Annotated in this window: 44 protein-coding genes and 1 tRNA gene (2 of these 45 only partly in view); 20 read left to right on the top strand and 25 right to left on the bottom strand. The window is 62.7% G+C overall.

Translation table 11 applies throughout. From position 1 onward, the window contains the following. Both EG19_RS05180 and EG19_RS05175 read right to left on the bottom strand, forming a co-directional pair. Positions 1–1,871, bottom strand: the 5' portion of a protein-coding gene (locus EG19_RS05180) for a M4 family metallopeptidase (protein WP_053334926.1). It extends 40 nt beyond the left edge of the window; the window shows 1,871 of its 1,911 coding nt (coding positions 1–1,871); its start codon is at positions 1,869–1,871; its stop codon lies beyond the left edge, outside the window. 237 nt (positions 1,872–2,108) lie between these two features. Beyond that, on the bottom strand, positions 2,109–5,006 hold the full coding sequence (locus EG19_RS05175; protein ID WP_081799938.1) for a TonB-dependent receptor: 2,898 nt from the start codon (positions 5,004–5,006) through the stop codon (positions 2,109–2,111). A 120-nt stretch (positions 5,007–5,126) separates the two neighbouring features. Here EG19_RS05175 and EG19_RS05170 point away from each other — a divergent pair, with 120 nt between their 5' ends. Beyond that, complete coding sequence (locus EG19_RS05170; RefSeq protein ID WP_053334925.1) at positions 5,127–5,906, top strand: RluA family pseudouridine synthase; 780 nt, start codon at positions 5,127–5,129, stop codon at positions 5,904–5,906. Here EG19_RS05170 and EG19_RS13075 read toward each other — a convergent pair. Further along, positions 5,822–6,055, bottom strand: a complete 234-nt coding sequence (locus EG19_RS13075; RefSeq protein WP_081799936.1) for a DUF1858 domain-containing protein — start codon at positions 6,053–6,055, stop codon at positions 5,822–5,824. The genes EG19_RS05170 and EG19_RS13075 overlap by 85 nt on opposite strands. 155 nt (positions 6,056–6,210) lie before the next feature. Between EG19_RS13075 and EG19_RS05165 the strand changes: the two genes are divergently transcribed. The 3 genes from EG19_RS05165 to EG19_RS05150 all read left to right on the top strand — a co-directional run bounded on the left by EG19_RS05165 (position 6,211) and on the right by EG19_RS05150 (position 10,128). Continuing rightward, positions 6,211–6,285, top strand: a tRNA-Asn gene (locus EG19_RS05165). Between the two features lie 738 nt (positions 6,286–7,023). Further along, positions 7,024–7,443 (top strand): MerR family transcriptional regulator, encoded by a 420-nt coding sequence (locus EG19_RS05155; RefSeq protein WP_038048234.1) that lies wholly within the window; start codon positions 7,024–7,026, stop codon positions 7,441–7,443. A 177-nt stretch (positions 7,444–7,620) separates the two neighbouring features. After that, positions 7,621–10,128, top strand: a complete 2,508-nt coding sequence (locus EG19_RS05150; RefSeq protein ID WP_038048232.1) for a VIT domain-containing protein — start codon at positions 7,621–7,623, stop codon at positions 10,126–10,128. 212 nt (positions 10,129–10,340) lie between these two features. Here EG19_RS05150 and EG19_RS05145 read toward each other — a convergent pair whose 3' ends face one another. Continuing rightward, a complete protein-coding gene (locus EG19_RS05145) occupies positions 10,341–10,745 on the bottom strand; it encodes a DoxX family protein (protein ID WP_053334924.1) in 405 nt (134 codons plus the stop codon). After that, entirely contained in the window at positions 10,742–11,062 is a 321-nt protein-coding gene (locus EG19_RS05140) for an ArsR/SmtB family transcription factor (protein ID WP_053334923.1), read from the bottom strand. The genes EG19_RS05145 and EG19_RS05140 overlap by 4 nt, the downstream gene beginning before the upstream one ends. A 404-nt stretch (positions 11,063–11,466) precedes the next feature. On the opposite strand from EG19_RS05140, the gene EG19_RS05135 reads away from it, so the two are divergent. Beyond that, complete coding sequence (locus tag EG19_RS05135) at positions 11,467–12,183, top strand: hypothetical protein (RefSeq protein WP_038048228.1); 717 nt, start codon at positions 11,467–11,469, stop codon at positions 12,181–12,183. A 62-nt stretch (positions 12,184–12,245) separates the two neighbouring features. Here EG19_RS05135 and EG19_RS05130 read toward each other — a convergent pair whose 3' ends face one another. The 3 genes from EG19_RS05130 to EG19_RS05120 all read right to left on the bottom strand — a co-directional run bounded on the left by EG19_RS05130 (position 12,246) and on the right by EG19_RS05120 (position 19,128). Next, entirely contained in the window at positions 12,246–15,533 is a 3,288-nt protein-coding gene (locus tag EG19_RS05130; RefSeq protein WP_038048227.1) for a VPS10 domain-containing protein, read from the bottom strand. Positions 15,534–15,661: 128 nt separating this feature from the next. Next, positions 15,662–16,726 (bottom strand): ABC transporter ATP-binding protein, encoded by a 1,065-nt coding sequence (locus tag EG19_RS05125; protein WP_038048225.1) that lies wholly within the window; start codon positions 16,724–16,726, stop codon positions 15,662–15,664. Then, positions 16,723–19,128, bottom strand: a complete 2,406-nt coding sequence (locus EG19_RS05120) for a GH36-type glycosyl hydrolase domain-containing protein (RefSeq protein WP_053334922.1) — start codon at positions 19,126–19,128, stop codon at positions 16,723–16,725. Before EG19_RS05120 ends, EG19_RS05125 begins: the two co-directional genes overlap by 4 nt. A gap of 34 nt (positions 19,129–19,162) precedes the next feature. On the opposite strand from EG19_RS05120, the gene EG19_RS05115 reads away from it, so the two are divergent. Beyond that, positions 19,163–20,494 carry a GH1 family beta-glucosidase gene (locus EG19_RS05115; protein ID WP_038048317.1) on the top strand — a complete coding sequence of 444 codons (1,332 nt, stop codon included), beginning with the start codon at positions 19,163–19,165 and terminating at the stop codon, positions 20,492–20,494. Here EG19_RS05115 and EG19_RS05110 read toward each other — a convergent pair. The 10 genes from EG19_RS05110 to EG19_RS05065 all read right to left on the bottom strand — a co-directional run bounded on the left by EG19_RS05110 (position 20,491) and on the right by EG19_RS05065 (position 34,382). Then, positions 20,491–23,460 (bottom strand): discoidin domain-containing protein, encoded by a 2,970-nt coding sequence (locus tag EG19_RS05110; RefSeq protein WP_038048223.1) that lies wholly within the window; start codon positions 23,458–23,460, stop codon positions 20,491–20,493. The genes EG19_RS05115 and EG19_RS05110 overlap by 4 nt on opposite strands. Continuing rightward, positions 23,457–24,278: a carbohydrate ABC transporter permease gene (locus EG19_RS05105; protein WP_053334921.1), complete on the bottom strand. Its 822-nt coding sequence runs from the start codon at positions 24,276–24,278 to the stop codon at positions 23,457–23,459. The genes EG19_RS05110 and EG19_RS05105 overlap by 4 nt, the downstream gene beginning before the upstream one ends. Beyond that, positions 24,275–25,150 carry a carbohydrate ABC transporter permease gene (locus tag EG19_RS05100; protein ID WP_038048221.1) on the bottom strand — a complete coding sequence of 292 codons (876 nt, stop codon included), beginning with the start codon at positions 25,148–25,150 and terminating at the stop codon, positions 24,275–24,277. Before EG19_RS05100 ends, EG19_RS05105 begins: the two co-directional genes overlap by 4 nt. After that, the gene (locus EG19_RS05095; protein ID WP_038048219.1) at positions 25,147–26,397 is read right to left on the bottom strand and encodes an extracellular solute-binding protein; all 1,251 of its coding nucleotides are present in this window, start codon (positions 26,395–26,397) and stop codon (positions 25,147–25,149) included. The genes EG19_RS05100 and EG19_RS05095 overlap by 4 nt, the downstream gene beginning before the upstream one ends. Beyond that, on the bottom strand, positions 26,394–27,821 hold the full coding sequence (locus EG19_RS05090) for a glucoamylase family protein (protein ID WP_053334920.1): 1,428 nt from the start codon (positions 27,819–27,821) through the stop codon (positions 26,394–26,396). The genes EG19_RS05095 and EG19_RS05090 overlap by 4 nt, the downstream gene beginning before the upstream one ends. Before the next feature lie 46 nt (positions 27,822–27,867). Continuing rightward, positions 27,868–30,798 carry a TonB-dependent receptor gene (locus EG19_RS05085; RefSeq protein ID WP_038048217.1) on the bottom strand — a complete coding sequence of 977 codons (2,931 nt, stop codon included), beginning with the start codon at positions 30,796–30,798 and terminating at the stop codon, positions 27,868–27,870. A 70-nt stretch (positions 30,799–30,868) separates the two neighbouring features. After that, the gene (locus tag EG19_RS05080) at positions 30,869–31,909 is read right to left on the bottom strand and encodes a LacI family DNA-binding transcriptional regulator (protein ID WP_081799934.1); all 1,041 of its coding nucleotides are present in this window, start codon (positions 31,907–31,909) and stop codon (positions 30,869–30,871) included. Between the two features lie 120 nt (positions 31,910–32,029). After that, positions 32,030–32,785 (bottom strand): DUF3891 family protein, encoded by a 756-nt coding sequence (locus EG19_RS05075; RefSeq protein ID WP_038048215.1) that lies wholly within the window; start codon positions 32,783–32,785, stop codon positions 32,030–32,032. Then, positions 32,782–34,155, bottom strand: a complete 1,374-nt coding sequence (locus tag EG19_RS05070) for a glycerate kinase type-2 family protein (RefSeq protein ID WP_053334918.1) — start codon at positions 34,153–34,155, stop codon at positions 32,782–32,784. Before EG19_RS05070 ends, EG19_RS05075 begins: the two co-directional genes overlap by 4 nt. Further along, positions 34,152–34,382, bottom strand: a complete 231-nt coding sequence (locus EG19_RS05065) for an oxidative damage protection protein (protein ID WP_038048213.1) — start codon at positions 34,380–34,382, stop codon at positions 34,152–34,154. The genes EG19_RS05070 and EG19_RS05065 overlap by 4 nt, the downstream gene beginning before the upstream one ends. Before the next feature lie 33 nt (positions 34,383–34,415). Between EG19_RS05065 and EG19_RS12460 the strand changes: the two genes are divergently transcribed. Then, a complete protein-coding gene (locus tag EG19_RS12460) occupies positions 34,416–35,138 on the top strand; it encodes an HAD-IA family hydrolase (RefSeq protein ID WP_053334916.1) in 723 nt (240 codons plus the stop codon). Next, entirely contained in the window at positions 35,119–36,201 is a 1,083-nt protein-coding gene (locus EG19_RS05055) for a mannose-1-phosphate guanylyltransferase (protein ID WP_038048211.1), read from the top strand. The genes EG19_RS12460 and EG19_RS05055 overlap by 20 nt, the downstream gene beginning before the upstream one ends. A gap of 4 nt (positions 36,202–36,205) precedes the next feature. On the opposite strand, the gene EG19_RS05050 is transcribed toward EG19_RS05055, so the two are convergent. Next, complete coding sequence (locus tag EG19_RS05050) at positions 36,206–36,499, bottom strand: hypothetical protein (RefSeq protein ID WP_038048209.1); 294 nt, start codon at positions 36,497–36,499, stop codon at positions 36,206–36,208. A gap of 104 nt (positions 36,500–36,603) precedes the next feature. Here EG19_RS05050 and EG19_RS05045 point away from each other — a divergent pair, with 104 nt between their 5' ends. The 3 genes from EG19_RS05045 to EG19_RS05035 are packed head-to-tail and all read left to right on the top strand — an operon-like array spanning position 36,604 to position 39,818. Further along, entirely contained in the window at positions 36,604–37,767 is a 1,164-nt protein-coding gene (locus tag EG19_RS05045) for an ABC transporter substrate-binding protein (protein WP_038048207.1), read from the top strand. A gap of 3 nt (positions 37,768–37,770) precedes the next feature. Continuing rightward, complete coding sequence (locus EG19_RS05040) at positions 37,771–38,583, top strand: ABC transporter permease (protein ID WP_038048205.1); 813 nt, start codon at positions 37,771–37,773, stop codon at positions 38,581–38,583. After that, positions 38,580–39,818: an ABC transporter ATP-binding protein gene (locus EG19_RS05035; protein ID WP_053334915.1), complete on the top strand. Its 1,239-nt coding sequence runs from the start codon at positions 38,580–38,582 to the stop codon at positions 39,816–39,818. The genes EG19_RS05040 and EG19_RS05035 overlap by 4 nt, the downstream gene beginning before the upstream one ends. Here EG19_RS05035 and EG19_RS05030 read toward each other — a convergent pair. From EG19_RS05030 to EG19_RS05010, 5 genes are read right to left on the bottom strand one after another with little or no spacing between them, the layout of a single operon-like run. Further along, positions 39,730–41,970 carry a hypothetical protein gene (locus tag EG19_RS05030; protein ID WP_152543925.1) on the bottom strand — a complete coding sequence of 747 codons (2,241 nt, stop codon included), beginning with the start codon at positions 41,968–41,970 and terminating at the stop codon, positions 39,730–39,732. The two genes, EG19_RS05035 and EG19_RS05030, sit on opposite strands and share 89 nt — an antisense overlap. Positions 41,971–41,990: 20 nt before the next feature. Next, on the bottom strand, positions 41,991–43,232 hold the full coding sequence (locus EG19_RS05025) for a hypothetical protein (RefSeq protein WP_038048201.1): 1,242 nt from the start codon (positions 43,230–43,232) through the stop codon (positions 41,991–41,993). Continuing rightward, a complete protein-coding gene (locus tag EG19_RS05020; RefSeq protein ID WP_152543924.1) occupies positions 43,199–43,570 on the bottom strand; it encodes a hypothetical protein in 372 nt (123 codons plus the stop codon). Before EG19_RS05020 ends, EG19_RS05025 begins: the two co-directional genes overlap by 34 nt. A gap of 47 nt (positions 43,571–43,617) precedes the next feature. Next, complete coding sequence (locus EG19_RS05015) at positions 43,618–44,364, bottom strand: glycosyltransferase family 2 protein (RefSeq protein WP_038048197.1); 747 nt, start codon at positions 44,362–44,364, stop codon at positions 43,618–43,620. Next, on the bottom strand, positions 44,361–45,035 hold the full coding sequence (locus EG19_RS05010) for a class I SAM-dependent methyltransferase (protein ID WP_081799932.1): 675 nt from the start codon (positions 45,033–45,035) through the stop codon (positions 44,361–44,363). Before EG19_RS05010 ends, EG19_RS05015 begins: the two co-directional genes overlap by 4 nt. 30 nt (positions 45,036–45,065) lie before the next feature. Between EG19_RS05010 and EG19_RS05005 the strand changes: the two genes are divergently transcribed. From EG19_RS05005 to EG19_RS04975, 7 genes are all read left to right on the top strand, one after another. Then, positions 45,066–46,610 (top strand): hypothetical protein, encoded by a 1,545-nt coding sequence (locus tag EG19_RS05005; RefSeq protein WP_152543923.1) that lies wholly within the window; start codon positions 45,066–45,068, stop codon positions 46,608–46,610. 43 nt (positions 46,611–46,653) lie between these two features. Then, positions 46,654–47,172 (top strand): type II secretion system protein, encoded by a 519-nt coding sequence (locus EG19_RS14055; protein WP_053334913.1) that lies wholly within the window; start codon positions 46,654–46,656, stop codon positions 47,170–47,172. A 121-nt stretch (positions 47,173–47,293) separates the two neighbouring features. Further along, entirely contained in the window at positions 47,294–47,776 is a 483-nt protein-coding gene (locus tag EG19_RS14050) for a type II secretion system protein (RefSeq protein ID WP_053334912.1), read from the top strand. A gap of 67 nt (positions 47,777–47,843) precedes the next feature. After that, positions 47,844–49,385 (top strand): O-antigen ligase family protein, encoded by a 1,542-nt coding sequence (locus EG19_RS04990; RefSeq protein WP_038048193.1) that lies wholly within the window; start codon positions 47,844–47,846, stop codon positions 49,383–49,385. Further along, positions 49,373–51,070, top strand: coding sequence for an O-antigen ligase family protein (locus tag EG19_RS04985; RefSeq protein ID WP_038048191.1), 1,698 nt, complete (start codon positions 49,373–49,375; stop codon positions 51,068–51,070). Before EG19_RS04990 ends, EG19_RS04985 begins: the two co-directional genes overlap by 13 nt. Beyond that, the gene (locus EG19_RS04980; protein WP_038048189.1) at positions 51,067–52,971 is read left to right on the top strand and encodes a YfhO family protein; all 1,905 of its coding nucleotides are present in this window, start codon (positions 51,067–51,069) and stop codon (positions 52,969–52,971) included. The genes EG19_RS04985 and EG19_RS04980 overlap by 4 nt, the downstream gene beginning before the upstream one ends. Continuing rightward, complete coding sequence (locus tag EG19_RS04975) at positions 52,959–55,319, top strand: fused MFS/spermidine synthase (RefSeq protein WP_152543922.1); 2,361 nt, start codon at positions 52,959–52,961, stop codon at positions 55,317–55,319. Before EG19_RS04980 ends, EG19_RS04975 begins: the two co-directional genes overlap by 13 nt. Here the strand turns inward: EG19_RS04975 and EG19_RS12445 are convergent. After that, positions 55,280–56,368 (bottom strand): glycosyltransferase family 4 protein, encoded by a 1,089-nt coding sequence (locus EG19_RS12445; RefSeq protein ID WP_053334911.1) that lies wholly within the window; start codon positions 56,366–56,368, stop codon positions 55,280–55,282. The two genes, EG19_RS04975 and EG19_RS12445, sit on opposite strands and share 40 nt — an antisense overlap. A gap of 35 nt (positions 56,369–56,403) precedes the next feature. Between EG19_RS12445 and EG19_RS12440 the strand changes: the two genes are divergently transcribed. Beyond that, complete coding sequence (locus EG19_RS12440) at positions 56,404–57,444, top strand: glycosyltransferase family 4 protein (RefSeq protein ID WP_053334910.1); 1,041 nt, start codon at positions 56,404–56,406, stop codon at positions 57,442–57,444. Beyond that, positions 57,441–57,671, top strand: the 5' portion of a protein-coding gene (locus EG19_RS04960; protein ID WP_038048185.1) for a glycosyltransferase. The gene runs 717 nt beyond the window's last position; 231 of the gene's 948 nt are visible here — the first part of the coding sequence; its start codon is at positions 57,441–57,443; the stop codon falls past the right edge of the window. Before EG19_RS12440 ends, EG19_RS04960 begins: the two co-directional genes overlap by 4 nt.

Genomic DNA, 57,671 nt, shown 5'->3' with positions numbered 1-57,671 from the left:
TAGGCTCCGCTGTACCCGTAGACCCGGGCGTACACGTAGGCCGTAGCCGTCCCTGTGTTCTTCCAGATTACCTGCTCCCTCACACCGGTTCCGTAAGTGCTGGAGGCCAGGGTGGTTCCCGAGCTGTTGTAAAGGTAAAGCTCGTAGTCCTTGGTGCTGGGGGGCGTCATGAACACCACCAGGGTCTTACCCGCCGGCACGCCGATCTTGAAGTAATCGTTGTCGGTGGAGCTGCCGACGAAGCCCTGGAGGTTGGTGCCGTTGGTGCCGATGGTGTTTGCGGTGGAGAGCGAGCCGTTGGACTCGGTCTCATTCATGTTCACCGGTCCGCCAGGCACGCCAACCGCGTCCCAAGCTTTATGCACATAGGTGGCATAGGTGGAGCCGTAAAGGTCGGTAGCTGCCTGCGCGGTGGCGTTGCGGGCTCCCACGTAGGTGCTGGAGGAGGTCAGATAGACGGTAAGGGCCCGGTAAAAGATCTGCTCGGCCCGGGAAAGCCCAATCGAGGTTACGGCAATGGAGGTCTTGGCCCGGGGATGGCTGCCACCGCTGACCATCAGGTAGAAGGCCAGGTTGGCAACGCCGGAGTTACCGTGCACCCCGCAGTAGTCGTTGCTGGAGGATGGCGTGCAGTTGTAGGCGTAAAGCCGCTCCGGGTAATAGTCTCTTGAATACCCGTCAGCCGTGGGGTTGTTCATGTAACGGAGGGCATCCCCTGCGGTGGCGGGGGTGTAGCAGGCCTCGCCAATCTTCCATGTGTTGGAGCTGATACCGCCCGCACTGTACGCCTCGGTGGCCGCGCCAAAAATGTCGGACATGGCTTCGTTGAGAGCGCCGGAATCGTTCTGGTAGGCAAGCCCGGCCGTGCGGTCGGTGACCGCATGGGTGAGCTCGTGGGCCACCACGTCCAGGGCTTTGGCAAAGGGTCCGAACGTTGTGCCATCACCGTCCCCATAGACCATTTGCGAGCCGTTCCAGAAAGCGTTGTTGTAGTTGCTGCCATAGTGAACCGTGGAAATCAACTGGGCACCGGCGTTGTCGTAGGAGTCGCGGTTGAACTTGGTCTTGTAGTAGTTGTACGTAATGCCCGAGTTGTTGTAGGCGGCCATGGCGGTGGTGTCCGAAGAGGACCCACCTTCCACAAACATCAAGGTGCCGGGCAAGGACGTGCCGTTGTTGGCGGTGTAGATCTTGCGGTACAGGGCACGGTGAAGGAGGCCCTCTGCCCCCAGGAACTCACCGGTATCGCTATCCGCGTAAACCCGATCGAGGTAAGGTTCTCCATCCCTCTCATAGGCCACCGTCGCTTGCCAGGCCAGCCGCAGGCCCTCATCGGTAGGTACATACACCAGCTCGGGGGCCGTCACTACCGTTCCCGAGGCAATTCCCGCCGCCGGGGCGGCCGCTTGCAGGGCGGTTTCTGCTTCCAGGAGAGGTTGCGTCGGTATTTCCGACGCAGGCACGAACTTCCCGTTGATGGCCAAAACCTTTCCGGAGGCTGCCTCCAGGTGCACGATGAGCTCGGCACCTACCACCGGTCGGCCCTGAAACGTCTGCTGGAAGCGCACGTGGATTTGCCCGAGCTCATCTTCCTGGACCCGATTGAAGGCAAACTCTTCCTGGCCCGTGGCAAGAAATACCGCCCGCTTTTCTTCCAGAAAGGCGAGCGAAGCTCCAACCGGATCGCCCCCAGAAACCTGGCCGAGGTTGCCGGCGAGGAAGGTGGGAACGCCCCGTTCGTCGAAGGACGCCAGCGACAGCTCCATGCCCGAGAGGATCCCCTCCTGCTCGTGGCGCGGGGCTTGCTGTACCGCGGCAAAAGCTCCGCTTGCCATCGTCAAAACCAAAAATGCTGTTAGTGCCTTTCGCATAGCCCCCTCCTTTTCCTGGCACCAAGCTAAGGTGGCCCCAGAAAGCCTGTCAAGGCCCTTGCCGCAGTGACAAAAATTGCTCACAAGCTTTCGTACTAGCTCGAAAATGTTTCAATGGGGAGCTGCTCTCGAGCCACCTGCCTGAAAAGTTTTCAGAACGCGCCGGCGGGTGTCCATCCCGGTGAAAGAAAAGGGGGGCGCCGAAGCGCCCCCCGGTTCCAGTGCAGCTTGCGGCTGCTAGAAGTCCAGGCGGATGGCCAGCTGAATGGTGCGCGGCGTGCCGGTGTAGGACTTGGCGCCAAAGGTGGAGCGCGGCGTTTCCCCCGTGCCCCAAATGGTGTTGGTCACCGTGTACTCCTCGCGATCGGTGCAGTTAAAGCACTCGGCAATGGCCGCCAGCTTAAAGCCCTTGATGTCAAAGGTCTTTTGCAGGCGCAGGTCCAAAGACCACGTGTCCGGCTGGCGGAAGCTGTTGCGGGGGAAGTGCTTGCCGCCCACCGTGGGACGGTCAGTCCCGGAGTCCTGGTCACCGTTAAGATCGGCGCCCGCAAAGGCGGTGTAGGGCTGGCCGGTGGCAAAGCGGAACAAACCGGAGAGGGAAATCCCCCACCACGGCGTGTTCCAGGTCCCGTTGGCGGCAATCTTCCACCGCTGGTCGCGGTCGGCCCAGCCCCAGTTCAAATCCAGGTTGTTCTTGTCCTCGGCAAAGAGCCCCGCAAAGTTGCGCTCGTTGGAGTCGTTGTCCTTGTCCTCGGACCAGGTCACCGACAGCATGCCGAAGAAGCGCTCCACAAACCGGCGCTGCAGGAGCAAGCTGATCCCCCAGTACTTGGAACGGGCATCGGAGGTGTACACGGTAACGCGGCCGTAGGCCGGGTTGGGACGGTTGCGGTCGTAGTGGGGCAGGCCGTTGGCGGAGGTGGTGCCATCGTACCGGAGGTTAGCATCGGTAAGCCGCTCCAGGTGCTTGGACTCGGCGTAGGTGATGCTCAAGGAAGCGGCGGTGTTGGCAAAGAGCTCCCGCTCAAACTCCAGGGTGACGCGGTCCGTGTAGGGGTTGCGGAAGTTGGGGTCCACCGTAAACACCCCCACGCCGCGGGGGATGGGAATGGAGGAGAAGTCCACCCGCTCGACGCCGTGAGGATCCCAGGCGGAGCCCCAGCCGGGAGCCAGCGGGTCGGTGGGTGGCCCAATGACGTTGCCGCGGTTGTCCCGCTGGGCGAAGATCAGGTACTGGGTGCCCTTCAAGCCGTTGGAGGTGTTGGTTTGCGCCCAAAGCAGGGCCGGTGTACGGCTCCAGAAGCGGCCGGCCGAAAAGCGCACCGCGGTTTTGGGAGCCGGGGCCCAGGAAACACCGATGCGGGGCGACCACTGGTTATCCTCATCGGGGATCTTGCCGTTGAGCTTGTAGGTGCCGTCGGGATTTTGCTCCCGCAGGTTCAGGATCGGGAAGTCGGGGTTATCCAGCCGTTCCCACCGCAATCCCAAGGTGAGCGTGAGCTGGGGGGAAATGAACCATTGGTCTTGCAGGAACGCCGCGTACTCCTTTTGCCCAAAGTTGGAGCGACCGGCCTCATCGGCGGTCAAGCCCTGCAGACCGCCGAACTGCCGGTATTCGGACCACTTGCCGGCCAAAAAGTCGGCCTTGTTGTTGAAGATGAAGACCCCCCGCCAGTTGCCCTTGAAGATCTGGTCAATGGAGGTGTCGTTGTACTCAAAACCGCCCTTGAACACGTGGTCCTGCCACATGTAAGTGACGGTGTCAAAGATGGTGGTGCGGTCGGCGGTGGAGGTAATGGGCAGGAAGCTCACCTCCCCGTAGTTGCCGATGCCCCGCACCTGAATGTCCGGCAAGCCCAGCCCCTTATCCCGCCGGGGCGTGTCCTCCAAAACGTACTGGAAGTTGAAGTCGTTGAGCAGGTTATCGGACCAGGTACCGGAATAGGAGGCCACGTAGGAACGGGAGAACATCCCCTCGATGCCGTTGTAGGACTCGGTACGGGTGGGGCTGGTGGAGGTACCGTTGATCCCCTCGTAGTCCCCGTAGTTCATGCGGGCCATGAAGCGGTGCTGGGGGCTTGCAAAGAAGTCAAAGCGGGTAAAAAGCACCCGCCCGTCGCGGGTTTGCACGTACTGCGGCGGGGAGGCCAGCACCGGGTACTTCGCAAAGATGTCGGCGTCCAGCACCCGGGGGTCAATGGGGATCGTCAAGCTCTGGTCTTGCTGGTCGTAAGAGGTGAAGAAGAAGAGCTTGTCCTTCATAAAGGCGCCGCCGAAGGAGCCGCCGAACTGCTTCTTCTCCTGGTCCAGCTTTTCGCCCACCGGCGGATCGGAGGCGAGATCCTGGGGCTGCCAGTAGTAAAAAGCGGAACCGTGGTAGTCGTTGGTGCCGCTCTTGGTAATCACGTTGACGAAACCGCCGCCCGAGCGGCCAAACTCGGCGGAAGCACCGTTGGTGATCACCGCAAACTCCTTAATGGACTCCTGGGAAATGGCCAGGGGTGCCCGTCCTTCGGCAGTGCCGTACTGGCCACCGAAGAAGGCGTTGTTGTAGTCCACGCCGTCCACTGTGACGTTGGTGTTAATCCCCCGCTGCCCGGAAATGGAGATGTAGCCCCGCTGGGATTCCCGGCGGGTCTCCGGGGTGAGGTACACCAGGGAGGTGAAGTCCCGGCCGTTGAGGGGCAAGCTCTTGATTTGCTCGTTGAGGATCGTGGCCCCCACCGTGGTGTTGGTGACCTCCACCAGCGGCGTTTCGGCGGTGACAGTCACGGTTTCAGCGGTGGTGGCGGCCGGCAGCGTGAAGTCCACCGTGGGCGCCGAGCCCAGAACCAGCCTCACATCGCTTTTCTCCAGGGTGGCAAAACCCGAGAGGCTGGCTGTGAGGGTATACACCCCGGGCGGCAGGTTCAAAAGCCGGTAAAACCCGTTAGTATCAGCCACCGCCCGCGCCATCAGGCCGGTTTCCTGGTTTTTGGCTTCCACCAAAGCCCCCGGCAGCGGCTGACCCTGCTCGTCCTTGACCGTACCGGTGATGCGCGCCATGGTGACATCGGTTTGCGCCCAGGCGGCAGCTGCAGAAAAGAGCAGCAGCGCCAAGGCCACGCTTCGTAACAACAGTGCCCTTCCTCGCATAGACCTCCTCCTTTCATCCCCCAAACATCGAGGGGCATCTTACACTCTAAACCTAAGCCATGACCTTGAAAACCCCGTGAAGCCCTGGACAGGCAAACCTCCAGCTGGCAACCTGGAACCGTGAGCGTGGTGGTGTTTTCAAGCCCTGAGCTTTTGATCCTCAACAAACCGCCGGGCCTCAGCTTGGCCACCCGACGAAGCGCCCCCGGCGACGTGGAGGAGCGCCTCCGCAAGCTCTTGGCCTCCGAAGCCTTGGCTTTGGGTCCAGGTCCTTTGTTTTTGGTGCACCGATTGGATGTGGGCACCACAGGACTGGTGCTGGTGGCCCGCAATGCTGCCACGTTACGGCTTTTGTCCCAGGCCCTGTCACAGGGTGAAATCCACCGCAGCTACCTGGCATTAGTCTGGGGAAAACCCCGACCGCAAGAAGGGGTGTGGGAGTCCGGGCTTTCGCCGGATCCCAGGGATCGCCGCAAAATGCGGGTGGACCCGGCAGGCAAAAAAGCCGTGACCGCTTACCGCCGCGTGGCCCATGTTCCCCCTGTGAGCTTGCTTTTATTGCAACCTCGCACTGGCCGCACCCATCAAATTCGCGTGCACCTCTCGGCCGCCGGTCACCCCATCGTGGGCGATGACCTTTACGGAGGACCCAGACACCGTGGCGTCAAGGACCCCGAGCTCCGCCGTCTTTTGGCACCTTCCCATCCGCTGCTCCACGCCTGGCGGTTGCAGCTGCCGGAGGGTATGACCCCCTCGGTGGTCACCGCACCCTTGCCAGAGGAGTTTCGCGCGGTGCTGGAAGCTTTGGGGCTTTCTCAGGTGGTGGAAGAGCTGGCGGCTTGGGCCGAGGAGAGCGCCTCCGCAAGCTCGGCGGCAAAGGCCTCCCATGAGAGACCGTAAGTAGCTGCCACCATCGCCAGCGTGTCGAAGCGGCTCAAATCGCACCCCACGCAGGCCATGGCATGCCTGGTAAAAACGCTCGCCGCCTGGGGGTAGAGGGCCAGGAGCTCAGCCACCGTCCAGCGCCGGTCCACGAGGCATTCACCCATAAGTCCAGGCTAATCCGTCGCCCCGTTTCTTCTTTGCGCTGCCGCAAAAACCCCGTTTGCCCGGAAGGCTCCTTGCGGGCTGGCAAGCAGACCCTGCAACCTTGACAACGGCCAGGCTTTTGCGCTACAAAGCCTTGCTCCCGCGAGGGAGCTGGTCCGCAGTAGCTCAACGGTAGAGCGTCCGGCTGTTAACCGGAGGGTTGGGGGTTCGAGTCCCTCCTGCGGAGCCATTTCCTTTTAGTGGTTTCTCCTCAGCTGTTGGGATCCTCCTCCCCCCTCGCCAGTAAGGCCGGGATGGGTGGCGCGTGGGCTAAGCAGAAACGGCTCCACTGCCCCGCGCCAAGGCCTTCCTACCGTAAGGCCACCAGGCGCCTTTCTTGAAGTCCCTTGCGTCTCCAGGAGGGTTTCATCCGCTGGCCTGTGAAAAGCTCGCGCTGCGGAGGACTTTCTCCGGCCCGAGGGTAACGGCTGCGCTACCGGAGGAGCTTCCGCAGCCAGCTCCCGGAGGCCCGAAGCAGGCATCAAGAACGAAGCCGTCGGTCGCGCTCGCGCAGGTGGGACGCTGATTTTTTAGCCCCCCCGAGATCGTTGAGACTGGTCTCAGAATGATATACAAGGCTCTTGCATTTCTCGTCAAAACGTGGAGAGTACGCTTCGTCTCCGCAAACCAGCTTTCCTGCAATTGGCCTGGTGCGCCCAGGGGCGGTGCGCATCGTCCGGTCGGTGACAGGTTGACAATGTGGCAGTGAGGTGTTACATTACAGGTGTCGCATTCGTGGGGGGTGACCGGTGCTGGGCGCGAGTTTGGAAAGAGCTGGTCTTCAGGCGGTTCACGGTTGGGTTCGCCCACCACGAGGCCGTGGGAGGGCTTGTGCTGGTTTTGGCTGCCCTGCCGACAGGGGACAGAGGAGCAAAAGCACACGACCTCGGGCTTTTCCCGGCGATGGGGCAGAAGGAGTGATTGTGCCGTGAGCAGGAAGCGTTACGCCATTGGGGAGCTGGCGGCGGCGGCGGGGGTTTCCCGGCGAACCGTGCGCTACTACGTTCAGCAGGGCCTCCTGCCCGCACCGCTGGGGCGGGGGCGGGGCGAGCACTACGACGACTCCCATTTGGCCACCCTTTTGCGGATCAAGGCTTTGCAGGAGCAGGGGCTGACTTTGGAAGAAATCAAGCGGCGCTTTGGTGGCAACGAGGGGCTAGGTGCGCCACAGGTTTCGGATATGGCGGTGCGCTTGCGAAAGCCTGCCCCTGGGGAACGCTGGCTGCGGCAAACCGTCATGCCCGGTTACGAGCTTCACGTCCAGGAGGGGTTTGCGGCGCTGGACGAAGGGCAGCTGCGACGTCTGGCGCTGACCTTGCAGGAGCTTTTGCAGGATGAAAACCGTTAAGGAGGTGAAATATGGCTCCAGAAAAGAACCAATGCGACGGATAAGTACAAGAGTTCATTAAAAGTAGGTGAACAACATAACCTTTTGATCCCGGCAACGTGCATTTGCAAAGCAGGCTGCTTTTAAAAACCAAATGTAAGGCAAATAAACAAAACAAACAAGAAAGGAGATTCAATCATGAGCGTTGCAACCAAAGAAACGGCCAGCGGCATTTTCGTGGCGTCCAGCCAAAAGCCGCTGCCTTTGATGGGTGTCAAGGTGTTGGCCGAAATTCGGGGCTTTTCCAGCCAGGTCACGCTTCAGCAGCGCTTTCGCAACGCCGAAGACGTGCCCATCGAAGCCGTGTACGTTTTTCCACTCCCGGAGGCTTCGGCCCTTTTTGCGCTAACCGTGGAAACCAACGGGCGGCGGATTACTGGCCAGGTCCAGGAGAGGGAGCAAGCGTTTGCCACCTACGACGACGCCATCCGCGGCGGTCATGGGGCAGTGCTGGTGGATCGGGAGAGGCCCAACGTGTTCACCGTTTCCGTGGGCAACGTGCTGCCCGGGCAGGAAGTGACGGTGGAACTGCGGTGGGTGGCGGAGCTGGAGCGCAGCGGGGAGGCGGTGCGATTTGTGCTTCCTACCACCGTAGCCCCCAGGTATGCGCCGCTGGAGGACCGGCTGGGGGTGAGCCCAACCCCTGCGGAACAGGTGAACCCGCCGATTAGCCTGGATGTGCCTTACGGGCTTGAGTTCACCGCCTGGGTAAGCCACCCCCACGGCGTGCGCGAAATTGCGTGCCCCTCCCACCAGGTGCGGGTAAAGCCGGAAGACGGCGGCTTCAGGGTACAGCTCACCAGCCCAGTGGTGGCCATGGACCGGGACCTGGTGCTGCTGGTGACCCCACAGAAGCTTTGGGAGCCCTTTACCCGGGTGGCGAAAGGAGCCGACGGCGACCGCTTTGTGGCTGCGACCTTTGTGCCTCCCGTAAGCGATCTGGCCAAAAAAGAGCCGCGGGAGTTCCTCTTTTTGGTGGACTGCTCCGGGTCCATGGAGGGTCATTCCCTGGAACACGCCAAGCAAGCCTTGCTCGCAGCCCTGGACGAACTGACCGAGGCGGATACGTTCGACATTTTGGTGTTTGGCAGCACCGTGGGCAGTTTGCTGGGGGCTTCTCGTCCGGCGGATGAGCTGTGGCGCGCCAAGGCCCGGGAAGCCGTGCGCGCTCTGGAAGCCAATCTGGGGGGAACGGAGCTGCTACCGGCTTTGGAGTTCCTCCTCAACCGGCCGCTGGACCCCACCCGCCAGCGGGTGGCCATCGTGCTCACCGATGGTGAAATCAGCAACGAGCAGGCCATCCTCGAGCTTCTCCGTAGCAAACGGGAGCGTGAAACCCGGGTGTTCATGGTGGGTGTGGGCTACGGACCCAACGAGTTCCTTATCCGCTCCCTGGCCCGGGTCGGCCTTGGCGCCGCTGAGCTGGTTCACCCCAACGAACCCATTAGCCCGGCCATCATGCGCCACCTCCAGCGGGCTCGCCAGCCGCTGTGGACCGACCTGGAGGTTTGCTGGCAGGGTTCGGATCCGGAATGGCAAGCGCCGGAAGAGCTCGCGATCTTTGCCGGCGAACCCATCACGGTGTACGGTTGCTTCCGCGATGGCTTGCCCAGCTCGGTAGAGCTCCGCGCTACCTGTAACGGCGAGGCGGTTACCTGGGCCCTGCCGGTGGTGGCGGGGGAAGCTGGGGAGGACCCCAGCCTGGCTATCCTGGCTGCGCGGGCAGCGGTGCGAACCTGGGAGGAACAGCTGAGCGCCCCGCGTTTTGGGGGTTCCAACCGCCACGATCGCCGTCAGGAGGCCCTGCGGGAGCGGATCCTGCGCCTGGCGCTGCGCTATAACCTGGCCTCTTCCCTTACTTCCTTCGTGGGGGTGGAAGAGCGGCAAGAAAAGAGCAACGAGCGGGCTCCAGAGCTTCGCCGAGTCCCCACCATGCTCACCTACGGATGGGGTGGGATTACCGTGGCGTCAACCATCCAGGCGCCGGCGTCCACCGCAGCGGTGGGCATCGGCCACGAGCTCTTGTTACGAAAGCACGACTTCGATAATCTCCGATTTTGCAAACCCAGCGAGGAAGATTTGCGGCGCTACGAGGACGACCTAGGGTTAGTCAATAGCGAACCGCAGGATCCTCCCTTTGCCATTTCCCAGGAGCTCCTGGAGTGGCTGGAAACGCACAATTTTTCCGTGGACCGCTTACCTGCAGCCATGGCTCAAAAACCCCAATTGCTCCGCGCCACGATCGCCGCTGTGGAACCGCTGGTTACCGTTTGGGTCTTGGAAATCTGGATAACTGACGGTCTCAGTCGTTTGGTCTGTGCCGCACGAAAATTAAGTAAAGCTCTTCTCCTCGCGCCGGCGCTTGCCAGGCTTTTAGCTGCCGTCCTTCTCCTTGAGGCCCTGGAACGGGTGGGAAAGGAGTCTCCTCAGATAGCACCGGCGTTTGCCGAAGATATTCGAAAGCTGAAAGAAAAGCTCCGCGTTTTCCAGAGGGAAATAAAGAAGCACCTCAGGAGGTACGGTGCCCGCTTCGACGACGAGCTTGCTACCGTGCGCAAAGTCCTTGAGGCGGAACACATTTCACCGTTCGAGGTGATCAGGTGGCACCCGATCCCGTTGGACAGTGGTCCTGCGAAGGTCTACTGATGAAATTGGTGTTCGGACAGGGATCTTTAAACTTGGGTAATTTTGTGGACAAACGCGAGACGAGAGCTTCGCTTTCCGATTCGTAGAGATGCGTCTGTGGCAGAGTTAGGAGCGAGGCTTCTCCAGCTAAAACGCCCAGAGAGAAGCCGTCTGTGGAGAGTTGCCGCAATGGAGGGGGTACGGCACGCCGTACCCCCTCCGCGGCACCTTTTTTACTCCTTTTGATCCATGCTCACCGGCCCGGGACCCAGTCCGAAGACCACCAAAAGCCCGCCGAGGATGGCGAGGTTTTTCATGAAGTGAATCATTTGCATTTGGCGGTCTGCCCCTTCCAGTGCCCAGAAGTTATGGAAGATGAGGGTCGTGGGGATCAGGAACACAATTAAAAGCAAGGCGCCAACGCGAGCTTTAAACCCCAAAAGCAGCGAAAGCCCGCCAGCCAGCTCCAGGACGATGGCGGCGGTGAGGAACAGCGGGACCAGCGGCATGCCCTTACTCTCCATGTAGCCCGCGGTGCCGGAAAAGTTAAGGATTTTGTTGATCCCCGAGGTGATAAAGATGAGGGACAACAAAAGCCTGCCCAAGGGTGGAGAAAAACGGTTGATCGTGTCCATCATGGTCCTCCCTCCTTTGGCCCGTTTTGGGCCGTGGTTTGAGCCACATCCAAGAGCCGAGAGTTAAGCCTTTCCAAAAACATTTTGAGTGTTTCCGGGCGCGCTGAAAAAATCGCGTATTGCCCCTGGCGCCGTACGTTCACAAGCTGGGCCCGCTCCAGGATGCCCACGTGGTGCGAAACCGTGGACTGCCCGATGGGGAAAAGGCGAGCGAGCTCGCCGCAGGTGATTTCCCCGGCACGGGTGATGGCTTCGAGGATCGCCAACCGCCGCGGGTCGGCGATGGCCTTGGCCACCTGGAGGAAGAGCCGCTCGTCCATCGTCCCCCATTCTACGACGTATTGACAAACATCGCAAGGCCTTTTTGGATTGAGAGAAAGGAGGGCGCCTCAGGCGGCACGCTGGTGGCTGAGCACGTGCTGGAAAGAGAAGCCCTGCACCGGTCCTTAGCTGGCGGATTCGCGTAACCCAAGGGTGCAAACCCCAACAGGACCGGCCCGGGCAGGATGCTCTCGCCTGCAGCCGTTGAGAAAACACCGGTAGGTCCCCAGGGGTCACCGCCGAAGCCGCATTTGGCAAGCACCTTCCAGTTGCTCTTTTCGCGTCGCTCTTGCGCCGGTGACCGACCCCGAGAATTTCCAGGTTTTTTCGCCTCCCGGGCGGCCGGAGGGCGCTCTGGGTTTTTTTGGGGCATATTCTGAAGCGAGGCGTCACGAGAGTTGCGATGAAGCGACAGTACTTCGGGGATGTGAACGACTACCTCACTTACGGCGTGTTGCGCTGTGTGCTGCGGGCCGGCGGCTTCAAGCTCCTGGTGGTGTGGATGCTCACGGACGACGAGCCCAAAGGGACAGGCCAGCGGCGGCAGTATTTGGCGCAACCTGAAAAATGGCAGGTCTTTGATCCGGAGCTGTTTGATGCCTTGCGGGACATGACTGCCCGGGCGACCGAGGAGGGCCTAACCCTTTTCGAACACAGCGGCCTTTTGGGCAAGACCCGTTTCTTTTCCTTGCCGGTTCCGGTGGACGTGGGGGCTCGGAAGGTCTGGTTCCAAAGACTGCAAGCCGCAGCACACGGTTCCGATATGGTGTTTTTGGATCCCGACAACGGCCTGGAGATTCCCTCAGTGCCTTGGGGACGGCGGGGCTTTGAGCGCTACCTGTTTTGGCATGAAGTGGAGGCCCTCTGGTCCCAGGGGCTTTCGCTGGTGGTCTTCCAATACCTGCCCCGAAAACCCCGGATTTCCTACCTGCAAAGCCGCCTTTCTGCCTTGGGGGAGCATACCCCTGGGTCACAGGTGGCCGCGGTGTTCGGCTCTTTTGTGTCGTTCCTTTTTGCCTGGCAACCGCCCCATGCCCAGAAGTGGCCCCAAGTGGCCGAAGAGCTTCGCAAGCGCTGGCAGCCGGTGCTCCAGTTGGTTTCCGGCTCTTGCCAATGCTGACCTCCCACAAAAAACCCGGCGCGCCGCAGCGCGCCGGGTGGGATGTGAAAAAAGAGCTGCCGCTATTCCTTATGCCACTCCGGGAAGCGGCCGGGGGTGTGGGGTGCACCAGCTTTTTCCAGCTCCGATTCCAGCGCCGGCAAGTCGGTGGTGACCAGTTGCCGCAAGCCGCTTAGGAACTTTTCAAATTGGTTTGCAGCAATTTCGTAGCCCTGCTTTTGCGTGCCGGTAGCCGGGGCAGTCGCAGTGTAGAGGCTGGAGACGATGCGCACCACCCGATCGCGAATGCCCGGAAGGGTGGGTTCGTTGCGCCGGGCCATTTCCCGGTCGCCGAAAAGCTCCATGTCTAGCCGTAGGAGCTCAGCTTCCAGCTGGCGCAGGCGGGTGCCCCATTCGGGTTTGGCTGCCGGGGTGCGCTCGATGGCCACCTTCAAGCGCTTGATGCGCTCGCCGGTGTCGCGAACCACCTCGGAGGCGGCCAGCACCGCCCGCTGCAGCCGCTGGACCTTGCGGTGGAAGGCCAGCTCAGCTTGCTTGTCCTTGGCCTCCAGGGTGGCCTGGCCCAAGGGGATGACCTCAAACGAAACCGGTCCGGCCAGGAGGGTTTCCACCCCCCGCACGCGCTGGGAGAGACTCACCTGGTACGTACCCGGGGCCACCAGAGGCCCGAGCTCCCGGGGTTCCCAGGGGGCGGGCTCGTCCTGGGGCCTTTCGCCACGGATGGGGTGGGCGGGTGGAAAACGCAGGTCCCAGGTGACCCGGTGCATGCCCTTTTCCTTGCTGCCCTCCAGCCGGCGGATGACGTTGCCATCCGGGTCGCTGACGGTGAGGATGATGGTCGGTGGCTCCTCCTGCGCTTCGGCCCGCAGCTGCTCAGGGGTGGGGTAGGGTGGGGTTTTTCCTTGCTTTTCTGCTTCTTTTTCCGCTTTGTGGCGCTGTTCTTTGAGGGTGAGGAGCTCTTCCTTCAAAAAGTAAGTGAAGGTGGCGCCAAAGGGAGGGTTGGGGGCGGTGAAGAAGCTGTCCCCTTGGGAGCCTTTGCCACGGCTGCCGAGGGGGGTGCGCTCGATGTAGGCCCAGGCGGGTTTAACCGGGAACAGCAGCGCCGGTTTTTCCAGCTTTTCCCGGGTCAAACCCCGCAGGGGCGTGTAGTCGTCCAGCACGTAAAAGCCGCGGCCAAAGGTGGCCAGCACCAAATCGTTTTCCCGTTCCTGAATGGCAATGTCGCGCACGGCAATGGTGGGGATGCCGCCGGTGAGCTTGACCCAGTTTTGGCCGGCGTTGGCGCTGAAGAACACGCCAAACTCGGTGCCGGCAAACAGCAGGTTGGGATCCTTGGGGTCCTCCACGATGCTGTACACCACGTGGTTAGCCGGCAAGTTGCCAGCGATGTTTTCCCAGGTTTTGCCCAGGTCCCGGGAGCGGTACAGGTACGGTGTGAAGTCCCCCATCTTGTGGTTGTCGAAGGCAGCGTAAAGGGTGTGGCGGTCAAAGTGGGAGGGTTCCAGGTCAGCAACGTAGGTGCGCTCGGGCACCTGACCCACTTTTTCGATTTTTTGCCAGGTTTTGCCACCGTCTTCAGTGATTTGAATGAGGCCATCGTCGGTGCCCACGAACAGCAGCCCTTCTTTGAGGGGCGATTCCGCAAGCGCCACGATGTTGCCGTAAAAGGAGGTGGAGGCATTCTTTGCTACCGCATCGGCTGGCCAAACCTTACCCATCACCGGCAGCTGGTTGCGGTCAATTTGCCGGGTAAGGTCGCCGGAAATGGGCACCCAGCTGTCCCCACGGTCGTCGGAGCGGTACACCCTTTGCGAGGCAAAGTAAAGCCGCTTGGGGTTGTGGGGGGAAATGATGAGCGGGGAGTCCCAGTTCCAGCGGTTGGGGGGATCCCCCGGGCCCTCCTGGGGCTGGATGTCCACCTCCTCGCCGCTGCGCCGGTCGTAGCGCACCAGCCCCCCATACTGGGATTCGCTGTAGAGGATGTTGGGGTCTTCGGGATCCACCCGGGTGACGAAGCCGTCGCCACCGGTGGTGACGAACCAATCGCTGTTGACGATGCCGGAAGCCGAGGTGGTGCGGGAAGGCCCGCCTAGGGTGTTGTTGTCCTGGGTGCCGCCGTACACGAAGTAAAACGGCTTGGAGTTGTCCACGGTCACCCGGTAAAACTGGGTCACCGGCAGGTTGGGCTTGAAATGCCAGGTGGCCCCGCGGTCCCAGGTTTCGTAAAGGCCGCCATCGCAGCCCACCAGCCAGTGGGCGGTGTCGGTGGGATCAATCCACATGGCGTGGTTGTCCACGTGCTTGGTTTTTTCCCCCACGCGCCGGAAAGTCTTGCCGCCATCGGTGGAAACGTGCAGCCAGGTGTCCATGGCGTACACGGTGTTTTCGTCCTTGGGATCGCAGGTGAGCTCGTTGTAGTACTGCCCCGAGGAGGTGTGGTAATCCGAGCGCTTTTCCCAGGATTCCCCGCGGTTGGTGGAGCGGAAAACCCCGGATTTGCCGTTGGCGGCCTCCACAATGGCGTAAATCACGTCAGGGTTGGCGGGAGAAACGCAAAGCCCAATGCGCCCCTTGTCCTCCTTGGGCAGACCTTTTTCGATCTTGCGCCAGGTTTTGCCGGCATCTTCTGATTTGTAAATCGTGGACTCTGGCCCTCCGTTGATGAGAGTCCAGACGTGCCGCCGCCGCTGATAGGAGGTGGCGTACAGCACATCGGGGTTGCGGGGATCCATCCACACTTCGTTGATGCCGGTGTTTTCGGACACGTGGAGGATGCGGTTCCAGGTCTTGCCGCCGTCGGTGGTTTTGTAAAGACCCCGGTCGCCGCCGGCAGCCCACAGGGGCCCCTGGGCGGCCACGAACACCACGTTTGAATCGCGAGGATCAATCACGATGCGTCCAATGTGCTCGGATTTTTCCAGGCCCACACGCTGCCAGCTCTGGCCGTCGTCCCGCGAAACGTATACCCCATCCCCCCAGCTCACCGAGCGCTGGCTGTTGTTTTCGCCGGTTCCCACCCAAACGGTGTGGGGGTTTTGGGGGTCCAGGGCCACGCAGCCAATGGAGTAGGACTTTTCCTTGTCAAAGACCGGAGTGAAGGTGACGCCGCCGTTTTCGGTTTTCCAGACGCCACCCGAACACACCGCCAGGAAGTAGCGCTTGGGGTTTTGGGGATCCACGGCAATATCGCAAATGCGCCCGGAAGCCACCGCCGGCCCCAAAGCCCGAAACTCCAGCCCCGCAAAGTTTTCCTCGTTCCACACCGGGTCTTTGGGGGTTTCGGCTTTCTTTTCGCTGGCCTGGGCAAACCCCACCGCCAGCATGACCACAGCAACCTTAATCCAACGCATAGCGCCCTCCTCGGGGATGAACCCCTGCCTTCTTACGTAAGGATCACGCGGCGGTTTTGCAGCGTGTTAAAAAAGGCGGTCGGGCGGCCGATCGCTTTTGGTCTGTACCTCGTGGCACTGCGGAGCCCTTAAGGGTACAGCCTTTGGCCGGAATCGGGAGCAAAGAGGCAGAGGTTTTCCGGGGAAAAGGTCAACTTCAGCGTATCGCCTGGCCGAGGTCGGGCGTCAGCCGGCAAAAGCACCGTGGCCCAGGTTTGGCCCACGTACCCCCCCACCTGAACCGTGGGACCCAAAAGCTCCACCACCGCTACGCCCAGCGCCAAAGCTGGCTCCTCCGCGGAAGTCGGACGCCAGTGCTCGGGGCGAATGCCGGCGGTGCAGGCCTCCCCAGGGTGCAAAGGCAAAACCGCTTGTGGGAGAGGGAAAAAGGTTTCGGCAATAACAAGCCCGCCGGCTTGGACGGTGGCGGGAAAGAGGTTCATGGGTGGGCTGCCAATGAAGGTGGCCACGAAGGTATCGGCTGGCAAGCGGTACACCTCCAAAGGTGGCCCCACCTGGAGGATGCGTCCCTCCTTCATGACCGCCACCCGGTGGCCCAAGGTCATGGCTTCCACCTGGTCGTGGGTGACGTACAGGGTGGTGGTGCCCAACCGCTGCTGCAGACGGGCCAGCTCCGCGCGGGTTTGCACCCGCAGCTTTGCGTCAATGTTGGAAAGGGGCTCGTCGAAGAGGAAAACCGCAGGCTTGCGCACCATGGCGCGACCCAGCGCCACCCGCTGCCGCTGGCCGCCGGAAAGCTGGCGGGGAAGGGAATTCAAGAGGTGGCCAATGTCCAGCACCTCCGCCACCTCCTGCACCAAGCGCTGGCGCTCCGGTCTCGGTAAGCGCCGCATTTTTAAAGGGAACTCCAGGTTTTCCGCCACCGTCATGTGCGGGTAAAGCGCGTAGTTTTGGAAAACCATGGCCACGTCCCGCTGGCCTGGGGGCAATGAGGTGACGTCTTTTCCATCCACCAAAATGCGACCGGTGGAGGGCTCTTCCAGCCCCGCCACCAGCCGCAAAACTGTGGTCTTGCCGCACCCCGAAGGCCCCACCAACACCAGGAATTCCCCGGTAGCCACCTGCAGGTCCAGGGGCGCAATGACGGTTTTCTCCCCAAACCGCTTGGAGACCCCGCACAGCTCCACGCTCATGTCTGAATCTCCTCTTCCGGGAGGAGCACTTCCAAGGACAGGGGCCCCTCCACCTCGGGAGGGACAAGGTTGTCCTCAAGCGGCTTGCCTTCAAGCAGTACCTGGGTTCTTGCTACTCCCGGTTGCCGGTGCATGGTGATGGACAACGGAGCCCCGCGAAACTGGCGGAGCACCTGAACCTTCGACCACGAGCTAGGAAGGCAGGGGTCTACCTGCAAGCCATCCCACGTGGGCCGCACGCCCAAGACCCATTCGCTGACCACCCGGTGGAACCAGGCGGCGGAGCCGGTGTACCAGCTCCAGCCTGCCCGCCCCAAAAGCGGCGAAGGGGGACCATCTACATTGCCGGGGAGCACGTAAGGTTCGGCCCAGGAGCGCCGCGGGTCTTTGAGCGCCGGGTTCAACGTTCGCAAGAGGTAAGCCACCGCTTCATGATCCCGCATCTTGCAGGCCGCGGCCAGGGCCCAGGTGGAGGCGTGGGTGTAAACCCCGCCGTTTTCCCGCACTCCCGGGGCGTACCGGGTGATGTAGCCAATGGCGGGGTTAGGCTGGGTGTAGGCAGGGGTCAGAAGCAGGGCGCCAATGGGCGAAAATAGATGCTCCTTGACGGCACGCCAGCATTTCTCCTGTCTTTCCCGGGAGGTGCTTTCCGCCAGGATGGCCCAGGATTGCGCGTTGAGGAAGATGCGGCCTTCGGAGTTGTGGTGGCTGCCGATGAGGCTGCCATCATCGAGGCTGGCCCGCCAAAACCATTCGCCGTCCCAGGCGTGCTGGTTGATGGCCGCAATTAACTGGTTTCGTTTTTCCTGGAAACTCGATGCCTTTTCGTGCTCCCCCAGCTCCCGGAAGATGCGGCTCCACTCTTGGGTCAGGAGCACCAGAAAATGGGCGAGCCACACCGATTCCCCCCGTCCCTGCAAGCCGCAGGCGGAAAGCCCGTCGTTCCAATCCCCACAGCCAATGAGCGGCAACCCCCGGGGAGAAAAACGGGAGAACGCCAGGGCAAAGGCCCGTTCAATGTGGTCCGTGAGGGTTTTGGCTTCGGCATCCAGGAAAGGGACTTCTTGCTCAAGGATGGAGAAATCCCCGGTTTCCTTGAGGTAGTTGGCGGTGACAAAAGCCAGCCACAGGTAGTCATCGGAATACCGGCTGGGGAGGCCCTCTTCGGTGAGCGGGTGCCACCAGTGGTAGGCGGAGCCGTCGGCAAACTGGTGGGCGGCGTGGAGCAGGATTTGCTCCCGGGTGCGCTGGGGTTCCAGGGGGAGAAAAACCTGGGCGTCCTGCAGCTGGTCACGAAAGCCAAAAGCGCCGGATTGCTGGTAATAGCCACAGCGGGCCCACAGCCTTCCGGCAATGGCCTGGTAGCGGGACCACCAGTTGAGCACTGCGTTGAGAGAGTCGTCAGGGGTGTTAATGCTGTGGCGGCCAAGCAGCTCATCCCAAAAGCGGTGGGTTTCCTCCAGGGCCTTTTGCACCTCCTCCGGGTTTGCCAAGCGCTGCCATGTTTCCACGGCTTCTTTTCGGCTTTTTCCTGCCGCCAGGACGAAAACCAAGGTGGCCTTTTCGTACGGAGCCAGGGCCACAGGGTACCGGAGGGCCGCCACCGGATCCCAGTGGCGGCCAAAGGCCGGCTCCCATTGGGCGTCCTGCAGCGCCAGGGGATGCCGGAGGGAACCCCCCGGGCCGAAGAACAGGGCCTTATCGCCCTGGGCGTGAGCTGGCGGCCGATCGGCCCCGAACGCCGCCACAAACGGGTAGCTGGTGTTCCAATGCCCAAAGCGGCGGGAGCCCACGTCCCACATGTGGTTTTTCGCTAAAACAAGCCCCGAATCCGGCAGGAACTGGGTTTCCAGGAAAAGCTTGGAAAACTCCCGGCGAGGCGAGGGTGCCACCCCGCAGTTCCACTCCAAAAACGCTGTGAGCTCCAGCTCCTGGGGTGAAGGCCCCAGGTTTTCCAGTTCCACCAGCCAAAGCTCGGCGGTTTCCCGGGGATGGGCCAACAGCGTCCAGGACCACGCCACGTTTCCCTTTTTTCCCAAGAACGTGGTGGAGCCCAGGCGGTGGATGCATCGGTAGGAATCCAGCGGAGCCCAAGTGGGGGCCGGCGAAAGGGAGCAAAGCTCTCCCGTGGCCGGGATGAACAGGTAGAGGAACTTCCCCGAGGTGTCGTCGGCCAAATCCTGCTGCCAGCGGGTGAGCACCGAAAGCTGCGAGTTTTCCACAAAGGTAAAACCCGAGCCCGTGTGGCTCACCACCAAACCAAAGTGGGGGTTGGCCAGCACGTTGACCCATGGACGGGGGAGGTGCACGTGCGTTACGTAAAACTCCCGGCCGTCGGCTGAAAACTCGCCAAAGGGGTTGTCTTTGAAATCGTTCAGGAAAAATTGCCGCGGATCATTCATGGGTTTGCTCCCAACCTCGCTTTATACTTGGCTCATGGGTCAAGGTTTTCCCAAGGATTTCCTGCTCGGGGTTGCCACGTCGGCTTACCAAATCGAGGGTTCCCCTTTGGCCGACGGTGCCGGTCCCAGCAACTGGCACGTTTGGTGCCAGCAGCCAGGGCGCATTTTTGAAGGGCACACCGGCGAGGTGGCCTGTGATCACTACCGCCGGTACCGGGAAGACGTGGCGCTCATGGCGCAGTTGGGGGTTGAAGCGTACCGCTTTTCCGTGGCCTGGAGCCGGGTTTTGCCTGAAGGCGTTGGCGCGGTCAACCCCAGGGGCCTGGATTTTTACCAGCGGTTGGTGGACGCGCTCCTCAAAGCCGGCATCGGGCCCATGGTGACCCTGTTCCACTGGGACTTGCCGCAAGCTCTGGCCGAGCGCGGGGGATGGGCGAACCCCGACACCGCGAAGTACTTTGCCGACTACTCTGCGGTGGTGTTTCGAGCTTTGCAGGATCGGGTTTCCCTTTGGGCCACCATTAACGAACCGTGGGTGGTGATGGACGCCGGTTACGTCCACGGGGTTCATCCTCCAGGTTTGCGAGATCCTAAGCTGGCACTGTGGGTGGCCCACCACTTGCTTTTGGGTCATAGCCTGGCAGTGCAGCAGGGCCGGGCGCTGGGTGTGGGGCAAGTGGGTTTGGTGGTGAACCTGGAACCCAAGGCGGCTGCTTCGGAAGCCGACCGCCAGGCCCAGGAGCGGGCCCACGCCTACCAAAACCAGTGGTTTTTGGACCCGCTGTTTTTTGGCCGCTATCCACCCCAAGCGGAGGAAGCTTGGGGTCCGTTTTGGGAGGAACTGGACGCTTCCCCTTTGAGCCAGGGCAAGCCGGATTTTGTGGGCATCAACTACTACACCCGGGGGGTGGTTGGCCATGACCCCGGCGCTCCCCCACCCTTTGTGCGTCGCCTTTCGCCACCCCCGGAGCGCAGCACCGCCATGGGCTGGGAGGTGTACCCCCAGGGTTTGGCGGAAGCGGTGCTGTGGGTGCAGGAACGCTACGGGGCCCTTCCCCTTTACATCACCGAAAACGGCGCGGCCTTCCCGGATCCCGAACCGCAGCAAGGGCGGGTGCGAGATCCGCAGCGGGTGGCCTACCTCCGGGAGCACTTGCAGGTGGTGGCTGGGCTTCTGGCCCAGGGGGTAAACCTCAAGGGCTACTTCGTGTGGTCTTTTCTGGACAACTTCGAGTGGAGCTTTGGCTTTTCCAAGCGTTTTGGCTTGGTTTTTGTGGATTTTGCCACGCAAAAGCGAACGGTGAAGGATTCCGGCTGGTTTTACCGGGACGTCCTTGCCAGCCGCGGGGCGAACTTGACCGGCTAACGCCACAGCACCACCTCCGCCGGTAAGGAGGCAAGGAAAACCCCTTGCGGTTGCACGTCTGCCGGTAAGCCATTTACCGTGGCTCGACGGGTGAAGGGCCAGGCCAGCCAAACCCCTTTTGGTGGGTTATCCCCCTTCAGCCAAAACACCACCCGATCCGCTGCCCCCCGGGCCCGGAGGCCAAAGCTTCCCCAGGGAGTGCGGAGGCCCTCCAGCCGAACTTCCGAACTTTCGGCGAGCCATGGCTGAGGGACTCCGGCAGCCACCACCAGCTGGTCTCCCTGGGAAAACGCCAGAAGGTCCAAAACGGCCCGCACGAACTCGGCCCCTACCCAGCCGTGGGGCATGTCCCCCACAAACCGGGGCTCCCGGGGGTTTTCGGTGACGACCTCGGGAAAGCCGTTCCAGCCGGCAGGGCGGGTATCTGCGGCGATCTTTTGTAGCAGCGCTGCCGCCTGTTCCCGCATGCCCAGGCGAACCAGGGCGCTTGCAATGCGCGCCTCGTAAGGGGTGTAGGTGCGGGGGCCTTGCGCTTCCTTTAAGTAGCGCTCAAAGGTTTCCCGCAACGGCAGGGAGCTCAGGAGCTCCGTGAGTTCCAAAGGCGACAAAGCAATGGCGGACGACGCGGGGTCAAAATCCGCCAGATCGGCGCTGGCCGGCAGGTAGGCGAGCTTTTCTTCGGCCACCACCCGGGCCAGCGAGCGCACCAGCTCCTGGGCAAACTCCTGGCTTACAGCGTGCCAGCGCGGGGCCTCGGCACTCTGGCCCAAAAGCTGGGCCAGGAAGGCCATGTCCTGAAAGCCCCGCAGCGCCCAAAAGTCATCCCAGTAGGAGTGAACCGGGTTGGCGGCGTAGCCTTCGTGGCTGATGGAAGGAGGGAGAAGCCCAAAAAAACGGGCCTTTTCCAGCAAGGCGAACGCTTGCGTGCGGTTTTGCTGGCGCAGGCTGTTGGCGTAGTCCGCTGCTTTCACCAGCTGTGGCCAAAAGGTTTGCGCGAGCTCTTTCCGTCCGGAAAAGCGGGTGAACTCCGCCACGAGAAAGACCAGCTCCCCAAAGGAGTCGTGCTCCGCCACTGGATCCGCTCCCCGGCTGTCCCAGCAGCAAGGTACCTTGCCGTTGGGAAACTGCAGGGGGATGAAAAAGCGCAGGAACTCCTCCACTTCCTGGAAATAGCCCAAGCGCAGCAAAACCCAGCCCATGAGCGCCGCATCCCGGATCCACACCCGGGCGTAGCTGCGGGGGCCGGGCATGAGCGCTGGCCCCTGGCGCAGGAGGTGGATGTAGGCCACGTTCGTTTTTACCAGCGCCGGTAACGCCCCGGCGGTCTGGGGTAACCGCAGGTCGAAGCCGGCGAGCTGGGAAGACCAAAGCTCTTCGGGGTTGGAGGTGACAGCGGCCGTTGTCTGTGGCACGAGCTCCACGGCCACATCGAAGCTTCGGGATTGCCCTGCTTGCAAATCCAGCGCAAAAACCAAAGCGCCGGAAGCAAGTCCGTGCGGATCATCCACCGGGCCTTGTGGTGGCAACCTGTGGTTTTCGAGGTACCTCGCAATTTCCCCGGTGGCAAACGGCACCCCGTGAAAAGAAAAGCCCCCGTCGGCTGGCCGCACCTTCCAGCTCTGGTTCACGGTCACTGCGTTTCCCTGCTTTTCCAGCCTGGTCACGGAACCCACCAGGCGGGGCAGGTTCAAGCTATGCCAAGGGGGTGTCACCCGCCAGGGGCGCAGCAGCCAAAAAAAACGCCCGGAAAGGGGCTGCCGGGCGTGAAGCCGAGCTTTAATTTCCAAAAGGCCCCCGTTCAGGTACCGCGGGGAAAGCTCCAGGGTGAAGGAAGGGTGGCTCCAGGTGAGGGTGGGCAAAGGCAAAAAGCCTTTGGCCAAGCTGCGGGTGGTGGTTACGTCCGCCCAAGTCACCAGGCGGTCGTTCACCTCAACCATGGGCTCCAGGGTGATGCCGGTGTTTCCCAGCTCCACAGCCCCATCCTCGGAAAAAAGCCCCACCGGGCCTGAAGGCAGACCAAAAGCTGTGAAGTAAACCTGTTCCTGCAAAAAGCCCCGTGGCAAAAGCCCCCGCTGGGAAAAGCCTGCTAAGCGCTGAGCCGCGGCCACCGGACCAAAGCTTGCCCCTTCCCACATGACCTCGGCCACATGCAGGGGTTGCTTCCCCTTGAAAACCAGCCGCAGGTGGGAAAGCTCTTGGGCAGGCCAAAACCAGGTGGTCACTGGCCCCACCCCGGGAGCTCCTTGCGCCAGGGTCTGCCATTCCCCTCCTTTTTGTACCTCCACCATTAGCCATTGCGGGCGCTCCGGGCCACGCCAGAGCACCGTGACCCCGGCCACCGGCTGGGGGTGGCTGTGAAACTCCAGCATCTGCTCGTCAGCTCGTTGCGGCTGCCAGTAGGTTTTGGCGTCCCCGTCCAAAACCAGCTGGGGAGGGTGATCCGCTACCTGCGAGCTGGCGGCCACGCTGGGCGGGATCGGGGTGGGCTCCGGGGGCAAAGGGGCCAGCTCAGCACGCTCCAGGCAAAGCCTTCCGGCACCTCCTTGCTGGGCGGACAGCACCACCTCCAACCCCGAGAGGTGTTTGAGGGCGGCGTCAGGCCGGGGGCCCCAGGCAAAGGAAAAGTCCCGGCGGTGGAGGGAAAGCTCCACCCCGGCAGGGCTAGGCTGGTAGTCCGGGGTCACGTGCCAAAACACGTTGGCCCCGGAAACCAGCTTCACTTCCAAGCGGTTGGGCAAGCCTTCCCCGGAAAGCCGCAGCCTGAGGACAAAGTTGTCTGGCAGCTGGAGATCGGCATCCTGTTTGACCCCCACCCAACCGCCAAAGCCCTTGAAGTCGTAACGTAAAACCACCGGACAGGTGGCGGTTTGACTGAGCTGAGAAATGACCCCGTCAGATGCCACCGGCTGCCACAGGGTGGGCAGAAAGTTATGGAGGACCATTGCCAACGCTAGGCCCAGGGTCATTCCTTCAAGCCTCCCATAGTCAACCCCCGCACGTAGTAGCGTTGCAGGAAAGCGAACAGCACCAGCACCGGCGCCATGGTGAGCACGGCCCCGGCCATCATCAGCTCGGTGTCCTGGGTGTGCTCCCCGGAAAGCGTGGCCAGCGCCACCGGTAAGGTGTAAAGCTCATCGTCGCTCAGCACCACTAAAGGCCAGAGGAAGTCGTTCCAGGTGCCGATGAAGGTGAAAGCCGCCAGAGTCACCAGGATGGGGCGCATGAGCGGTAAGGCCACGCTGGTGAAAATCCGGGCTTCCGAAGCGCCATCCAGCCGGGCAGCATCCAGGAGCTCCTGGGGCAGGGAAAGGGTGTACTGCCGGACCAGGAAAATCCCAAACACCGAAGCTAAACCGGGCACCACCACACCCAAGAGCGTGTTGGTCAACCCCAGCCCCCGCAGAAGGAGGAACAGCGGCACCATGGCCACCTGTCCCGGGACCAGCAACAACAGGAGCAAGCCGGCAAAGAGCTTGTCCCGCCCGCGAAAACGCAAGCGTGCAAAGGCGTAACCCGCCAGGGCGTTGACCAAAACTGCCCCCACCGTGGCCCCGGTGGCCACCACCAGCGAGTTGCCAAAGGCGCGGGTAAGCTGCAGTCGCTTTCCAAGCTGGTGGTACTGCTGCAGGGAGGGTTTTTGCGGCAAAAGCGGCGGGGGCTCCCTTTGTGATTCGCCGGTTTCCATGAGCGAGACCAAAACCATCCAAACCAGCGGGGTGAGGATAGCCAGGGCCAAAAGAACCAGGAAAACGTGCAGCGCGACGCGAGGGATCAGGTTTCTCATGCCTTTTTCCTCTGCACCAGCCACAGCACCGTGCTGGCCGCGGCAATGATGAGGGTCAGCACCACCGCCACCGCCGCGGCGTAACCCAAGTTCCACCAGCGGAAGCCCTCTTTGTACATGTGCAAAACCAGGGAAAGCGTGGCGTTGTTGGGCCCACCTCCGCCGGTCATGACGTAGGGCTCGGCAAAGAGCTGGAAGTAGCCAATGACGGTGGTAAGCGAAACGAAAAGCAGGGTGGGACGCAACCCCGGCAAGGTCACGTGCCAAAAGATGCGAACCGCTGAAGCACCGTCCAGCTTGGCAGCTTCGTAAAGACTTTCCGGGATCGTACCCAAACCCGCCAATAACACCACCATGTTGGCCCCAAAGTTTTTCCAGGTGGCTAAAAGGATGATGGCCAAAAGCGCGTAGCGGGGATCCCCCAACCAAAACACCGGGCTTACCCCAAAAAGGCCCAACACCCGGTTGAGCAAGCCAAAGTCCGGGTGGTACAGATAGCGGAACACCACCGCTGCCGCCACCAGGGTCATTACCACCGGGGCAAAGTAAACCGTGCGAAAGAAACTGGGCCATACGGTAAGGCGGCTGGCCAAAGCCAGAGCAGAAGCCAACGCCAAGAGGATGGACAGGATTCCTCCGAGCAAAACAAAAACGGCAGTGTTTTTCAAGGCTTGCCAAAAAAGCGGGTTACCCGCCAGCTGGGAGTAGTTGGCAAAGGCCACAAAGCGCACGGTGGTTAGGTCACCAATGCCGTAGATGTCAAAGTCCGTAAGCGAAAGGGCCAAGCCCACCACCACCGGCAGCACAAAGAAAAGGCCAACAAGCAGCAAGGCTGGGGCCACAAACAACCAACCAGCTTGGTGCTCTTTCATGGTTTTCTCCGCGCTAAAAGCCATCGGCGCTTTTCCAGCATCCAGGAAGCCTCCTGATCCATCTGCTGAGCCACTTGCTGTGCCGAAGCTTGGCCGCGGATGCCGCTTTCCACCACTTCCCAGAGCCTCTGCATTAAGCGCTCGGATTCCGGCAAAAGCGGCAGCGGGCGAACGCGGTGGAGCTGCTGCCAGAAGGCTTGGGCCTGGGGATCCTGGTGCAGCTCGGGGTACTCCCAGGCGGCAAGCTGCGAAGGCAGGTCTCCGGTTTCCTGGAAAAAACGCCTCTGCACCGGCGGCTGGCTCAAATACGCCAAAAGCCGCACCGCCAGCTCTTTTTTGGAAGAGCGCCGGAAAACCACCAGCGAGGAGCCACCGGCCAGGGAAACGCCGGGGTAAGCGTTTTCCTGCGGTGCCGGCAGGGGGGCCGTGCTCCAGGACACCGAAGGTGGCATGCGGCGGCGGAACTCTCCCAGGTTCCAAGGACCGGTGATGTACATGGCATACCACCCGTCGGCAAAGCGCTGGTAGTAGTTGCCCACCTGGGCGTTGCCCAACACCGGGGCCAGGCCTTCGTGGAAGAGGCCCAGGTAAAACTCCAAGGCTTGGGTGAAGCTCGCTTCGGAAAACTTGGGCTCAGCCTTCGGGCTCACCAGGGTGGCACCCTGCTGCATGGCCAGGATCACCAGCTGCGCCCACTCGTCGGTGGGCAGGTAAATGGCAAAGGGGCAGAGGCCCTTTTGCTTCAAAGCCCGCATGGCCTTACGCCAGCTCTCCCAGGTCTTGGGTGGGGCGATAAAGCCAGCAGCGGCCAGGAGGTCCTGGCGGTAAAACAACACCCGGGTGTCCACGTACCAGGGGATGCCCCACACCACCCCCTCTACCACGTTGGTTTCCCAAATGCCCGGGAAGAAGTTTTTTGAACTCAAAACCGGAAAGCGGGGAAGCCACGGATCCAAAGGCTCCAGCACCTTGAGGGCGGCCAGCTCAGGAATCCAGGTGTTGCCCACCTGCGCCACATCGGGGGTGCTGCGCCCCACGATGGCGGTGAGCAGCTTTTCATGGGCGGCGGTAAAGGGGATTTGCTGCAGCCGCACGCGGACGCCGGGGTTTTCCCTTTCAAATTCCTGCAGGATTGGGCCGACAGCTTCCCCTTCCCTGCCCAGGGCCCAAAAGGTCAACACCGACGGGTCCTCTTTCCCGGTGCAGGCGGCCGCCAAAAGGGCCACTGCCAGCCACGCCGATCTCATGGTGCGTCCAGCCAGCCGCCGGTAAATCCGGCTTTTTTCAGCCCTTCCCGCAAAACCGGATCGCCGCGCATGAGCCGCCAGACCAGCTCCGAGCGGTAGTTTTCAATCATGATCACCATGGGCCCCTGGTCAATGCCCAGGTAATCGGTGTCGAACCACCCCACGTCCGGGACCACCCGCCCGTGGCGCACGGGCACCTGGGTAAACCGGAAGGTAGGGTTAAAAGCGTCCAGAAAACCGTAAGCTCCCCAAAGCCAGGGCCGGTAGCGCCGGTACAACGCTTCGGTAGCGGGCACCACCACTTCCGGGGCAAAGGGCAGGGAGCTCACCACCGCCGTGGGGCAAAGCGTTCCGTCATCCCGCACTTCGGTGTGGGAGGCCCCCCGGGCGGCGTAGGTGTAAAACCGCACTTGCCGACCGTTCACCTCCATCGTGACATCTGCGGGGCCATCGCAGGCGGAAAGGCCCCAAATGTTCTTGCTGTAATCTTGAAAGCCTTCGGGGTTGGCTTGGGCGTAGGCCCTTTGCGCAAGCACCGCCCGGCGGGAGTTTTCAAAGTAATCAATGCCTTTTTCGCGCATGAAGCCGTCGTAAATCCCACGGAAATCCACCCACAAATGGGAGTACTGGTGACCAAACAGCGGGGCAAAACCCACGTGCTCAAAACCGTAGAAGCTACCCCACCGGTAGGAGCTGGTCCACGCTTGCCAGGCCTCGGGGGCTACTGAATAGGTGGGGGACCCCAAGGCCAAAAGGTACACCACCATGGCTTCGTTGTACCCCCACCAATCGGCAGATAAAAAACCGGTTTCCGGTTTCCACCCCATGGCAATGCGAGGGGGCCGTGGTTGCATCCAACGCCAATCGGTGGCGTTGGTGAGTTGCTCCGCCAGCGTGCGGATTTCCGCTTCTTCCGGGGTGTCCTCTCGGAAGTAGCGGGCAGCAAAGCGAACGCCCATGAGCAAAAGCGCCGTGTCCACCGAAGAAAGCTCCACGGTGCCAAAGCGGGTGCCGCTTTTCATGTCCAAGAAGTGGTAGAAAAAGCCCTTGTAGCCAATGGTCCCGGAGCTTTCAGGGCCTTGCGGTCCATGGGCAAAGAAACGCAGGGTGGTTAAGGTGCGATCCCGGGCTTGGTCACGGGTGATCCAGCCCCGTTCCACCCCTATGGGGTAGCAGGTCAGGGCAAATCCTACGGCAGCAATGCTGGCAAAGGAAGGGGTGGGCCAGCGATCGGGAACCAGGCCGGTGGTGGGATCCGCAGTTTCCCAAAAGTAAAGGAAGGCCCGCCTCTGGACTTCTGCTAAAAGCGGGGAAAGCTGCACCGGCTGCAAGCGCCGATGTATCCCTCGGTCGGACGGATCGGTGGGTACCGCACAGGAGGCCAAGAGCAAAAGGCAAAGGGCTTGCCGCCGCAGGATCCCCATGGTTCAAGGATAGGGGAGGGCCCGGGCGGGCCCTCCCCTCCTTCTCCTAGAAGCTTACCCGCACACCAACCTGATAGCGCCGCGGGTTGAACTGGCACTCGCCCTTGCCGAAGGACGGGTTGCTTTCCCCGGCCGGCGGGATGAAGCCGGTACCCCAACCGGGGCACCCCTCGTTCACGTAGTTGAAGACGTTAAAGGCTTCCCCGGAAACGCCGAACCTCACCCCACCCACGCTGGGGCTCTCCCAGTCCAGCCGCAAATCCAGCGAGCGGTAGACCCACTCCTTGATGCCCAAGAAGCTGCGCTTTTCAAACCGGCCATCGCCAAAGCGAACCTTGAAGTTGTTCCACCCGGCGGAAGCATCGTAAATCGTGAACGGCGTACCGGAGCCCAAGGTGAGGATGCTGGAAAGACGGAAACCCCAAGGTAAGCCCACAGTACCGCTAGCCACCAAGCGGTGGCGCTCGTCGAAGTCTGCCGGATGCCAGTCGAAATCCTGAGGGGCTACGTAATCGAGGGCAAAGATGACCCCATCTGTGCCGGGGCCAAAGGCCTTGGCTTTGCCGTAGGTGTACGCAACGTTGGCACCCCAACGGGAGTCGGCAGTGTAGGGCTTGTCGAGAGTCAGGTAGAGGGCATCGTACTTGCTCTTGCGAGCCGTGGTGGTCTTGAAGGCGCGGGCGTAGCCCGGAATGGGGATTTGTCCGCTCCAGCGGTCGTTAAAGGTGGTGCCCGGCGGCAGGTCGGCGAAGATCCAAGCCATGAGGTTGTAGGTGCGGATCCCGGCGTAGGAGGCCCCTACCAGCCAGGAGCCCAGCTGCTGGCGCAAGCCCAGGGTCCACTGATCACTGCGGGGCGGTTTCATATCGTTGGCCACTAAGAACACCTCCGGACCCGGAGCTTGGCCCGAGCTGATGATTCCGGCAAGGCCTTCGGGTGTGGCGTACTCGGGCCGCCAGGGAATTGGGTTGGAGCACGCCCCTTCCACAAAGCAGAAGGTGTAGATCTTGTAGCTGTGGCGGTACTTTTCGTCAAAGATGTCGTTGAGCGCCACGCGATCGTAGTATTTGCCCCACCCGCCAAAAACAACAGTGGTGCCGTGACCGGAAGCATCCCAGGAAAAACCAAGCCGCGGCTGAATCATGCCTTTGTACGAGTCCCGTTTGGTGCCGTCAGTGGTGAAGCGGTTAAAGTCGAGAATTTCGTTCAAGCACCAGGTGGTTTTCCCACCTACGGGCTGGGAGTACGTGCGGCAAGCGTTTTGCATGGCGGAGAGCAGGCCGCTGGGGGTCTTCCACTTGTTGTTGAGCATGTTGGTCTCGTAGTCCCAGCGCAGACCCAGCGACAGCGTAAACGTCGGGCTCATGCGCCAATCGTCTTGCAGGTACACGCCGTACTGGTTGTTGCTAAAGGCCAACTTGGGGTCCCCAAAGCCCAGGCGGGCCAAGACCGGGTACTGCCAGTGCTCGGCTTCTCGGTACTCGTAGTAGCCGTTGGGGAACAGGGTCTTGATGATCGTGTAGTCCATGAAGTTGGCCGAAACGCCGGCCTTGGCGGTGTGCTCCCCACGGTAGGAGAAGTACGTGGTGAAGTCCTCGCGCAGGGTATAGCGGGTTTGCTTGAAGTCCTGGGAGGCGTCCTTGCTGCCGACGTCCAGAAGGCCAATGTAGTTTTGCCGAGGGGTGGAGCCAAAGGCCGAGGGGAACCACCGCAGTTCCTGCCAGGTGCCGGTGAGCTCGTTGAAGCTTTGGCTCCCCACCACCGCCGACCACTTCGTAACTAACGAGTCGCTGGTAATGCGGAAGCGCTCAGCGCCCTCCTCCACCCTTTGTCCGCCAAAGCCCCGCCGTTCGTCTTCGTCGCGGCTGTAATAGGAAACATCCACGGTGGAGCCAAGGTTGGGCTGCCAGGAAAGCTTGCCAAAGTAAAGGTTGGATTCATAAGGTGCTTTGACGTTTCCGGTGGCGTACTGGGACAAGCGGTTCTTCAGCTCCGGGGGCACGTTGGGGCTGTCCCAGAGCGGCCCGTGGAACACCTGGTTGAAGCGGTCTTGATCGTTTCGCTCATAAGCGAAAAAGAAGTGGAGCTTATCCTTGGTGATGGGTCCGCCCAGACTCAGGCCCCCCAACTGCCGCTTGTAATCCGGCTTGGAAAGCCCGCGTTCTTTGGAAAGCTTGTCCAAGGTCACCATGTCCTTGTCTTGATAGTAGAAAAAGGCATCGCCGCTGAAGGTATTGCCTCCCGATTTGGTGATAGCGGTGATCACCGCTGATGCCGATTTCTCGTATTCTGCTTTGTAGTTTTGGGTGAGGACTTGAAACTCCTGCACGGCATTTTGGGGGAATGGGTTACCCTTGGAGGCATCCTGCATGAAGGCGCCCCCTTCCATCATGTCGTTCTTGTAGGAAACCCCATCGATGAACGCGTTCACCTGTTTGGCGGAGGAAGCGCCGGCGCGGAAGTAACGGGACGAGTCCTCCCGGGGATCGACGTACACCCCCGGTGCCAGGGCGGCAAAGTTAATAAAGTTACGCTCTCGTTGAGGCAGGTAAACCAGCTGGTCGGGGCTGATGTTGGTGGCAATTTCCGGGCTTTTGATGTCAATGATCTTGCTGCCCACCACCGTAACTTCCTCCACAAAGAGCTGATCCACGGTGAGGCGGAAGTTGGCGGTGGCGGTTTGACCTAAGAGCACCTCCAAGGTTTGGCTTTCCGGTTTCATGCCGGACAAGCTGACCGTAACCTCGTACTTCCCCGGGGGCAAATTGGCCAGGAGAAACGTGCCGTTTTCCTTGGTCACGGCCCGGAAGGTAAAGCCCGAGGCTAAGTTCTTGGCCTCCACCGTAGCACCGGGCAAGGGCAGTCCCTGCTCGTCGCTCACCTTCCCGGCAAGGGAAGCGGTGGTGACCTGGGCCAACGCTGGACCGGCAAGGACCAGCGGTAGCACCAACGTAAGGGCTAGGGTTGCGCGTTTCATACGTCTCCTCCTTTCTTTGCGGGACCTAGGGATTCCCGCGGAACTGCTCGGAAATGGTCGGCCACGGACCTCACGGTTGCTCCTTGGGTGGCGCTGTGCTGCGCCGCACCACCAAGCGGGTGGGAAGTAGCACGCGTTGGGGCTGGGGGTGAGGTGGGCTTGCCGCCACCAGCTCCACTGCCTTCCGTCCCAACTCCTCCGCTCCTGCTGCCACCGTGGTGAGCGGCGGGTTCACCAGGCGGGCCAGGGGGATGTCGTCAAAGCCCACCAGGGAGATTTCTTCGGGCACGGCAACGCCAAGCTCGGCTAAGCGCAGCAGCAAGCCAATGGCGCTGGCGTCGTTGGCGGCAAAAATGGCTGTGGGTCGGGGCTTTTGCGCCAAAAAAAGAGGCGCGGCTTCGTAGCCGCGCCCTTCCGTGAAATCGCCGGGGAGTTCCACGGCGACCGCGCCTGGCGTTTGGCGAATCACCGAGAGGAAGGCGTGTCGCCGGGCCTGGGCATCGAGGTTGGTTTCGGGTCCTTGAAGGTGCCCGATGACTCGGTGGCCGAGGCTCACCAGATGACGCACCGCGGCTTCCGTTCCGGCCACGTTGTCCAAAGCCAGCGAGGGGTGGTGCGGGTCCTCGGCCCCCCCCAAAAGGACCACAGAGGTGCCTTCAGGAATCGCCGAAAGGAGTCCATCCCTGTGCACTTCCGGCCACATGAGCACGATGCCGTCAACCCGCCCGCGGGTGGCACGGAGGGTTTTCCTCACCTCTGCCGATTCGCCGTGAAACCCAGAAACCAAGAGGTGAAACCCAAACTCGCGGGCAGCAAGCTCGGCGCCTTTGAGCAGCTGGGAGTAAAAATCGCCGGACACCTCCGGGAGGATGAAGGCCACGGTGTTGGTCCGCCGTCGCACTAAGCTGCGGGCGGCCTCGTGAGGGGTATAACCCAAAGCGGCTACCGCGGCGAGAACCCGTCTTTTCTTTTCTTCGCTCACTAAAGCTGAGTTGTTCAGGACCCTTGAGACGGTAGCAAGTGACACGCCAGCACGCGCAGCGACATCCCGGATAGTAGGCTCCCGGCGCTGAGGAGGGCGACCGGTGCGGGCTTTGGGGCGTTGGGCCACGGCGGCTCCATGAAAACGTTTTCATCCCCAATCTAGTGCTTGCCCCTTGGGTTGTCAAGGCCTTTGAAAATCTCAGGAGGTCCTTATGAAGATCGGCCGAAAATACGTAAATTGGGGTCGCTACGAGGATTTCCCAAGCCTCACGAGCGTAAAGGCCAACGTAACCCTCGGGAGCTGGGGCCAGGTGTCTTTGGGAACGGGGGCTTGGGTGGGCAAACAATAGCCCTCCACGCGGACCGTGAGGCGCGAGCCCACAAACGGCCAGGGGTGGAGGCGGAAGAGGTTGGGGCCGGCGGGGATGAGCTGGAGGGAGGCCGGGCCCTCTTTGAGCGGCACTTCGGGAATCTCCCACCGCGTTGGGGGGCGCAAAAGGTAAATCGCCAGCGCGTCCACTACCCGCAGGATGTGGCGGTTTACCTCGTCCTGGCCTGTGGCCAGGATTTGCCGGAAACGCGGCTCATGGACCAGTTGCTCCCGGAGCCGTTGCAGGTGCTGGCGAAGCTCGAGCACAAACTCTTGGTGCTGGTTTGGGGAGTAGGTTTCCGCCAGGTGCAGCACGTGGTGCCCCACCAGGTACTCCACGTAGCGACCCCGCTGGGCGGCGTGGGCGAGGCTTTCTCGCCAGAGCTTCTCCCGCTCTTCCCCCGAAGGCCACGTTTCAAACCCTTGCGGTCCTTGGGCTTCATCCCATTGCGGGTGCTGGTCCCAGTGGTCCCAGCCCGCATCGTGGAGCAGCGCCGCGGCCAGGACCTCGGCCCGGGGGGAGGGGCGTGGGGTGATGCGGTTACCCCAGTGTTCCGCCAGCTGGAAGGCCAAGAGAGCGTGGGCGGATTGGGTCACGAGAACCAAACCATCGGCAGTGGACCTCACGATCATTCGCTGGGCTCCTCCCTGCTTTTCAAACCCCACGGCGGCTGGGGTTGCGGCGCTCGGGTGGGCGTGCGCAGGGCAAGGGGACGTTGCGCCTGCGGGGCCACCAGGCCAACGACCAGGTCGGCCACGTTGGTGCCGGTGGGGCCGGTGATGATGGCTTCGGGAAGATCGGCGAAAAATCCCCAGCTGTTGTTTTCGGCAAGCGCTTTTTGGGCGCTTTTACCGCGCTTGGCGGCACGGGCCACGGTAAAGCCGTCCACCACCGCACCGGCTGCCGGGGAGGTGCCGTCAACACCGTCGCTGCCGGCGGCCAGCAGGCACCGGTGGCGGTGGCCGGAAAGCCCCACCGCGGCGGCTAGGGCCAGCTCCAGGTTGCGCCCGCCGCGCCCTTCCCCTGAAACGCGCACGGTGGTTTCACCCCCCGCCAGGATCGCCGTTCCCGGAGCTGCGTTCACAAGCAAGGCCGCCAGCACCCGGCCCACTTCCCGCGCTTCCCCCCGCAAGCGGCGCGTGAGGATCCGCGGCCGGAAGGCTTCGCTGGCCAAAGTGGCGGCCATGGCCTCCAGCGCCTCCCGGTTAGAACCCAAAAGCGCGGTGGCTTTGCCGTTCAGGCGCGGGTCCCCGGGCTTCGGGGTTTCGCTTTCCGGGCTTTGCAGCGTGTGGACCACCTGGGGGAAACGGGACTCCAGGCCAAAGCGCCGCAGGACGGCCAGAGCGTGGGCAGCGGTGGTGGGGTCCGGCACCGTGGGCCCTGAGCCCACAATGGCCAGGTCGTCCCCGGGCACGTCGGAAAGCACCAAGGCCAAAAGCGAAGCCGGGCAAAGTGCGGCCAGCCGACCCCCAAAGAGCATCCCCAGGTGCTTGCGCACGGTGTTGAGCTCGGCAATGGTGGCGCCGGCGGTCATGAGCTCCCAGAGCAAGGTGTCCACTGTGGTGGTTTCCAGGCCGGGAAGCGGCGCCATTAGCAGGGCGGAACTACCGCCGGAAAGCAACAGCAAAAGGCCGTCCTCGGCGGTAAGGGCGGCAACGGCAGCGGCTATTTCCCGGGCGTTGGCCAGGTTTTCTTGCGAGACCCGGGGGTGGCTTCCGTACTTTGCGTGCGGCGCCACCGAAGCGGGCACCGGGGCCTGGTGCGGCACGTAAACCCACAGAGCATCCGGGCGGCGCAAGCTGTGGGTGAGAAAGGCTTCCGCCAGGGTGCCGCCTGCCTTGCCCACCGCCAGCACCGCAAGCTTCCCCGGGGGTTCCAGCACGTGCTCCCCGAAACCCAAGCCCCGGGGGGTAAAGGTCAACTGCCGCATGAGGGTACGCGGGTGAACCGCCTCGAGACCCACGGCGAGAACCTCGCGGGCAAGCTGGGCCAGAGGGGTCACGGCTTTAAGTGGAGGAACTCCTCCATGTGCTGGGTGAGGATGGTGCGGGTTTGCGGGTCGGCCAAGCTCAAGCGGTACTCGTTGATGATCATGACCTGCATGCGCAGCCATTCCTGCCAGCATGGACCACACACCGATTGCTGCACCTTTTCCCCCAGGCTCCCGGGCATGGGAGGGGCAGGCATGGGCTCACTTACGGTTCCACAACGGCGACAGGTAATCGGCACGGCTCCCCCTTTCTCCGCGTAGAATAGCTGGGCATGGGCGGCTTGGTAAGGGGGCAAAAACCGAAAGCGGTGCTGGTGGACGTGGGTGGCACGCTTATTGAAGCAGTGCCGTCACCTCCGGAGGTGTACGCCGAAACGCTGTCCCGCTACGGCCCTGCGGTTTCCCCAGCGGAGGTAGCACCGGTTTTCACCGAGGTGTGGCAGGAGATGACCCAGGAGCACCCACTGGGCCTGGACCGCTACCACCTTTGGAAGGGTGGCGAGCGGGCGTGGTGGGGGGCTTTTCTGCGGCGGGTGCTGGAGCGTCTCCACCACCCCGCCCCTTGGCAGGAGGTTTTGGATGAGCTTTTTGCCACCTTCGCCCGCCCCGAGCGGTGGCGGGTTTACCCCGAAGCGTTCCCGGTGCTCAAGAAGCTAAAGGAAAATGGGGTCAAAGTCGGTGCGGTTTCCAACTGGGATTCCCGGCTGCCCCAGCTTTTGCATGGCCTGGGGCTTGCCCCGCTTCTGGACGTGGTGGTGGTTTCCGCTTTGGAAGGGGTGGAAAAGCCAAACCCGGAAATCTTCTGCCGGGCCCTGCAGCGGCTGGGTGTGAGCGCCGCGGAGGCCACCCACTGGGGCGATTCGCCTTTGGACGATTACCGGGGGGCGCAAGCCTGCGGGATCTTTCCGGTGCTCATCGATCGTCACGGTTTGTTCTTTGACTCCTACGTCCGCGCCAGCCACCTGGGGGAGGCCTATGAGCTCGTTTTCGGTTAAAGCCGTGATTCTGGCGGGGGGCTCCGGCACCCGCTTTTGGCCCTTTTCCCGCAGCTCGTTGCCAAAGCAGCTGCTCCCCCTGGTGGAGGGCCGCTCGCTGTTGCGCATGACCGTGGATCGCGTGCTGCCCCTTTGCGGCCGGGAAGGGGTGACGGTGGTTACCGGTAAGGGCATTGCCGAGGCGGTAAGGCAGGAGCTTCCCGAGCTTTCCCCGGAGCAGTTTCTGATAGAGCCCTGCGGGCGAGACACCGCTGCCGCGGTAGCGTGGGCTGCCTGGCGGGAGCTGGCAGCAGGGGGAAACCCCGTGCTTTGGGTCTTGCCCGCCGATCACTGGGTTGGCGATGGGGAAGCTTTTCGTCGTGTTCTCAGCGCTGCCGCGGAGCTGGCGGTGGAATCCGGCGGCTTGGTGACGGTGGGCATCCTCCCCACCCGACCGGAAACCGGCTACGGCTACCTGGAGCTGGCCGAAGAGACGGGCGAAAGAAACGGCGTTCGGTGCTTTCGCGTGCGGCGTTTTGTGGAAAAGCCGGACTTGGAAAAGGCCATGGCCTTCCTTGCTGCCGGTTGCTACCGCTGGAACGCCGGGATCTTTGCCTTTACCGCGCAGGCTCTGGCGGAGGCTGTGCGGAAGCACCTGCCGGAGCTGGCCCGGGGCCTGGACGCCATGCTGGCCGATAGCCGCCACCGGGGTGAGACCGGGGCTGTCTCCCAGCATTACCCGTCTTTGCCGCGGATTTCCATTGATTACGGGGTCATGGAAAAGGCCGACAACCTGTGGGCGGTGGACGGTGCCTTCCCCTGGCACGATGTGGGTTCCTTTGCCAGCTTTGCCGAGATCCTGCCCAGGGGTGAAGCGGGGGTGAGTTTGGGTCCGGTGGTGGCCATGGAAACCCACGACTGCGTGGTGCTTTCCCGGGGGCCGCTGGTGGCCACCCTGGGGGTTCGGGGCCTGGTGGTGGTGGCCACCGAAGATGCGGTGCTGGTGACCACTGTGGAAAACGCGCAAAAGGTCAAGGCGCTGGTGGCGGAGCTGGAGAAGCGGGGTCTAAGCCATTTGCTTTAAGGCTTCAGCAGTTGTTCACCACCAGGTAAAAGTCCTCGGCGGGGGCAAGGTCAACCACCTTGCGCACCACCACTTCCCCCTGGTAATTCACCGCTTCGATCACGTGACGTCCGTAGCCAATGTCGCTAAAGGCGCGGTCGGAGCCGGCTTCCACCGAGAGGACTTCCTGGCCATCGACGAAAACCGTGACGTCGCAGGGGCTCTCGTTAACCACGATAAGGTCGCTCTTGTCGTCCAGGATGTCGGAGCCGCAACCGACAAGCAAAACCATGACCGCCGCCAGGAGCCCCCGTTTCATGCTAGCCACTAGAGTACTGCAGTTCGCCCACCGCGGCAACGGCCTTTACCGCGCAAGGCATTCGTGGTAAAAGGTGTTGTGCGCGGAAGCGCCGGGGGTGTGCAATGACGCGAAAAACCCTTGGTTTGTTGGTGGCGGGGTCGCTGTTTCTCTGGGGTTGTGAAAAAAAGCTCATGGTTGGCGTGGTTTTGCCGGAAACCGGACCGGCGGCTGTGTACGGGGCGTCCATCAAAACCGGGGTCAAGCTGGCCTTTGACGAAGCAAAGGCCACGCAAAAGCTGCCCCCGGGCCTGGTGGTGGAGTACCGGGATTCCGGTTCCGACCCGGCCAAAGCCGCAGCTTTGGCCGATGCCCTGTACAAGGCCGGGGCCTTGGCCATTGTGGGCGGGGTCACCACCTCGGAAGCCCAGGCCATGATCCCCATTGCCGACAAGCGGGAAAGGGTCCTTATCTCGCCCTCCGCTTCTGCACCGCAGCTGGCGCGCATGAGCGTGTACTTCTTCCGCGTTTACCCCTCGGACGACCTGGAAGGGGCCAAGGCCGCGGCTCTCATCACCACCACGCTGTCCAAGAGAAAGGTGCTCGTGGTGCAGGAGGACAACCCCTACACCCGGGGGCTTTTGCCGGTTTTCCTGGGACAGCTGAACTCGGCCCGCGGCACGGTGGTGGGGACGGTGGTGGTGGGTGAGGCAGGTTGGGAGCAAAAGCTGCGCGACAGCTTGACCGCCCTGCAACCGGAGGTGGTGTACATCTGCGGCTACGGCGACGCCATCCTCAACGCCGTTTCGGTGATCCGCGGTGCCGGTTTTGCCGGCAACATCGTCACCACATCGGCGATCAACACCGCTACCCTCTTGCAAAAGGGCGGAAAGCTCCTGGAGGGGGTCTATTTCCCCTTGGCTGGCTTGGACCTGGCCACCACCCAGGAACCCACCCACACCTTTGTGAAGCGCTACCACGAGGTGTACAACTTGCTGCCCGATACCTACGCCGCGCATGGGTACGATGCGGCGCTGGCGCTCATTTACGCTTTGGAAGGACAGCCTCCGCGCTCCGGGCGGGATATCCAGCTGCGCTTGAAGGGGCTGGGGGAGCGTCGGGGTGTGACGGGTCCCCTGGCCTTTGACGATTACGGCAACATCAAGCACTTCCCCCACAGCTACTGGGTCCGTGATGGCAAGGCCGAGGACTACGACCAGTACTTGGAGCAAAAGGAAGCTGAGCTTCGCCGGAAGCTCTTGGAACTGGCCACAGGTGGGGGCCAGTAGCCGGTGACGGCGGCGGTACGCCAGCTTATTGCCTCGCTTTACAAAAAACGGGCCCTGGTTTGGGTGTTGGTGGGGCGGGAGCTGAAAGCCCGCTACCGCGGGACGGTGGTTGGCTACTTCTGGTCCTTGCTCAACCCGTTGCTGTTGCTTTCCGTGTACACGGTGGTCTTTACCTTCGTGATCCCGGCGCGGGTGGCCAGCGCCGCACCCTACCCGCTCTTCCTGTTTGCCGGGCTTTTACCCTGGGTGTTCTTCACCGGGGCGCTTTTGGATGCCGCGGTGGTGCTGCCGGATAACGGGCCGCTTTTGAAGAAGGTCATGGTGGAACCTGAGGTTTTCCCGGCGGTGACCGTGCTCTCCCACGCTGTGCACCACCTTTTGGCGCTGCCGGTGCTGCTGGTGGGGGTGGTGCTGGCCAGCCTCATCCTGGGACATGCCTTCCCCTGGACGCTTTTCCTGCTGCCGGTGGTGGTGCTTCTGTGGCTCACCACGATTTTCGGCTTGGCCATGGGGGTGGCGGCTTTGGCCGTGCACTTCCGGGACCTCAAGGACCTCCTCCACAACATCTTTACCCTGTGGTTTTTCCTCACGCCCATCATTTACACCGCGGACGTGGTGCCGGCGGGGGTGCTGCGGCGGCTGGTTCTGGCCAACCCCATGACGCCGCTGGTCACCGCCTACCGGCTGCTGGCGGTGGAAGGCCAGCTCCCCACGGTGGCCACCTGGGGGTGGTGCGTGCTTGTGGCGTTGGTTTCGCTGCTTTTGGGTTGTTGGGTGTTTGGCCGGTTGCGGGAAGGCCTGGCGGAGGCGGTATGAGCCGCGAGGCCCGGGTGGTGGTGGACGGCGTCAGCAAGACCTACAGCCTGAGCTCCACCCGCGGCAAGCTGCATTCGCTCAAAGGCGCTTTGCTGCACGGCCAGGTCTGGCGAAAGCTTGCGGAGCAGGAAGGGTTTGAAGCGCTTAAAAACGTAAGCTTCACCCTGGAGCCCGGGGAGACCCTGGCGGTCATTGGGCCCAACGGCTCCGGAAAGTCCACGCTGTTGAAGCTGGTGGCCGGCATCCTCCGTCCCACCCGGGGCACGGTCACGGTGCGGGGAAGGCTCACGGCGCTCATCGAGCTGGGTGCCGGCTTCCATCCGGAAATCTCTGGACGCGACAATGCCATCATCAACGGCATGCTTTTGGGGCTTTCCCGCAAAGAAATCGAGGCCAAGCTGCCGGAGATTTTGGCCTTTGCCGGTCTTGAGGAGTTTGCCCACGAGCCGGTGAAGACCTACTCCTCGGGGATGTTCGTGCGCTTGGGGTTTGCGGTGGCCACCGCGGTGGAGCCGGACATCCTGGTGGTGGACGAGGTTTTGGCGGTGGGCGATGAGCTTTTCGCCCATCGTGCTTTGGATCGGGTGGCGGAGTTGCAGCGCCGGGGTTGCGCGGTGCTGCTGGTGACCCACGACCTGGCCCTGGCGGGAAAGCTGGCCCATCGGGGCTTGTACCTCAACCGCGGGGAGGTGGTTTTCTTGGGCCCGGCAGCGGCGGCGGTGGCCCGCTACCGCTCCGATGTGGCCAGCACGGAAGCCGGGGAAGCCGTTTCCCAGGAAAAGGGCAAACGTTGGGGCAACCGCGACGTGGAGCTCACGGCGGTGGAACTGGTGGATCGCGAAGGCCGGCCGCTCAAGATGGTGCGCAGCGGTGAGCCGGCAGCCATTCGCCTGAGCTACAAAGTCCACGTGCCCAAGGAAGACTTCGTGTTTGGCATTGCCATTCACCGGGAGGACGGCACCCACGTTTTCGGCACCAACACCCATTTGGACGGCCTCACGCCGGAAGCCCTGGCAGGCCAGGGCAGCATCAGCATCGTGTTTCCCTCCTTGCAGTTGGCCCCGGGACGTTACCGGGTGGATGCGGCGGTGCACAGCGTGGCCGGACTGGCTTACGACTACGTCTGCGAGGTCTTGGATTTTCTGGTTACGGCGCCGGTGCCGTGGCCGGGGTGTTACGCGCCCGAGCACCGGTGGCTGCCCGCCGGTCCGCGCTTCGCCAATAAAACCACGTAAGGCCGAAAAACAAAGGCCCCAAAGCCCCCAAGACGTAAGGGCTTGTCTCCAGCCGAAGCTCCACCCGGTGGTTCCCGGCGGGGACAGCTATGGCCAGGCGCGCGAAGTTGGCCGGGACCACCGGTACGGGTTGGCCATCCACGAATGCCTTCCAGCGGGAAAGGTAGTTTTGCTGCACTACCAGCCAGGTGCGTTGGTGGGCTTGCACGCGGAAACGGCGGTGATGGGGGGATCCTGGTTCCTCGCTTACCTGACCACCGGCAGTGCTTAGGGGTGTGGCAATCCCTGCCAACGTCACATCGGCACCGGGGACGAAGCTTTCGGCGGTGAGCCAAGCCACCGCTTGCTCCAGGTTTTCGGCGGGGAAAAGCCGTTGGGCCAGGAAAACCTCGGGGGCAAAGCGAGGCGCCGGGCAAACCGCCACTCCCCCCGCTTTTTGGCAAGAAATTTCGGGGATCTCTTCATTGAAGACTGCCGCCTGGGCACCCAGCGCGGCGGCCAGGCGGAGCTTTTTCTCCGGGAGCATCTTCTCGGCGTACGCCGCCAAGACCTCCCCTCGGATGGGCTCCAAGCCGTCGGGACCCCGGGCCAAAACGTAGGAAAGCCCGTAAGCCATGCCGTAGTCGGGGAGCAAGGCGTCGCGGAAGGCCAAGGTGCGGGCGCGAGGGGAAGAAGCAGAGCCCGGCGCTTGGGCCCAGGAAACGAAGGCGGCCCCCTGGGGAAGGGCCTTTACGGCTGCAGGCGGCTCGGCCCAGAGCTTGGTGGGGCTTACCACGTGAGTTGTAAAGAAAAGCGGCCACTGTGCCGCAAGAAAGGCAAAAACCGCCAGCGCGGTGGGGCGGGAAACCGCCAGCGCCAGCAAGGGCAATGCGTTGGTGAGCCCATCGAGGAGCAGGCTTTGGCGAAGCACATCGGCGGGAGTTTGTTGCAGCAAAGATGCAGAGGCCGGGTAAAGCACAGACAGCGCGCTCCGAGAGGCTTCGGGGAAAAAGCCCGGGATCAGCAAAACAAGGGCAGCTCCCAGCAGAGCCCATGGGCGGCCATGGGTGTTTTTTCGTTGCTCGAAGCCGAAGGCCACCAACGGGGTGGCGGCAAGCCACGAAAGCTGCAATCCCTTAATGGCGAAGCGGGCCAGCTGGCCCCCCGGCAGGCGGATGAGAAAAGCCCGCACCGGCTCCCAGGCCGGGAGGAGCGCCACAATCACACCGAAAACCAGCACCCAAAGCCAAAACCGCTGCCCTTTTCCACGGCGGATTCCGGCCCAAACCAGAGCAGCGGTTCCAGCACCCACGAAGAGGAGGGGGTAGTAGCGTTGCCAGGGGAAGGAAGGGGCGGCCCAAAAACCGGACGTGGCATCACCCAGAGGTTCTCCCAAAAGGCGGGGGAAGAAAAGCTCCACAAAACGCCGGGGAGCCAAACAGTCGGCGGCTAAAGCCTCGGGGCTTACCCCCAGGGATCCCCGCACGGTTTCCGAGAAAACCGCCAGAAGCGGCAGCAGAACCGGCAGGGCCACCAGGAGGAAACCCAAAAGCAGCAGTAAGACTGCCTTAAAGGACCGCCGCTGGGTCAGCATCAGCGCCCCGGCAAGCCCGAAACCCAAGGCGGCGGTGACCGGTTCTCCGGCCAGAAAACTGACCCCCAAAAGCCCTCCCGCACCCAGGGCTTGCAGGTTTTGCTGTTTTTTCTCCGCAAGCAAAAGGCCCAAAGCCCAGGGGAGCCAGGAAAAGGACGCCAGGGCGTTGGGGAAGGTGGTGAGCGAAAACGCTATACCGCCGGTGCCCACGATGAACGCCGAAGCCCAGGCCGCTTCCCCCTCGGTGCCGGTCTTCCTGGCCAGGTACGCCAGACCCGCCAAAAGCCAAAGGTGATGGGCCGCCAAGAACACCACCATGGCCTGGGAAGCAGGGAGCAAAAGGAACAAAAGCGTCCCCGGGTAGGCTGCCTGGGTGTTGGGGTCGGCCCAGAGGGGTCTGCCCCCATTGGCCTTGGGGTTCCAGAGGGGAAACCAGCCGTTTTTGACCTGCCGGGCCCACTCCGCCCGCCAGGGGAGGTGGGTGGCCCCCAGGTCGCGGGTGACCAGGGTGCGACCGGAAAGGAGCAGGGAAAGCCAAACCCCGGCGCACAGGACAAACGCCCATCGCCAGCTTCGCACCTGCCCAGTGTAACGGTCCTTCAAGCCGCCGACTCACCCCGGGGAGCAGGAGCCATGGGTTTTCCGCAAACCAAACCGGAAGCCAACAGGGCCGGAACCGGCACCGCTAAAACCCGCTGTAGGGAGTTGGCCAGCCACCAGGGAAGGGGGTGGGGTCCGGCTACGTAGACCAGCGCCAGCCCGAGGAAAAACCAAAAGCTCGCCTTCGCCAACGGCGTATGCCCCCAGCTTGCAAAAACCGCCAAACCAAAGGCCAGCACAGCAAGGCAAGCTTCAGGCCCGGCTTGGAGCAAGGCGGAAGGCAGCTGCAGAACCCTAGGAACCAACCGTTCCCAAGCGAGCTCCGCAACACCCCTGCCCGGAACGGTGCGGCTGGCCCACAAAGACCAGCCAAGAGCAGGCAGCAAGGCGAGCAAAAAGGCCAGGCGCTGGGATTTCTCCCACCGTCGCCAGCCAGCAGCTCCCAAGCATGCCAGCCACAGCAGTCCTTCCCCTTTGGCCAGACCCAGGAGGCTGAAAAGCACCCAAAGGGCAAGCGTCGAAGGGCCGAGTTCCGATGCCGTGGCCACCACCGCGCTGGCCAACAGAAGCGCCAAAAGGGGCTCGGCGTAACCCGAAAAAAAGGGGCGAAAGAGCACCGGCGCCAGAAGCCCCAAAGCCCATGCCAGCCAGCGCTGCCACAGCTGCCCGCGGAAGGCCAAGCTCCAGCCAGCACCGGCCAGCCCCACCCGTAAAAGCGCAGTCCAGATGCCCGCTGCCTCCTCAGCGCTATTCCCCAGGTGCATACCAAAGGCCAGCAGGGTGGGCCAAAGGGGAGGGTAGTGGGGGTTGGCAAAGGCCACCTCGGGGTTGGCAAGCCAGACGCCATCGATGCCGCCGAAGGCGGCGAAGACCTTGGCCTTTAAGCCCCACTGGTAACGGAAGTCCCAACCCCATGCCGGCAGTTGAGAAAACACAGCTAGAGCCAAAACCGCGGCAACGGCGTGCCCCGGTCTTGATCGCAGCGCCCGGCCCAAGGTACCTGCCCGCGAAATAGTAAGCGTCAACCCAACGAGGAGGGGAAGGACCGCCAGCCACGGCTTCCAACGAACACCGATCAGGGCCAAAAGCAGAAACCACCCTCCGCAGGATGCCACGGCACCCACCACGGCTTGCCAGAGGGTCGGTTTGCCTTTTTCGGCCAGCGCAGCCCACCCCCACCCAGAAAGCAGCAAGAGCCCGGCCAGGATCATGGGCTTTTCTCCCCCCGCCCCAGGGTCCACCCACCCTCCTGCCAAACGGCGTGCCCCGGTGAAACCGTCCCGGGAGCTGCCAGGAACCAAAAAGACTTGGGGCCATGCTCGGCGGCCAGCGTCCACCGCACCTGCGGGAACTGCCAGTAAAGCTCCATAAGCACCCACTGTTTTTGTTTCGGATCGAAATGCGGCGGAAGCACTACCGCCACAGCTTCTCCGGCGGGCAAGGGTGCTTTCGAAAGCGGCGCCAAGTTACCAAGCCACACCGGTTTCTGCGGGCCTTTGAGCCACCCCGAAAGCTCCCCCAGGCCCACCGCCAGTAAAGCGACCGCGAGTCCTGTCGCCAGTCGGTTGCGGAAAATCACGGCTACCATCGTACCCTGGCGCAGGGAGGGCGTGAGCACGCTGTGGGCTAGCGGTTTGCCGGGCTCGCCACCTGGAACTGCTCCTGTGGCCACAGGCCCCAGCGGTGCAAGGTAAACTTGAGGCAGAGCTTGAGGATGGCAAGACCGTACCCCACCGAAGGCCAAAAGCCGATTTGCGAGGCCTCGGGAAAGTAGCGGGTGGCAATGGGGATTTCCTCAATGTGCATGCCGGCCAGGGCCCCCTGGGCAATGATCTCCGAGTCAAAAACCCACCCGTCGGAGTTTTTTTCCAGGGGCACCGCCTCCAGGTAACGCCGGCTATAAGCCCTGAGCCCCGAGTGGTACTCGGTGAGGGAAAGGCCGAAGAAAAGGTTTTCGATGCGGGTGAGGAGCAGGTTACCCAGGTACTTCCACCACGGCATGCCCCCTTCCTTCGCCTTTCCCCCTAAGATGCGGCTGCCGAAAACCGCGTCGCACCGGCCTTCCCGAAGGGGCGCCACCAGCTGGGGGATGACCTTCGGGTCGTACTGGTGGTCGGGGTGCACCATCACCACGATGTCGGCGCCCCGAGCCAGAGCATGGCGGTAGCAGGTCTTCTGGTTGCCCCCGTAGCCGCGGTTTTCCGGGTGCACGACGACTTCCAGCCCTAGCTTATGGGCGAGGCTCACGGTTTCGTCGGTGGAGGCGTCGTCCACCAGAATGACCTCGTCCACCACGTCCCGCGGGATGTCGGCCACGCACGCCTCCAGGGTGCGGGCGGCGTTGTACGCAGGCATGACCACCGTGACCTTCATGAGGGCCTCCGGGCTTCGACGGCCAGCTGGTAAGCCCAGAGGGTAGGCCAAAGCTGCGCTGCCAGCGCCAGGCATTCGAAAAACCCCCGCAGGGGCCAGCGGGCGCTGGGCGGGAAGACCAGCGGTAGAGGTGGCGGCAGGCCGTGAACCCGCTGCACCTTCAGCCCTGCCTCCCGGAGAAGTCGCAGCAGGGAAGCCTTGGTAAAAAACCGCAGGTGGGTGCGGTCCAGGATGCCGCGGTCGCGGTATTCGAAGACCCCGAAAAGCAGCGACACGCGGCAGCCTACAAAAGCTACGTTGGGCACGGTGATCAAGAGCTTACCCTCCGGCCGCAGAGAGGAAACCAAGTGCTTAAGGACCACCAGCGGCTCCCGCAGGTGCTCCAGCACATCGCCGCAGAGGATCACGTCAAAGGGAGCCCCCGGCAGGGGCGGCAGGGTCTCCAGGTCAGCTACCAGAAGCTCGCGGTAAAAGGCGGCAGCGTGCTGAGCTTGGATGGGGTCCTTTTCGATGCCGAACAGCTCATGCCCCTGGGAGGCAAGCTGCCGGCCCAGAAAACCGTTCCAGGTCCCCACGTCCAATACCCTCGACGGTGGCCTGCCCACCCGTTCCACCAGCCAGCGGTGGGAGGAGTGGGGGAAGTCCTTGAACACGTAACCTGCTGACGTCATCGGCCCCGCCCGAAACTATACACTGAAGTGGTGGAGACGAAGTTTCAGCGATTCGGGTGGCTTCCTTCCGCGGTGGGGTTTGCCGCCATCCTTTGGGTTTTGCCCTTTTGGCCCGCCTTTGTGAGCCCCAACGAATGGCCCCGGGTGTACCAAGGCCTAGCTGTGGTGCATCGGGGCTCGCTGGCGGTGAACGAAGAGGTGGGCGAGTGGGGCGCCTGCGAAGACCTCAGCTCAGCGGAAGGCAAGCTTTACCCTAACAAAGCCCCCGGGCTTTTGCCGCTGTTGCTGCCCGCGGCGGGTTTGGCCCACGTGGTGGCCCACGGGCCCGGCGAGCTGCGGCTGGCCTACCTTGTGGGGCGGATTCTGGCTTCTGGCCTCCCCTGGCTTTTCGCTTCGTTGCTTTTGGCCCGGGAGCTGGGCCGTCGCTGGGGTGAGGCGGGGACGCTGGTGGCTGGAACTTTGGTGCTGGCCACGCCCTGGCTTCCAGCTGGTGCCCTTCTTTTTTCTCACGCTCTGGCGGGAGCTTGCCTTTTGGCCGGCTTGGTGCTGCTTTCGCAACACAAATCGCTGCTTTTCGCTGGCCTGCTTTTGGGTTGGGCGGCGGTGAGCGAGTACCCCACGGCTTTGGTGGGGCTTTTTTGGCTCGTCATTAGCAGTTGGCGCGGGCGATGGAGGGTGTGGCCGGCGTGGCTAGGCTTTGCTGTGCCTTTGGCTTTGCTGGCCGTTTATAACTGGGTTTGCTTCGGCAGCCCCTTTGTGCTTTCCTCAGCCCGAGAGCTTTACCCGCAGTTTTCCGCCTTAAGCCAGCAGGGGTTTTTCGGCATTGGCTGGCCTCGGCTTTCAAACTTTTGGCTTTTGCTCTTTTCCCCGCAGCGGGGCATGCTCTTTTGGGCTCCCTTTTTGCTTTTGGGGCTTTTACCGCGAAAGGAGCCGCTTTGCCTGGAGGCTTGGGTAGGGGCTTTGGCGCTTTTGGTGCTCCTGTCCGGCTATCCCAACGCCCACGGTGGCTGGTTTCCGGGCCCCCGCTACCTCATCTCGGTTTTCCCGCTGTTGGCGGTGGGAGCAGCGGGAGCTCTCGCTTTCCGTTGGCACCTCCCGTGGGTGCGGGGGGTGGCACTGGTGGCGTTTTTCCTGGGCTTGCCAGCGGCCTGGCTGCCGCTTTTCACGTTCCCCTTTTCCCCTCCGGAGTTTCCCCTGGCTCCGGTGACCTTCCACTGGCCCCTGTTGCAGGCTGGAACCTTCATGCCTACCCTGGCTTCCGGAGGCTTTGGTTTGTGGCTTTTGGTTTTGTTGGTGACGGTGGCGGCGGCTTGGCTGGTGTTTTTCCCATCGGGGACGAGGCTTGTGCCGGCTCTCGCTCTCACGGTATCGGCCGCCTTGTGGTTTTCCGCCGGCTCCTGGAGCCCAGCCCTTTCTTTCCGCCAAAAACTGGAGCTTGCTGTGGTCCACGACCTTTACACCGGCACGCCGGGGGAAAGCTGGCTCGTTCGCCTGCAGCGGGAGGCCCGGAGCGACCAGGAGCAGCGCTTGCTTTACCGTTTTCTTCACCAACCTCCCCCACCGGGGAAGGAGTAACGCTCGCTGGTTTTTCCGGACTCCGTGCACGGTGTCTCTGTCGGTGACGTTTTTGTTGCTGATAGACAATCCTAAACTGGCGATGTTAGGCAAGAATTTTGCATCTGACCCGGTCGTGAGACGCCATCAAGGGTTTACGCTGGTCGAGCTTCTCATTGTGGTGGCCATTTTGGGTATTTTGGCTGCCATTGCCATCCCGCGGATCTATCAGATGCTGGAAAGGGCCCGGCAAAAAAGAACGATGGCCGACATGCGGACCTTGGCGCTGGCCATTAACTCCTATGCCACCGATCATGTCCTTGTCCCCCAGGTTTCGGGAACCGCAACGGATCTGCGACTTTACCTTGAACCGACCTACTTAAAGGTGCTGCCTGTGCACGACGGATGGCGACGAGACTTGCGCTACGAAGGTTCGGGGCTTGATTACACTGTGGTGAGTTACGGCGGGGATGGCGTAGCGCAAGGGGGACCTTACCTAGGGCCTACGACCCACTACGACGCGGATATAGCCATGGTGAATGGGATCTTCGTGCAATGGCCGGAAGGCATCCAGGTACGCTGAGATGGCGCCGCTGGGAAGCTACGGCACCCTTGGGTGACAAACATGTGCATCGCCGAGGTTTCTCACCGTGGGTTCTTCTGGCACAAAACGTGCATTAAACCCATTTTGAAAGGAGGCAGTTATGAGGAGGCAAAGAGGTTTTACCCTTATTGAGTTGTTGATCGTGGTGGCCATTATCGGCATCATCGCCGCCATTGCGATCCCCAACCTGCTGAACGCCATCAACCGTGGCCGTCAGCGGCGTACGATGGCGGATCTCCGGTCTATCGGTACCGCCTTGGAGGCTTATTCGATTGACTTCAACCATTATCCCGATTCTACCGGTGCCGGTACCGTAAGTGCAAAACTCGCACCTTACCTTACACCGACCTACATAAAGAAGCTGCCCGACAACGATGGCTGGAACAGATCCAACTGTGTCAATATCGACACCACCCTTGCATCCTACACACTTTGGTCAAACGCGCGGAATGGGACTGGTGCGTGCAGTGGCTTCACGCTCGCTAACGGAGGCGCGGGTGGGCCCACCACTAGCTTCGATGACGACATCATTTTTGCCAACGGCCAATTTGTTCAGTGGCCTGAGGGTCAGCAAATCAACTAAGCTTTTCTTCGCAAAGACCCAAGCGGGAGGCGAAAGCCTCCCGTTTTTTTTGTCCTAAACTTGACCCGTGACGGTCTGGCCACGGGTCGTGGTGGTCTTGTGTTTCTGGGGAGCTCTGGTTTTTTCCCGGCCGTGGGTGGTAACTTTGGCCTGCATCGCCACGGCCCTGGGGCTATTGGCTTTGCCTCAGGCCCAACGCATAAGCCTGCCTTTGCCTTTCTTCTTGGTACCTGCTTTTCTTTTGGCATTGACCTTTCCGATAGCCTTTGACCACCAACGTGTGGTGGAGCTCGTGCCGCTCTTTCCTTTGGCGCTGGCGGCCTGGAGCTGGGGGGCTTCGCAACGGTTCGGAGAGGGCTTCTGGAGGTTTGTGGCAGCGGCGGGTGCTGCGGCCTCACTGGTGGCGTTGGCGCAAGCGCTTGGCGGGCTCCAAGCGGCAGGCGATGCGGTGGCATTGCTCCCTCCGGCGCTGCGCGAGGTGGGGGCAGCGCGGCTGGCCACCGGCCGGGCCTTTGGAACGCTGCCGATCCCAGGCCACTTTGCGGCCCTTCAGGCGCTTTTAGCGCCATTCCTGATCGCCTGGTTGAAGCAAACGCATGGCTGGCGACGTCTTTTGCCGGTGGGCTTATTAGTCCTTAGCTTGGCTGGCTGTCTTGCCTCCCGCTCGCTTTTAGGCACGGGGCTTTGGGTACTCGCGGTGGTTTTGACCCTTTACCGCTCCGGTCCTCGCCCGCTGCGGGTCCTTCTGCCAGCCGCAGGCCTGGCGGCTTTGGCCTTGGTTTTGTTTTTGCGGGAAGACATGGCGCGCTTTGAGCCCCTGGCTTTGCGGGCGGTGAACTGGCGGGTGGCATTTTGGGTGTTCCTGCAGCATCCGTGGGTGGGCGTAGGGTTGGGAGGGGTGGGCATTGCCGGGCTCACCTCGCCTTGGGGTGAGCACAACATCACCCCGTTTGCCCACAACACTCCACTGCAGCTCCTGGCCGAGTTTGGCTTGCTAGGCCTGCCTTTTTTTCTGGCGCTTTTCTTCCTCGCTTTCCGCTTGGCGTTTCGCCTTTGGTTGGCGGATCGGCCAACTGCGGTGGCGCTCTTGGTGGCGCTTTTCCACAACTTCTTTGACTTTTCCTTTTACGAGCCGGCGCTGCTTTTCCCCTTTTGCCTCCTGGCCGGTGCCCGAAGTCTACAACCAGAGGCTACTTCGCGTCTCTTCTTCCCCCTACTTTCGCTGCTTTTAGGGGGGGCGGCGGTGGTGGCGGCTTTGCAGGCTCGAACCCAAGGCATGGCTGACCAGGCCCGGCAACAGCCGCCCGAGCAACAGTTGAATGTGCTGCTGCGTGCCGCTTCACTTTCACCGTGGCGGTTAGCCGAGCCTATGGAAGCCGCGTGGCTTGTGGTCCAAACCGGGGATCGGCAAAAGGTTCAGCTGGTGGAGGAGCTTTTGGACCGTCGGGCGTGGGTGGCCCCGCAATCGGCTTCCTGGGCCCAAGCTAAGGCGACGCTTTTGCTGTTGCAAGGGAGAAAAGCGGAAGCCTGGGCGTGGGCCCGGGAAGCGTTGCGTCGGGCGCCTTTCCGCCGAGACCTGGCGGAGCTGGAGCAGCAATGCCGGCCTTAAGCCTCGAAGCCCTGCTGGTGCCGCTGGCGCTGCTGTGGGTGGCCAGCGCCGATGGGGTTTTTGTCGCTCCCTGGGTGGCGGCAGCAAGTGCGGGGGTAGCGGGGTTTCTGGCGTGGCGGCGTTTGGTTCGCGGGGTGAGGGTGGGGCCGCCCTTGCTCTGGCTTTTGGGCTTTTGCCTTTGGCTCTTACTTTCCTCCCTCATCCAACCTGTGGCCTGGGATCGAGCGGCGCAGCTTTCGGCCATTGGGATGTTGGCCGGCGTTTTGGCGCTAATTACCGCCCACCCTGGAGGACACAGGTGGATGGCGGTGGCGGTAATGGCTGCCGGAGTGCTCTGCGCTTTGTGGCTTTTGGTGGAGCGCCTCTCCCTCGGCGGCCGGCCGGCGGGGCCCTTCGGCAACCCCAACGTGGCCGCCACCGTGGTGGTTTTGGCTTTAGCCCATTGCGCTCTGGTCGAAAGCCGGAGGGGTTGGGTATGGCTGCCCCTGCTTGTTGCCGGCGTGCTGGCGGCCGAGAGCCGCGCAGCCATGCTGGCGGTTACGGTCTTGTGCGTTTTTTGGCTGGGCTTGCGCCTTGACCGCCGGTGGAAAGCCTTGCTGCTCCTTGGTGCAATTGTGGCGGCCTTGGGCCTGGGGTGGCGAATGGCCTTTGCTCCCGACCCGTTGCGCTTCGAGCGGTTGCGGATTTGGAAAACCGCGCTCAAAACCGCTTGGGATTTTGCCCCGTGGGGCACGGGACCGGGAGGGTTTGGGGATGCTGTACTGCCGCAAAACTTCCCGCGGGAGGGGGAGTTTGCCCGTTTCCACCGGATTCCCGATTTGGCGGAAAGCGATCTCCTGCAGCTTTCAGCTTCTCTGGGGGTTCCGGGGTTGGTGCTGGCAGCGGGGCTGCTGTGGTCCACGGTTCGAGCGTGGGTCGGTGGCGGCCTTAAGGCCTTGAGTCCAGCTTTCGCTTTGGTGGTTACCGGCCTTTTCCACAGCCAAATGCTTTGGCCGGTGGTGGCTTTTCTTGCCGTTTCTGCCGGGCGGTTTTCCGGGCGTTGGCGGCTGAAGCTGGCGCCTGGACCTGCTTTCTTGTTGCTGTGGCCGCTGCTGGGATGGGCAGCTGCGGTGCTCCCTTGGCCCAACGGGGTTTTGGTGCCTTCCCTTCAGGAGCGGCTTGGAAAGGTCAAGGAAGTGCTGCGGCAGGAGGCGAGCTCCCAACAGCTCGCTGAGGCCTTGGTGGAGGCCACCGCCATTGCCCGCGAGCTGCCCCGTTCGGGGGAGGCGTTGCGGACCGTGGGGCTCGCTCAGCTGCGATTGGCCCGCGCAACCGGTGACGCCAGCGCCGCCCAGGCCGCCATCGGCACTTTCCGCCGGGCTCAGGAAACCAACCCCCAAGACGTGTGGGCTTTTTACGGGGAAGCGGACGCGCGGGTGGTCTTGGGGCAGTGGGAAGGGGCCCGGGGGGCTGCCCTCCGCGCCCTTGCCCTAGAGCCTAACTGCGTGCCCTGTTGGCTCACGGTGGCGCAAAGCCAGCTTTTCCTGGGAATGCCGGAACCCGCCCGGCAGGCGTTCCAAAAGGCCTTGGCGGCGGAACGTCGGGCCCGCGGCTACCCCTTCGTCAGCGCGTACGAGCGCGCTTTGGCGTCCCCCGATCCGTTGCTTAAAGCTCGCTTGGCTGCGGTGCTGGGGGAAAAACCGTGAGCTTCCGCCACGCTTTTTCGCTTGCGGTGCTCCCGGGGCTAGCCCTGGTGCTGGCATCTTTTGCCGGTTGGGTGCCCGCGGCGCGGGACAACCCCACATATTTTGTTCCCCTCCGAGCCCAGCTTGCCCGCGTGTTTACCGGTGAGGCCTCGCCCTGGCTGAACCCCCAGGTGGGTTGCGGTGAGCCTTTCTTTGCCAACCCGCAATCGGCACTGCTTTACCCGCCGGCATGGGGGGCTTTGCTTTTGCCACCAGAGCAAGCCATTGGCGTGGAGGTGGGGTTACACCTGATGCTTTTGGCGCTGGGCGTGGCGCGGCTGGCCCGCCGTTTGGGGGGTACGCCCACGGGAAGCCTGGCCGCTGCTTGGGGGGCTGCCCTTTCGGGTCCGGTGCTGTCGTCCGCTGGGATGCTCAACAACCTGGAAACTGCGGCCTGGTTGCCCTGGGTTTGGGACGCGGCGCTTTCCGGCCGCTTTGGGGTCTTGGCCTTAACGGTGACAGGGAGCTTCCTGGCGGCCGAGCCGGTTTTGGCCCTGCTTGGAGCGGCAGGGGCGGTGTGGCTTTTGCCCCGGTGGCAAGCGGTGCGGGCTGTGCTCTTGGGCTTTGCCCTTTGCTCGGTACAAGCTTTGCCCATGGCCTTTTGGATTGCCGGTGGCGATCGCGGCCCGGACAAGCCCCTGGAGGCCGTGAGCCTGGGAGGGGTGAGCCTGGGGGAGCTTCCGGCTTTGGTTGTGCCCGGTTTTCCGCTGCCTCCTGTTGAAGTTCGCTTCTTGCCGATTATTGCTCTGCCGCTTTGGTTGTTTTTGGCTTTGGGGTCGCTCCGAAGGGGCGAAACCGCCAGAACTCGCTTGGCGTCTTTGGCGGCTGTTTTCACGTTCCTTGCGGTTTTGCCGGCTCTTCCCTGGGGGGATGCGCTATGGGCCGGGCTTTCCTTCGGTCTCGTACGCCTCCCTGGCCGCTTCCTGATCCCCGCAACGGTAGCTTTGGCAGCGGTGGCGGGTTCCGGAAAGCTCCCGCAAAGCCGCAAGTGGGTGGCTACCGCGTTGGGGCTTGGAGCCGTAGGGGCCGTGGTGTCCAGGGAGCCTTGGCTGGCCGCCGGGCAAGGGGTGCTGGCAGCCCTCGCCCCCTGGGGCATGGGATGGGCAGCTGCCGGCTCGCTCTTTTTGGCGACCTACACGGTACCGGTTTTGCAGCTGCAAAAATGGAAGCCCGAGCCCGTGCTGTGCCTTTCTGCCCAAAGCGCGGGCCGGCTTTACCCCCTGCCGGTGGATGGGGTGCAGCTGCGCTGGACTTTGGAGCGGGGCACAAGAGGTGCAGCCTCTCTGGGGTGGGGCTATTCGGTGCTGTTGGACGGGAGGTCTCTGGCCCGCAGCTTTGCTCCGGTGACCAACCGGGCTCTGGCGCAGCACCTGGCCCAGGCCGATCGGGGCTTTTCGGAGGGATGGTGGTGGGTTTCGGCTTTGGGTGCCAAGACGATGGTGGGCTTGCACCCGATCCCCGGCTACCCTCCCCTTTGCCAGCGGGACAAACTTTGGGTTTTCCGCAACCCCAGCGCCTTTCCCCTATGGGCGGTGGTGTCCCACCTGCCCACCCCGGGGGAGCTGCCCGTCCCGGCAGGGGAAGCGGTGCTCAAAGGCCAGGGGAGGACTTCCTGGCAGTTCCAGGTGAGGGCACAGACCAATGGGGTTTTCCTCTGGCTTTTTGCCCCTGACCCCGGATGGCGTTTTGTGGTGGACGGGAAGAAGGTCAAACCCATCCGCGGTGCGGGGATACTCCAGGGGGTTCCGGTGGCGGCGGGGGATCACGAGGTGCGGGTGGTGTACCGACCGCCGGGTTTGATGGCCGGGTTGGTTGTGAGCTTGGCCTCGCTTTTCCTTTTGGGGGTGCTGTGGCGGCGCTAGTGCTTTTCCTGTTCGTGCTTTCCGGAGCTTGCGCCCTGGCCTACCAGGTGGTGTGGGTACGGGCCCTGGGGCTTTTGGTGGGGAACTCCCTGTGGGCGGCGGTGGCGGTGGTGGCGGCGTACATGGGGGGGATGGCGTTGGGGAGCTGGCTTGCCGGCCGCTGGGCGGGACGGATTCGTCAGCACCTGCGGGTTTACGCTGCCTGCGAGGCGCTGGTGGCGGTTTGGGCGTTGGCGACCCCGTGGGTGTTGCCAGTGCTGACGCGCCTGGCTGCCGGCTTCGGCCCTGAGCTTTTCCGACCCTGGGGTTTGCCGCTGTTGGGACGGTTCGCCCTGAGCTGGCTGTTTTTGGGCTTGCCGACGGTAGCTCTGGGCGCCACCCTGCCCATCTTGGTAGGCCGCGTGGGCCACGGCCTTCTTGGGGGAGCCGTGGCGCGGCTTTACGCGGCCAACACCCTGGGGGCGGTGCTGGGCACCGTAGGGGCGGGCTTTTTCGGCCTTCCGCTTTTGGGGGAGCAGGGAACCATGGCGGTTGCTGCCACCGTGGGTTTGCTGGTGGCCACGGTGGCGTGGTTTTTGGAGCGCCTGCTGCCCGCAGGACCGGAGGTTATGCCCACCCACGCCGGCCGCCCCGGTTGGTACCTCCTTTACCCGTTCTTGTTTGGCTTTGTGGCCTTGAGCCTGGAGCTGGTGTGGACCCGCATTTTGCTCCTGCACCTGGGTTCTCGGGTCTACGCCTTTGTGTTGGTGCTGGCTGTTTACCTTTTGGGTTTGGCTCTGGGTTCTGCGCTGGCTCGCTTTGTGCTCCCCGCCGGTCGGCGGGCCTTGGCGTGGTGCCAAGCGCTTTTGGCTTTTTCCCTTTTGCTTCAGGTGCCAATCCTCATGGGCTTTTCTGAGCTTTTGGCGGCACTGGGCGGGGTTTTCAAGCCGCAGAGCTTTCTTGGCCTGGAGCTGACCTTGGCCCTGGCCGTGGCGGTGCTTTTGGCTTTCCCCACGCTTTGCTTTGGGGCGAGCTTTCCCCTGGCGGTGGAGGTCGTCCCTGGGGACCGCTCGGGTGGGGCACACACCGGCTTGGTGGCCGCCGCCAACACCCTGGGCGCAATTCTGGGAACGCTTCTCGGGCCGCTGGTTTTGGTTCCGCTTTTGGGTACGCAGGGTTTGCTTTTGGCTTTTGCTGCCCTGGCTGCAGTTTTGGCGGTTACCCTTTGTTCTTCCGGGCCCATGCGGATGGTTGGGAGTAGCCTGCTTGCCGGGGTTTTGGTGGCGGGGGCGGTGTTGCCGCGCGGGGCGGTGCTTTCCGGTGCCGGCGTATTGCAGGAAGGCAAGGTGGAGGAGCTGGAGGAAAGCTCCGAAGGCACGGTGATTGTGCGCTCGGTCCAAGACGGCCGCGGCGTTTGGCGGTCTTTGGAAATCAACGGCGTCAACGTGGCCGGCACCTCCCAGGAGCTATGGGCCATTCAAAGGCTGCAGGGTCACATCCCGTTGCTGCTTCATCCCTACCCCAAGCGGGTTTTGCACATTGGCTTTGGCTCGGGAGGCACGGCTTGGGCGGTGGCCCAGCACAGCTCCGTGCAACGCATGGTGGTGGCTGAGATTTCTCCGGCGGTTTTGCGCCTGGCCGATCGGCTTTTCCGCAACGTCAATCACGGGGTCTTGGGTGATCCCCGGGTGCGGGTGGTGCTCAACGACGGGCGGAACGTGCTCTTAGCCACCCAAGAGCGCTTTGACGTCATCCTTTCCGACTCCATCCATCCGGTTTTTGCCGGCAACTCCAGCCTCTACACCCGGGAGTACTTCCAGCTTTGCCGGGACCGGCTCAACCCCGGGGGCGTGGTTTCCATGTGGTTGCCGCTTTACTCCCTGCGCACCGATTCTTACTTGGCAATCCTGCGGGCCTTTTGGGAGGTTTTCCCCAACACCGTGGTCTGGTACAACCCCAACGTCCTCAACGAGTTCACGGTGGTCACCGGAAGCCTTTCTCCGCCCCCGGTGAAGCTTCGCTGGGAAGCCTTAGCCGATCCCGGCCTGCAGCCCTCGCTGTGGGAAGCTGGAATTGCCACCCCTGATGACTTGGCGGCCATGGTGCTTTTGGGACCCGAAGAGGTGGCGCGGTTGGTGGCCAACCACACCCCCCATCGTGACGACTTCCCCGAGGTGGAGTACCTTTCCGGTCGGCTTTTGGATCGGGAGGGCTCGTGGTTGGCGAACCTCACGGTGCTTGCAGGCTTCCGCAGCACGGCAAGCCCGTTTGCTTCTTTCCCCGGGGATTGGCCGCAAGCCATGAGGCGGCGCGACCAGGCCCTGGCCGCTCACCGCGCCGAACTTGCCCGGCGGATGGCCGCGCGGTAAACCTCCAGAAGCTCCCGCGCCGTGCGTTCCCAGGTGAACTGGCGGGCGCGAGCCAGCCCCGCTTCCCGAAGTTCAAGACGCAGGGAGGGGTTTTGTTGCAGGGCAACCAGTGCCAAAAGCCAAGCTTTGGGATCCTCCGGCGGCAGCAACACCGCCGCATCCCCGCACACTTCCGGCAGGGCCCCGGCGTTGGCCGCTAACACCGGGCAGCCGCAGGCCATGGCTTCCAAGGCCGGCAGGCCGAAGCCTTCGTTTTTCGAGGGGAACACCAAAGCCCAGGCGTTTTGATAGGCGCCCACCAACGTGGCCTCGTCCACGTCAGGGGAAAGGAGCACCCTCCCTTCCAGCCGCTTTTCCCGCACCAGGCGCAAAATCCGGGCTTCTTTGGCCACGGCTCCCAAAAGCCTCAAGGGAGGGAGGGCGTGGGCCTGTGGTTGGGCGTACGCCTCGAGAATGACTTCCCAGTTCTTGTGCTGCTCGCCGCCCCCTACGCCCAAAACAAACTCGCCGGTGGGCGTGGGAAGGGGCTGGAACCGGGGATGAACACCGTGAGGGACCACCACGGCTCTGGCCTCCAGCTCCGGAAAAAGCAGCCCTAATTGCCTTTTGGCAAAAGCCGATGGTGTGTGTACCAGAATGGCCCGCCGGAGGGAAGCCAGGCCCAAGGCGACTCGCTTTTTTTGCCACCAGGAAAGGCCGGTGGGGAACAACAGCGGGGTGGCGTCGTGAAAGGTGGCCACCACCGGGACGGGAACCCCGGCGGGCACGCCCCACGCGGGAAGGTGCAAGCAGGAAAACCGGTGGCGCCGGGCGGTCCAGGCCCAGGCCAGGCCGTCGGTCAAAAACGCACCTCTCCGCGGACGGCGCAGCTTGAGGGTTTGCGCGGACCACGGGTACCATGCGGCGGGGATTGAGGCATGGGCGGGAACGCAAACCACCAGGGACTCGGCAGCCAGCTGGGCCAGGGCCGGCACCAGCTCCCGCACCATGCGGCCGAACCCGCGGTGGGGGTCCACAAAGGCGGCGCGGGCATCAAAGGCAAAGGTCACAGCGCAAGCTTGGCACGAAAGGGTAGCTCCGGACAATGCGGCTGAAGGTAGGCTTTGACGGCAAACCGCTCCTTCCCCCAAAAGCCGGGGTTTCCCGCTATGCCGAGGGCCTGCTTCGGGGCCTTGCGGCTTTGCCGCCGGAAGAGCTGGAGGTGGTGGTGGTCTACCCGGAAAAGCCCACGCGCACCGCCCCCTGGGTGCTTTGGAGCTTGCAACGGGCAACGGCACGCGGCTTTTCGGTCTTTCACTTTCCCTTTTACTACACCCCGCTTTTCCCCGCCTGTCCGGTGACGGTGGCCATTCACGACGTCCTGGTGCTTTCCCACCCGCAGTGGTTCCCTGGAGCTCGCCCCAATACCCTGCGGTGGCTGATTCCAAGGACCGCCCGGAACGCTTCCGCCATCGTCACGGGAAGCCACTGGGTGGCTCAGGAAATCGTGCGGTTGTGCCGGGTACCGGGGGAGCGCGTGCGGGTGATCCCCTACGGCGTAGACCGCAGCCTTTTTGCCCCGCCCGCTGAAGCTTCTTTGGCCCAGGGACTGGCGGAGCTGAGTCTGAACCGCCCCTACCTCTTGATGGTGGGAGCCCTGGAGCCGCGGCGGGGGGTGGACACGCTGCTTTCGGCTTGGGGGATCCTCCGTTCGCGCTTTCCCGAGCTGGAGCTGGTGCTGGCAGGGGCGCTGCGGGCTCCGGTACCTGCTTTGCCACCACCGCCGCCCACTGTGCGGCTTTTGGGTTACGTGGAGGACCGGCTGCTCCCGGTGCTTTACGCCGGCGCCCAAGCGGTGGTGGCCCCCTCCCGGGGTGAAGGGTTTGACCTGCCGGTTTTGGAGGCCCTGGCCTGCGGCGCTTGCGTGGTGGCTTCCGACATCCCCGTTCACCGCGAGGTGTTTTCCGGAGCGGTGCGGTTTTTCCCCGTGGGCGACGCCGAAGGCTTGGCCGCGGCCCTTGAGGAGGTCCTGCAGGACCGCGAGGAGCGCCAGAAGCTGCGGGAACGGGGGCTTTTATTTGCGGAAAGCTTTTCCTGGGAAAAGGCGGCGCGGGAGCACTGGGCTTTGTGGCGGGAGGTGGCGTGAAAGCCGCGGCCATCGTTATCAACCACAACGGCGGGGAAGACCTGGGTTTGTGCCTGCAAAGCTTGCTGCAGCAAACGGTGCCGGTGGAGGTGCTGCTGGTGGACTGTGCTTCCACCGATGCTTCCCGCCGGTGGGTGGAAATCCCGCCGCCTGGGGTGCGGGTTTTGGCCCTACTCGAAAACCGCGGGTACACCGGCGGGGCCAATGCGGGCTTGGCGGCGCTGGCC

It is taken from the genome of Thermoanaerobaculum aquaticum, assembly GCF_000687145.1.
Lineage (GTDB): Bacteria > Acidobacteriota > Thermoanaerobaculia > Thermoanaerobaculales > Thermoanaerobaculaceae > Thermoanaerobaculum > Thermoanaerobaculum aquaticum.
Note: the sequence above shows the minus strand (reverse complement) of the source record. Positions and strands in the feature narration are given on the sequence as shown.

Excerpts from the sequence above, each read along its gene's own strand:
- EG19_RS05090 (WP_053334920.1), bottom strand. The coding sequence starts at position 27,821 with ATGGGGATCCTGCGGCGGCAAGCCCTTTGCCTTTTGCTCTTGGCCTCC.
- EG19_RS13075 (WP_081799936.1), bottom strand. The coding sequence starts at position 6,055 with ATGGGTGAATGCCTCGTGGACCGGCGCTGGACGGTGGCTGAGCTCCTG.
- EG19_RS05055 (WP_038048211.1), top strand. The coding sequence starts at position 35,119 with ATGAGCTCGTTTTCGGTTAAAGCCGTGATTCTGGCGGGGGGCTCCGGC.
- EG19_RS04985 (WP_038048191.1), top strand. The coding sequence starts at position 49,373 with ATGCCGGCCTTAAGCCTCGAAGCCCTGCTGGTGCCGCTGGCGCTGCTG.
- EG19_RS05145 (WP_053334924.1), bottom strand. The coding sequence starts at position 10,745 with ATGATGGACACGATCAACCGTTTTTCTCCACCCTTGGGCAGGCTTTTG.
- EG19_RS05110 (WP_038048223.1), bottom strand. The coding sequence starts at position 23,460 with ATGACCCTGGGCCTAGCGTTGGCAATGGTCCTCCATAACTTTCTGCCC.
- EG19_RS05130 (WP_038048227.1), bottom strand. The coding sequence starts at position 15,533 with ATGCGTTGGATTAAGGTTGCTGTGGTCATGCTGGCGGTGGGGTTTGCC.
- EG19_RS05075 (WP_038048215.1), bottom strand. The coding sequence starts at position 32,785 with ATGATCGTGAGGTCCACTGCCGATGGTTTGGTTCTCGTGACCCAATCC.
- EG19_RS05100 (WP_038048221.1), bottom strand. The coding sequence starts at position 25,150 with ATGAAAGAGCACCAAGCTGGTTGGTTGTTTGTGGCCCCAGCCTTGCTG.
- EG19_RS05125 (WP_038048225.1), bottom strand. The coding sequence starts at position 16,726 with ATGAGCGTGGAGCTGTGCGGGGTCTCCAAGCGGTTTGGGGAGAAAACC.
- EG19_RS14050 (WP_053334912.1), top strand. The coding sequence starts at position 47,294 with ATGAGGAGGCAAAGAGGTTTTACCCTTATTGAGTTGTTGATCGTGGTG.
- EG19_RS05175 (WP_081799938.1), bottom strand. The coding sequence starts at position 5,006 with ATGCGAGGAAGGGCACTGTTGTTACGAAGCGTGGCCTTGGCGCTGCTG.
- EG19_RS12440 (WP_053334910.1), top strand. The coding sequence starts at position 56,404 with ATGCGGCTGAAGGTAGGCTTTGACGGCAAACCGCTCCTTCCCCCAAAA.
- EG19_RS05120 (WP_053334922.1), bottom strand. The coding sequence starts at position 19,128 with ATGAATGATCCGCGGCAATTTTTCCTGAACGATTTCAAAGACAACCCC.
- EG19_RS05050 (WP_038048209.1), bottom strand. The coding sequence starts at position 36,499 with ATGAAACGGGGGCTCCTGGCGGCGGTCATGGTTTTGCTTGTCGGTTGC.
- EG19_RS05035 (WP_053334915.1), top strand. The coding sequence starts at position 38,580 with ATGAGCCGCGAGGCCCGGGTGGTGGTGGACGGCGTCAGCAAGACCTAC.
- EG19_RS05150 (WP_038048232.1), top strand. The coding sequence starts at position 7,621 with ATGAGCGTTGCAACCAAAGAAACGGCCAGCGGCATTTTCGTGGCGTCC.
- EG19_RS05105 (WP_053334921.1), bottom strand. The coding sequence starts at position 24,278 with ATGAGAAACCTGATCCCTCGCGTCGCGCTGCACGTTTTCCTGGTTCTT.
- EG19_RS05085 (WP_038048217.1), bottom strand. The coding sequence starts at position 30,798 with ATGAAACGCGCAACCCTAGCCCTTACGTTGGTGCTACCGCTGGTCCTT.
- EG19_RS05045 (WP_038048207.1), top strand. The coding sequence starts at position 36,604 with ATGACGCGAAAAACCCTTGGTTTGTTGGTGGCGGGGTCGCTGTTTCTC.
- EG19_RS12460 (WP_053334916.1), top strand. The coding sequence starts at position 34,416 with ATGGGCGGCTTGGTAAGGGGGCAAAAACCGAAAGCGGTGCTGGTGGAC.
- EG19_RS05115 (WP_038048317.1), top strand. The coding sequence starts at position 19,163 with ATGGGTCAAGGTTTTCCCAAGGATTTCCTGCTCGGGGTTGCCACGTCG.
- EG19_RS05010 (WP_081799932.1), bottom strand. The coding sequence starts at position 45,035 with ATGACGTCAGCAGGTTACGTGTTCAAGGACTTCCCCCACTCCTCCCAC.
- EG19_RS05140 (WP_053334923.1), bottom strand. The coding sequence starts at position 11,062 with ATGGACGAGCGGCTCTTCCTCCAGGTGGCCAAGGCCATCGCCGACCCG.
- EG19_RS05095 (WP_038048219.1), bottom strand. The coding sequence starts at position 26,397 with ATGAGATCGGCGTGGCTGGCAGTGGCCCTTTTGGCGGCCGCCTGCACC.
- EG19_RS05015 (WP_038048197.1), bottom strand. The coding sequence starts at position 44,364 with ATGAAGGTCACGGTGGTCATGCCTGCGTACAACGCCGCCCGCACCCTG.
- EG19_RS05135 (WP_038048228.1), top strand. The coding sequence starts at position 11,467 with ATGAAGCGACAGTACTTCGGGGATGTGAACGACTACCTCACTTACGGC.